54 protein-coding genes (1 of these 54 only partly in view) are annotated in these 54,549 nt (G+C 69.0%); 22 read left to right on the top strand and 32 right to left on the bottom strand.

Going from position 1 to position 54,549, the window contains the following annotated elements; genetic code table 11:
- A protein-coding gene (locus tag AC07NG_RS02270) for a hypothetical protein (protein ID WP_494591915.1) crosses the window boundary here: on the bottom strand, positions 1–359 show its 5' portion. Its footprint begins 193 nt before the window's first position; only the first 359 of its 552 coding nucleotides appear in the window; its start codon is at positions 357–359; the stop codon falls past the left edge of the window.
- On the bottom strand, positions 356–982 hold the full coding sequence (locus AC07NG_RS02265; RefSeq protein WP_494591913.1) for a trimeric intracellular cation channel family protein: 627 nt from the start codon (positions 980–982) through the stop codon (positions 356–358). The genes AC07NG_RS02270 and AC07NG_RS02265 overlap by 4 nt, the downstream gene beginning before the upstream one ends.
- A 115-nt stretch (positions 983–1,097) precedes the next feature.
- Here AC07NG_RS02265 and ftsY point away from each other — a divergent pair, with 115 nt between their 5' ends.
- The 3 genes from ftsY (at position 1,098) to AC07NG_RS02250 (ending at position 3,354) form a co-directional block, all read left to right on the top strand.
- Entirely contained in the window at positions 1,098–2,039 is a 942-nt protein-coding gene (gene ftsY, locus AC07NG_RS02260) for a signal recognition particle-docking protein FtsY (protein WP_487291263.1), read from the top strand.
- A 4-nt stretch (positions 2,040–2,043) separates the two neighbouring features.
- Positions 2,044–2,676 (top strand): inner membrane-spanning protein YciB, encoded by a 633-nt coding sequence (locus AC07NG_RS02255; RefSeq protein ID WP_492854041.1) that lies wholly within the window; start codon positions 2,044–2,046, stop codon positions 2,674–2,676.
- A gap of 93 nt (positions 2,677–2,769) precedes the next feature.
- Positions 2,770–3,354: a MarR family winged helix-turn-helix transcriptional regulator gene (locus tag AC07NG_RS02250; RefSeq protein WP_494591910.1), complete on the top strand. Its 585-nt coding sequence runs from the start codon at positions 2,770–2,772 to the stop codon at positions 3,352–3,354.
- 138 nt (positions 3,355–3,492) lie between these two features.
- Here AC07NG_RS02250 and AC07NG_RS02245 read toward each other — a convergent pair whose 3' ends face one another.
- The 5 genes from AC07NG_RS02245 to AC07NG_RS02225 all read right to left on the bottom strand — a co-directional run bounded on the left by AC07NG_RS02245 (position 3,493) and on the right by AC07NG_RS02225 (position 5,965).
- Positions 3,493–3,777, bottom strand: a complete 285-nt coding sequence (locus AC07NG_RS02245; RefSeq protein ID WP_110121154.1) for a hypothetical protein — start codon at positions 3,775–3,777, stop codon at positions 3,493–3,495.
- A 78-nt stretch (positions 3,778–3,855) separates the two neighbouring features.
- The gene (locus AC07NG_RS02240; RefSeq protein WP_494591908.1) at positions 3,856–4,368 is read right to left on the bottom strand and encodes a DsbE family thiol:disulfide interchange protein; all 513 of its coding nucleotides are present in this window, start codon (positions 4,366–4,368) and stop codon (positions 3,856–3,858) included.
- Positions 4,365–4,544 (bottom strand): heme exporter protein CcmD, encoded by a 180-nt coding sequence (gene ccmD, locus AC07NG_RS02235; protein WP_494591906.1) that lies wholly within the window; start codon positions 4,542–4,544, stop codon positions 4,365–4,367. The genes AC07NG_RS02240 and ccmD overlap by 4 nt, the downstream gene beginning before the upstream one ends.
- Positions 4,545–4,548: 4 nt before the next feature.
- Complete coding sequence (ccmC, locus tag AC07NG_RS02230; RefSeq protein ID WP_494591904.1) at positions 4,549–5,295, bottom strand: heme ABC transporter permease CcmC; 747 nt, start codon at positions 5,293–5,295, stop codon at positions 4,549–4,551.
- A 49-nt stretch (positions 5,296–5,344) separates the two neighbouring features.
- On the bottom strand, positions 5,345–5,965 hold the full coding sequence (locus tag AC07NG_RS02225; protein WP_494591902.1) for a Spy/CpxP family protein refolding chaperone: 621 nt from the start codon (positions 5,963–5,965) through the stop codon (positions 5,345–5,347).
- 276 nt (positions 5,966–6,241) lie between these two features.
- On the opposite strand from AC07NG_RS02225, the gene AC07NG_RS02220 reads away from it, so the two are divergent.
- Complete coding sequence (locus AC07NG_RS02220; RefSeq protein ID WP_494591900.1) at positions 6,242–7,135, top strand: DMT family transporter; 894 nt, start codon at positions 6,242–6,244, stop codon at positions 7,133–7,135.
- Here the strand turns inward: AC07NG_RS02220 and AC07NG_RS02215 are convergent.
- Together AC07NG_RS02215 and AC07NG_RS02210 are read right to left on the bottom strand one after the other, a co-directional pair.
- Positions 7,132–7,584, bottom strand: coding sequence for a putative signal transducing protein (locus tag AC07NG_RS02215; protein ID WP_494591899.1), 453 nt, complete (start codon positions 7,582–7,584; stop codon positions 7,132–7,134). The genes AC07NG_RS02220 and AC07NG_RS02215 overlap by 4 nt on opposite strands.
- A gap of 13 nt (positions 7,585–7,597) precedes the next feature.
- A complete protein-coding gene (locus AC07NG_RS02210; RefSeq protein ID WP_494591897.1) occupies positions 7,598–8,089 on the bottom strand; it encodes a hypothetical protein in 492 nt (163 codons plus the stop codon).
- A 107-nt stretch (positions 8,090–8,196) separates the two neighbouring features.
- On the opposite strand from AC07NG_RS02210, the gene AC07NG_RS02205 reads away from it, so the two are divergent.
- Positions 8,197–8,727 (top strand): surface-adhesin E family protein, encoded by a 531-nt coding sequence (locus AC07NG_RS02205; protein ID WP_494591895.1) that lies wholly within the window; start codon positions 8,197–8,199, stop codon positions 8,725–8,727.
- A 6-nt stretch (positions 8,728–8,733) separates the two neighbouring features.
- On the opposite strand, the gene AC07NG_RS02200 is transcribed toward AC07NG_RS02205, so the two are convergent.
- The 3 genes from AC07NG_RS02200 to ccmA all read right to left on the bottom strand — a co-directional run bounded on the left by AC07NG_RS02200 (position 8,734) and on the right by ccmA (position 11,419).
- Positions 8,734–10,041 carry a ComEC/Rec2 family competence protein gene (locus AC07NG_RS02200; RefSeq protein WP_494591893.1) on the bottom strand — a complete coding sequence of 436 codons (1,308 nt, stop codon included), beginning with the start codon at positions 10,039–10,041 and terminating at the stop codon, positions 8,734–8,736.
- Between the two features lie 98 nt (positions 10,042–10,139).
- On the bottom strand, positions 10,140–10,805 hold the full coding sequence (ccmB, locus tag AC07NG_RS02195) for a heme exporter protein CcmB (RefSeq protein WP_487291241.1): 666 nt from the start codon (positions 10,803–10,805) through the stop codon (positions 10,140–10,142).
- The gene (gene ccmA / locus AC07NG_RS02190) at positions 10,802–11,419 is read right to left on the bottom strand and encodes a heme ABC exporter ATP-binding protein CcmA (protein ID WP_494591891.1); all 618 of its coding nucleotides are present in this window, start codon (positions 11,417–11,419) and stop codon (positions 10,802–10,804) included. Before ccmA ends, ccmB begins: the two co-directional genes overlap by 4 nt.
- 181 nt (positions 11,420–11,600) lie before the next feature.
- Here ccmA and acnA point away from each other — a divergent pair, with 181 nt between their 5' ends.
- Entirely contained in the window at positions 11,601–14,288 is a 2,688-nt protein-coding gene (gene acnA, locus AC07NG_RS02185; protein ID WP_487291237.1) for an aconitate hydratase AcnA, read from the top strand.
- Between the two features lie 181 nt (positions 14,289–14,469).
- Positions 14,470–15,177 (top strand): DUF1223 domain-containing protein, encoded by a 708-nt coding sequence (locus AC07NG_RS02180; protein ID WP_110119998.1) that lies wholly within the window; start codon positions 14,470–14,472, stop codon positions 15,175–15,177.
- Between the two features lie 6 nt (positions 15,178–15,183).
- Here the strand turns inward: AC07NG_RS02180 and AC07NG_RS02175 are convergent, their stop codons facing one another.
- Together AC07NG_RS02175 and AC07NG_RS02170 are read right to left on the bottom strand one after the other, a co-directional pair.
- Positions 15,184–15,573, bottom strand: coding sequence for a hypothetical protein (locus tag AC07NG_RS02175; RefSeq protein WP_494591888.1), 390 nt, complete (start codon positions 15,571–15,573; stop codon positions 15,184–15,186).
- Positions 15,570–15,842: a hypothetical protein gene (locus AC07NG_RS02170; protein ID WP_494591886.1), complete on the bottom strand. Its 273-nt coding sequence runs from the start codon at positions 15,840–15,842 to the stop codon at positions 15,570–15,572. The genes AC07NG_RS02175 and AC07NG_RS02170 overlap by 4 nt, the downstream gene beginning before the upstream one ends.
- Positions 15,843–16,588: 746 nt before the next feature.
- Here AC07NG_RS02170 and AC07NG_RS02165 point away from each other — a divergent pair.
- On the top strand, positions 16,589–16,918 hold the full coding sequence (locus AC07NG_RS02165; RefSeq protein WP_494591885.1) for a DUF2794 domain-containing protein: 330 nt from the start codon (positions 16,589–16,591) through the stop codon (positions 16,916–16,918).
- A 93-nt stretch (positions 16,919–17,011) separates the two neighbouring features.
- Here AC07NG_RS02165 and AC07NG_RS02160 read toward each other — a convergent pair whose 3' ends face one another.
- Complete coding sequence (locus tag AC07NG_RS02160; protein ID WP_487291233.1) at positions 17,012–17,758, bottom strand: Bax inhibitor-1/YccA family protein; 747 nt, start codon at positions 17,756–17,758, stop codon at positions 17,012–17,014.
- 151 nt (positions 17,759–17,909) lie between these two features.
- On the opposite strand from AC07NG_RS02160, the gene AC07NG_RS02155 reads away from it, so the two are divergent.
- Positions 17,910–18,962, top strand: coding sequence for an aldo/keto reductase (locus AC07NG_RS02155; protein WP_494591883.1), 1,053 nt, complete (start codon positions 17,910–17,912; stop codon positions 18,960–18,962).
- A gap of 148 nt (positions 18,963–19,110) precedes the next feature.
- Here the strand turns inward: AC07NG_RS02155 and AC07NG_RS02150 are convergent, their stop codons facing one another.
- Positions 19,111–20,307, bottom strand: a complete 1,197-nt coding sequence (locus tag AC07NG_RS02150) for a CaiB/BaiF CoA transferase family protein (protein ID WP_494591881.1) — start codon at positions 20,305–20,307, stop codon at positions 19,111–19,113.
- A gap of 116 nt (positions 20,308–20,423) precedes the next feature.
- Here AC07NG_RS02150 and AC07NG_RS02145 point away from each other — a divergent pair, with 116 nt between their 5' ends.
- Positions 20,424–21,017, top strand: coding sequence for a DUF4142 domain-containing protein (locus AC07NG_RS02145; protein WP_110120004.1), 594 nt, complete (start codon positions 20,424–20,426; stop codon positions 21,015–21,017).
- 66 nt (positions 21,018–21,083) lie between these two features.
- Here AC07NG_RS02145 and AC07NG_RS02140 read toward each other — a convergent pair whose 3' ends face one another.
- Together AC07NG_RS02140 and AC07NG_RS02135 are read right to left on the bottom strand one after the other, a co-directional pair.
- A complete protein-coding gene (locus tag AC07NG_RS02140) occupies positions 21,084–24,683 on the bottom strand; it encodes an ABC transporter permease/M1 family aminopeptidase (RefSeq protein WP_494591879.1) in 3,600 nt (1,199 codons plus the stop codon).
- A 13-nt stretch (positions 24,684–24,696) separates the two neighbouring features.
- Positions 24,697–25,575: an ABC transporter ATP-binding protein gene (locus tag AC07NG_RS02135; RefSeq protein ID WP_492854023.1), complete on the bottom strand. Its 879-nt coding sequence runs from the start codon at positions 25,573–25,575 to the stop codon at positions 24,697–24,699.
- Between the two features lie 176 nt (positions 25,576–25,751).
- Here AC07NG_RS02135 and AC07NG_RS02130 point away from each other — a divergent pair, with 176 nt between their 5' ends.
- The 4 genes from AC07NG_RS02130 to AC07NG_RS02115 all read left to right on the top strand — a co-directional run bounded on the left by AC07NG_RS02130 (position 25,752) and on the right by AC07NG_RS02115 (position 28,545).
- A complete protein-coding gene (locus AC07NG_RS02130) occupies positions 25,752–26,432 on the top strand; it encodes a fumarylacetoacetate hydrolase family protein (protein ID WP_494591877.1) in 681 nt (226 codons plus the stop codon).
- 16 nt (positions 26,433–26,448) lie between these two features.
- Positions 26,449–27,093, top strand: a complete 645-nt coding sequence (gene maiA, locus AC07NG_RS02125) for a maleylacetoacetate isomerase (protein WP_494591875.1) — start codon at positions 26,449–26,451, stop codon at positions 27,091–27,093.
- The gene (locus AC07NG_RS02120) at positions 27,086–27,715 is read left to right on the top strand and encodes a carbonic anhydrase (protein ID WP_487291222.1); all 630 of its coding nucleotides are present in this window, start codon (positions 27,086–27,088) and stop codon (positions 27,713–27,715) included. The genes maiA and AC07NG_RS02120 overlap by 8 nt, the downstream gene beginning before the upstream one ends.
- Before the next feature lie 203 nt (positions 27,716–27,918).
- Positions 27,919–28,545 (top strand): DedA family protein, encoded by a 627-nt coding sequence (locus AC07NG_RS02115; protein ID WP_492854020.1) that lies wholly within the window; start codon positions 27,919–27,921, stop codon positions 28,543–28,545.
- Here AC07NG_RS02115 and pbpC read toward each other — a convergent pair.
- From pbpC to AC07NG_RS02095, 4 genes are all read right to left on the bottom strand, one after another.
- On the bottom strand, positions 28,542–30,599 hold the full coding sequence (gene pbpC, locus AC07NG_RS02110; RefSeq protein WP_494592323.1) for a penicillin-binding protein 1C: 2,058 nt from the start codon (positions 30,597–30,599) through the stop codon (positions 28,542–28,544). The genes AC07NG_RS02115 and pbpC overlap by 4 nt on opposite strands.
- A gap of 124 nt (positions 30,600–30,723) precedes the next feature.
- Positions 30,724–35,751 (bottom strand): alpha-2-macroglobulin family protein, encoded by a 5,028-nt coding sequence (locus AC07NG_RS02105; RefSeq protein ID WP_494591872.1) that lies wholly within the window; start codon positions 35,749–35,751, stop codon positions 30,724–30,726.
- Positions 35,752–35,846: 95 nt separating this feature from the next.
- Positions 35,847–36,716, bottom strand: coding sequence for a carbonic anhydrase (locus AC07NG_RS02100; protein ID WP_494591870.1), 870 nt, complete (start codon positions 36,714–36,716; stop codon positions 35,847–35,849).
- A gap of 81 nt (positions 36,717–36,797) precedes the next feature.
- Entirely contained in the window at positions 36,798–37,271 is a 474-nt protein-coding gene (locus AC07NG_RS02095) for an Lrp/AsnC family transcriptional regulator (RefSeq protein WP_110122207.1), read from the bottom strand.
- Positions 37,272–37,391: 120 nt separating this feature from the next.
- Between AC07NG_RS02095 and ald the strand changes: the two genes are divergently transcribed.
- Positions 37,392–38,504, top strand: a complete 1,113-nt coding sequence (ald, locus tag AC07NG_RS02090; RefSeq protein ID WP_110133028.1) for an alanine dehydrogenase — start codon at positions 37,392–37,394, stop codon at positions 38,502–38,504.
- Positions 38,505–38,677: 173 nt separating this feature from the next.
- Here ald and pyrF read toward each other — a convergent pair whose 3' ends face one another.
- Positions 38,678–39,367 (bottom strand): orotidine-5'-phosphate decarboxylase, encoded by a 690-nt coding sequence (gene pyrF, locus AC07NG_RS02085; RefSeq protein WP_494591867.1) that lies wholly within the window; start codon positions 39,365–39,367, stop codon positions 38,678–38,680.
- A gap of 87 nt (positions 39,368–39,454) precedes the next feature.
- Between pyrF and AC07NG_RS02080 the strand changes: the two genes are divergently transcribed.
- A complete protein-coding gene (locus tag AC07NG_RS02080) occupies positions 39,455–40,153 on the top strand; it encodes a MarC family protein (RefSeq protein ID WP_494591865.1) in 699 nt (232 codons plus the stop codon).
- Between the two features lie 201 nt (positions 40,154–40,354).
- Here the strand turns inward: AC07NG_RS02080 and AC07NG_RS02075 are convergent, their stop codons facing one another.
- From AC07NG_RS02075 to AC07NG_RS02065, 3 genes are all read right to left on the bottom strand, one after another.
- On the bottom strand, positions 40,355–41,155 hold the full coding sequence (locus AC07NG_RS02075) for an SDR family NAD(P)-dependent oxidoreductase (protein ID WP_494591863.1): 801 nt from the start codon (positions 41,153–41,155) through the stop codon (positions 40,355–40,357).
- 155 nt (positions 41,156–41,310) lie between these two features.
- Positions 41,311–41,919: a flavodoxin family protein gene (locus AC07NG_RS02070; protein WP_492854014.1), complete on the bottom strand. Its 609-nt coding sequence runs from the start codon at positions 41,917–41,919 to the stop codon at positions 41,311–41,313.
- 143 nt (positions 41,920–42,062) lie between these two features.
- Positions 42,063–42,512, bottom strand: a complete 450-nt coding sequence (locus AC07NG_RS02065; protein ID WP_110133029.1) for an Rrf2 family transcriptional regulator — start codon at positions 42,510–42,512, stop codon at positions 42,063–42,065.
- Between the two features lie 175 nt (positions 42,513–42,687).
- On the opposite strand from AC07NG_RS02065, the gene AC07NG_RS02060 reads away from it, so the two are divergent.
- From AC07NG_RS02060 to AC07NG_RS02050, 3 genes are all read left to right on the top strand, one after another.
- Positions 42,688–44,682: a potassium transporter Kup gene (locus AC07NG_RS02060; protein ID WP_110122201.1), complete on the top strand. Its 1,995-nt coding sequence runs from the start codon at positions 42,688–42,690 to the stop codon at positions 44,680–44,682.
- A 30-nt stretch (positions 44,683–44,712) separates the two neighbouring features.
- Positions 44,713–45,075, top strand: coding sequence for a hypothetical protein (locus AC07NG_RS02055; protein WP_492854013.1), 363 nt, complete (start codon positions 44,713–44,715; stop codon positions 45,073–45,075).
- 94 nt (positions 45,076–45,169) lie between these two features.
- Positions 45,170–46,396 carry an argininosuccinate synthase gene (locus AC07NG_RS02050; protein WP_494591859.1) on the top strand — a complete coding sequence of 409 codons (1,227 nt, stop codon included), beginning with the start codon at positions 45,170–45,172 and terminating at the stop codon, positions 46,394–46,396.
- Positions 46,397–46,456: 60 nt separating this feature from the next.
- Here the strand turns inward: AC07NG_RS02050 and AC07NG_RS02045 are convergent, their stop codons facing one another.
- A complete protein-coding gene (locus AC07NG_RS02045) occupies positions 46,457–46,996 on the bottom strand; it encodes a hypothetical protein (protein WP_494591857.1) in 540 nt (179 codons plus the stop codon).
- A gap of 104 nt (positions 46,997–47,100) precedes the next feature.
- On the opposite strand from AC07NG_RS02045, the gene AC07NG_RS02040 reads away from it, so the two are divergent.
- Positions 47,101–47,766, top strand: coding sequence for a DUF6624 domain-containing protein (locus tag AC07NG_RS02040; RefSeq protein WP_492854010.1), 666 nt, complete (start codon positions 47,101–47,103; stop codon positions 47,764–47,766).
- On the opposite strand, the gene AC07NG_RS02035 is transcribed toward AC07NG_RS02040, so the two are convergent.
- From AC07NG_RS02035 to AC07NG_RS02025, 3 genes are all read right to left on the bottom strand, one after another.
- Positions 47,763–48,161, bottom strand: coding sequence for a hypothetical protein (locus AC07NG_RS02035; protein WP_494591854.1), 399 nt, complete (start codon positions 48,159–48,161; stop codon positions 47,763–47,765). The two genes, AC07NG_RS02040 and AC07NG_RS02035, sit on opposite strands and share 4 nt — an antisense overlap.
- Positions 48,162–48,166: 5 nt before the next feature.
- Complete coding sequence (locus AC07NG_RS02030; protein WP_494591852.1) at positions 48,167–48,616, bottom strand: hypothetical protein; 450 nt, start codon at positions 48,614–48,616, stop codon at positions 48,167–48,169.
- 97 nt (positions 48,617–48,713) lie between these two features.
- Positions 48,714–49,535, bottom strand: a complete 822-nt coding sequence (locus tag AC07NG_RS02025; RefSeq protein ID WP_494591850.1) for an acid phosphatase — start codon at positions 49,533–49,535, stop codon at positions 48,714–48,716.
- A 142-nt stretch (positions 49,536–49,677) separates the two neighbouring features.
- Between AC07NG_RS02025 and AC07NG_RS02020 the strand changes: the two genes are divergently transcribed.
- A complete protein-coding gene (locus tag AC07NG_RS02020; protein WP_494591848.1) occupies positions 49,678–51,753 on the top strand; it encodes a TonB-dependent receptor in 2,076 nt (691 codons plus the stop codon).
- Positions 51,754–51,921: 168 nt separating this feature from the next.
- Entirely contained in the window at positions 51,922–52,713 is a 792-nt protein-coding gene (locus AC07NG_RS02015) for a SapC family protein (protein WP_487291191.1), read from the top strand.
- Positions 52,714–52,798: 85 nt separating this feature from the next.
- Here AC07NG_RS02015 and AC07NG_RS02010 read toward each other — a convergent pair whose 3' ends face one another.
- Complete coding sequence (locus tag AC07NG_RS02010; protein WP_110122192.1) at positions 52,799–53,065, bottom strand: DUF1150 family protein; 267 nt, start codon at positions 53,063–53,065, stop codon at positions 52,799–52,801.
- 80 nt (positions 53,066–53,145) lie between these two features.
- A complete protein-coding gene (locus tag AC07NG_RS02005) occupies positions 53,146–53,568 on the bottom strand; it encodes an Hsp20 family protein (protein ID WP_110122191.1) in 423 nt (140 codons plus the stop codon).
- Positions 53,569–54,549 lie beyond the last annotated feature (981 nt).

The following is a 54,549-nucleotide window of genomic DNA, read 5'->3' as shown; positions in this document are numbered from 1 at the left end:
CGCACCGTCGCCGGCCGTCTCCAGGCGCCGTTGTCGATGGCGACCGACCGGACGTCGGTCCAGCGGACCTTGTCGGGCGAGATGGACCGGTGGACGCGAAAGCCTTCACCGTCCGCCTGAAAGACCGGGCCGCCTTTTCTCAGTCGCCACAGGGTTCCGGTGAGCGCCCAGGTCAGGAACGCGAGCATTCCGCCCGTGAGCACAAGCGTGGGAGCATCCATGTCCGACGAGCCGACGACAGCGGCGAAGACAATCAGCGCGAGCAGGGCGCCGCTGATGACCGCCAGCAAGACGTCTCCGCGCCGTTGGCCCGTGACGATCACGGGGTCGTCACCTTCGAAGCGCGCCTTCTCGGTCACGCCTTTTCTTCCCCGCCCATGAAGCCCGGCAGGCTCCAGCCGAACTTGATGGCGCAGGCTCGCAGGCCGAAGGCCGCCGCGAACCCCGCGATCCCGGCCGGCCAGAACGGCACGTGCAGCCATTGCAGCACCGCGAACACCGCCGCGCCCAGCAGGGCGGCGGTGATGTAGATCTCGCGGCGCAGGAGGAGGTTCGGCTCCTCGGCCAGCACGTCGCGCACCACGCCGCCGAAGGCGGTGGTCAGCACGCCCATGATCACGGCGGTGAAGGGGTGCACGCCCAGGCTCAGCGCCTTGGCGGTGCCGACCACGGCGTAGGCGGCCATGCCCAGGGCGTCGAGCCACAGCAGGGCCCGGAAGCGCCAGCCCCGCTGTCCCAGCAGCCAGACCACCAGGGCGGCGGCCAGGCACGCCAGGATGTAGCCGGGCCGCTGGATCCAGAACACGGGCGCGCCGATCAGGAGGTCGCGCAGCGTGCCGCCGCCCACGCCGGTGATGGCGGCGAAGAAACCGAAGGTGACGATGTCGTGTTTACGCCGCGCGGCGGCCAGGGCGCCGGTCGCGCCGAACACGGCGGCGGCGGCGTAGTCGAGCCAGAAAAGGGCGGCGGCCAAGGGATCCATCGGCCCTAGACGCCATGAGCCGGCTCCAAGCGCAACCTTGCGGTCGCCCGCGCCGCTAACCTCGAATCGTAAATCGCGTCTTCACTTTTCCCCAGGGGTCGCTACAGGAGCGCGGATGAGCGAAAAGCCCTCGCAGAAACAAGGCTGGTTCCAGCGCCTTACGGCCGGCCTGACCCGGTCTTCCCAGCAGATGACCGAACAGGTCACCGGCGCCTTCACCAAGAAGCCGCTGGACCAGGAGCAGCTGGACGCGCTCGAGGAGATGCTGATCGAGGCGGACCTCGGCCCGCAGATCGCCGCCCGCATCGCCGACGCCTTCGGCAAGGCCCGTTTCGGCAAGGCCTCGACCGACCACGAGATCAAGGAAGCCCTGGCCGAGCTGATCGCCGCCGAGCTGGCCGACCGCGAGGGCCGCTTCGACCCGCTGGGCGGTCCGCGCCCCTATGTGGTGCTGTTCATCGGCGTCAACGGCTCGGGCAAGACCACCACCCTGGGCAAGATCGCCGCCGACCTGACCGAGAAGGGCGCCCGCGTCCTGATCGCCGCCGGCGACACCTTCCGCGCCGCCGCCGTCGAGCAGCTGAAGGTGTGGGCCGACCGGGCCGGCGCCGACTTCATGTCCAGGCCCACCGGCAGCGACGCCGCCGCCCTGGCCTACGAGGCCGTCGAGCGCGCCAAGCTGGAAGGCTATGACGTGGTGCTGATCGACACCGCCGGCCGACTGCAGAACAAGCAGGGCCTGATGGACGAGCTGCTGAAGGTCATCCGGGTGGTCAAGAAGGTCGATCCCGACTTCCCGCACGAGACCCTGCTGGTGCTGGACGCCACCGTCGGCCGCAACGCCCTGGCTCAGGAAAAGGTGTTCGGCAACAGCGTCGGCGTCTCGGGCATCGTCATGACCAAGCTGGACGGCACCGCCCGCGGCGGCGTGCTGGTGCCCGTCGCGCGCGCCTCGGACAGCCCGATCAAGCTGATCGGCGTCGGCGAGGGAGTGGACGACCTGCAGCCCTTCGACGCCCGCGCCTTCTCGCGCTCGCTGGTCGGGCTGGAGGACTGAGCGCGTGACCGAACAGAACTCCGCCCCCCAAGAAGCCCAGGCCGAAGCCAACAAGAAGAAGACCGCCTGGGTGCGCACCGCCGTCGACTACGGCGCGCCGATCGCCTTCGCGGCCACCTATTTCGTCACCAAGAACTTCCAGACCGCCACCTGGGTGCTGGTCGCCGCCTCGGCGCTGGCCCTGGTGGTCGGCTACGCCCTCGAGCGCCGGGTGGCCCTGCTGCCGCTGTTCTCGGGCCTGATGGCGCTGTTTTTCGGCGTGCTGGGCCTGGTGTTCCACAGCGACGTCTTCGTGAAGATCAAGGTCACCGTCGTGAACGGCCTGCTGGCCGCCTTCATGATCGGCGGGGCGCTGATGGGCCGCGCGCCGCTGAAGGCGCTGATGGGCGAGGCCCTGCACATGTCGGACGCCGCGTGGCGGACCCTGACCCTGCGCTACGGCGGCTATTTCGCCCTGGCGGCCATCGCCAACGAGGTGGTGCGCCTGACCCAGGACACGCCCACCTGGGTGAAGTTCCGCATCGCCCTCTTGCCGCTGGCGATCGTCTTCTCGCTGACCCAGACGCCCTTCATCATGAAGCACATGGCCAAGCCGGACGACCAGAAGACCCCCGAACCGCCGGACGCCGGGTTCTAGGGCGCGCAATCCGCCGCCCACGGACCATCTGTCGTCAAACCGACGCGTAACCGTGCTAGCTGGACGTCCGTCAACGGAAACGGGGCGGACGACATGGCCAAGCACAAGAGCGACAAGACCGCCGCGCGCGAGGTCGGGGTTCTCGACCGCTCGCCCAGTCACCTGCTGCATCGGGTGCTGCAGACGGCGCTCGACATCTATGTGGAAGAGACCGGCGCGGGCGGAATCACCCAGCGCCAGTTCGCCGTGCTGGCCGCCGTGGCCGAGCACGAAGGCGTCACTCAGACGGGTCTCGTCCGCGCCACCGGCATCGATCGCTCGACCCTGGCCGACATGGTCGCCCGGATGATCGCCAAGGGCCATCTGGAACGTCAGCGCTCGGAGCAGGACGCCCGCGCCAACTCCGTACGCCTCACCGACGCCGGCCGCCTGGTGCTGGAAGAGAGCCTGCCGAAGGTCGGCGCGGCCGACGCCCGGATCCTTTCGCTGCTGAAGGCCAGCAAGCGCGACGGCTTCCTCGACCTGCTGGCCGAAATGGCCGCCGTCGACCTGCACGCGCCTGCGCCCGAGCCGAAGGCCAAGAAGCCGAAGGCCGAGAAGCCCAAGGCCGAGAAGGCGGACAAGCCGAAGAAGGAAAAGAAGGCCAAGAAGGACAAGGACGCCAAGAAGGCGGCCTGACCTGTTCCCTCTCCCCTTGCGGGAGAGGGTGGCCTCCGAAGGAGGTCGGGTGAGGGGTCTCTCAGAAATTCGGAGAGGCCTTTCGACCCCTCATCCGTCGGCTTCGCCGACACATTCTCCCGCGAGGGGAGAAGGAAATCAGACCACGATGTTCAGCAGCGACCCCGGGCGCAGCATCTTCTGCGGCTGCTCGGTCGGGGCGGTGAAGGTCTTTGGAGCCGTGCGCTGGGCTTGCGGCTGGGTCTGGGTCTGAAGCTGCACGCTCATCGCCGACTGGGTCGGGCGCGTGGTGGTCGTCCCGGTCGCCTCGGTGACCGCCGCCTGGAAGAACGCCGCCGCGCGCGACTGGCCGGCCGGAGTCACGCCGCCGGACGAGGGTCGGGCGGGGACGGCAGGCAGGCCGGTGGGGCGAACAGTGCTCATGACGCGCAAGCTAGCATGGTTAATGCATGGTGCGCGAGCGTGGTTAACGCGGTTCTAAGGTCGGCGGCGCGCGGCCGTTTACCGCAGTTTGGCGACCAGGGCGTCGAGGTCGGCGGGGGTGAGCGGGCCGGTGTGCTTGGCGATCACCGTGCCTTTCGCATCGACGATGAAGGTCTCGGGCACGCCGGTGACGCCGAACTCGACCCCCGCGCGGCCGTCGCGATCGACCAGCCGGGCGGCGAACGGGTCGCCCAAGCGGCCGATGAAGGCCTCGGTGTTGGCCGGGGCGTCCTTGTAGGCCACGCCGACGATGCGCACGCCGCGCGCCTTCAGGGCCATCAACTGCGGATGTTCCACCTCGCAGGGGGCGCACCAGGAGGCGAAGAAGTTGATCAGCATCGGCCCGTCGCCGGCCTGGCGGATCGACGCCGGGGTCCCGCTGTCGAGATCGGGCAGGGCCAGGGCCGGGACTGGCTTGCCGACCAGGGCGTCGGGGCTGACCTGCGGATTGCGCTTCAGGGCATAGCCGGCGAACAGCACGGCCAGGGCGGCCAGCACGATCAGCGGCGCGAAGGCCAACCAGCGCTTCACTTGGAGGGATCCTGGGACTGGCCCTTGGCGTCCGCCTGACGGCGTTCGGCCTCGGCGCGCCAGCGGCGGGCGGAAGCGAGGCTGTCGACGATCATCCAGACGAACACCGCCGCCGACAGGGCGAAGGCGGGCCAGACATAGACGGCGTACTTGCCGGCGTCGAAATCGAAGTGCACGCGCCTAAGCCTCCGCCGCCTTGAGGGCCAGGGCCCGGGCCTTGCGCCGCCAGACCAGGGCGCGGATCCGCACCAGCCACAGCGACCCGAAGGCCGACAGATAGGCCAGGCACATGACCAGCATCGGCCAGGCGTAGACCGCCGGCAGGCGGTCCTCGCTCTTGGCGAACAGGGTCGAGGAGCCCTGGTGCAGGCTGTTCCACCACTCGACCGAGAACTTGACGATCGGCAGGTTGATCACGCCGACCAGGGCCAGGATGGCCGCGGCCCGGGCTGCCTTTTGCTCGTCGTCGAGTGCGCCGCGCAGGGCCAGGTAGCCGAGATAGAATAGCAGCAGCACCAGCACCGAGGTCAGGCGGGCGTCCCACACCCACCAGGTTCCCCACATCGGCTTGCCCCACAGCGAGCCGGTGGCCAGGGCCAGCACGGTGAAGGCCGCGCCCAGCGGGGCGCAGGCCTGGGCGGCGGCGTCGGCCAGGGCGTGGCGGAACACCAGGGCCAGGAAGCTGGCGATCCCCAGGCACAGATAGACGAAGCTGGCGAGGATGGCGGCCGGCACGTGGATGAACATCATCCGCACGGTGTCGCCCTGCTGGTAGTCCTCGGGGACCGTGAAGGTCAAAATCAGGCCGATGATGGCCAGCACGCCGGCGATCGCGCCGAACATGGGCGCGGCCCAGCGCGAGAAGGCCATGAACCGCTCGGGGTTGGCCAGGAAGTCGAACGGGTTCTTGTTGTTGCGGGCGCCCATCGACCTTGACTTAGATCGGCTGAAGGACGCCCGCAATCGTCTCGGTTGTTTACGAGCCCGACTTGCGCTCGATGATCACGCGACGCTCGCTGCGGCGCTCGAAACCAGGACCACCTGGACCACGGGTCTCGATGCGGCGCACGCCGCCGCCGGGACCGCCGCCGACCTCGGGACCGAGGATGTCGAAGGCCTTCTTCTGGCTGGGCGACAGGGCGTTGTAGAAGGCCCGCGTGGCGTCGGCCCGGGCCTTGAACTCGGCGGTGACCTTGGCCATCTGCTCGGCCTGGCGGTCAAGGCGCTCCAGCGTGGTCGGCGGAGCCTTGTCGGCATCGGCGCCGGGACCTTCCGGACGGGGGCCTTCGTTGCGCACCGGCTTGGGCTCGGGACGGTCCTTGGGGCCGGTGGCGGCGATGTAGGCCTTCAGCGCGCCTTCCTGGCGGTCGGTCAGCTGCAGCACGTCGCGCAGGTGCTTGGCGCGGGCTTCCGGATCGCGATGGGCGCGGATGGCCATCGGCGGCGGGCCGCGGAAGGTCAGGTGATCGATACCGGGCGGCGGGGGCGGCGGTTGCGGAGCTTCCGGCGGGGCGACGGTCTGGGCCGCGGCGGCGACGACGCCGGCCGTGAGCGCGGCGCCGGCGGCGAGCGCGAGGGACTTGAGGGCGGGGCGCATGGCGATCTCCTTGGACAGGGGCGGATACGAACTGCGGCCTAGGTTGAAGCCCGTTGTGGCGCGAAAATGTCTGAAGATGTGAACAATGTTACACGAATGAAGCGTTGCCCCGGGCGACGATACGAAGAGCTGACAAATCAAGCACTTGGATGTGTGGCCTGCGCGCCGCGCCTTGACTCATTTCGATAATTTCATGTTCGGCGCGGGCCTGCTGACAGGTCCTGTCACGGGCAACGCCCATATCCCCGTCCATCCGAATGCGGCATGAGGTCCCCGATGAAACGCCTCGCCTTCCTCGCCCTGATCCTCGCCGGCCTGCTGTGGGGCCTCGGCTTCCCGCTGGGCAAGCTGATCCTGCGCGAGACCGACGCCGCCCACATGGTGCTGCTGCGCTTCGCCGTCGCCGCCGTGGTCGCCGCGCCCTTCGCCCTGCGGACGAAGGAGGCCCGGGCTCTGTTCCGCTCGCCGGTGATGCTGTTGTCGGGCGCGCTCTACGGCGTGGCCTTCATGGTGCAGTTCGAGGGGCTGGCCCATGTCAGCGTCACCCTGGCGGCCCTGCTGGTCGGGGCCATGCCGGCCCTGATCGCGATCTGCGCCAAGGTCATGGGCGAGAAGGTCAGCCGCGCCTCGTGGATGGGCGTCGGGGCCGCGACCCTCGGCGCGGCGCTGATCGCCGGCAAGCCCGACGGGGCCGGCTCGCCGCTGGGCGTGGCCCTGTCGCTGGGTTCGCTGTTCATCTTCCTGGCCTGGCTGGTGGTGCTCAAGCGCGCGCCCAAGCCCGCTTCGCCGATGGCCGTGCCGGCCGCCACGGTGATCATCGCCGCCTTCACCGTGCTGCCGATCGCGTTCTTCATGCACGGACCGCCGAAGCTGGATCTTTCGCCGACCGCCTGGATCGGCGTGCTGGGCCTGGGCGTGCTGTCGACCCTGCTGGCGACGGCCGCCTGGCAGTTCGGCTCGGCCCGCGTCGGCAGCGCCAGCGCCGGGGTGTTCATCAATATCGAGCCGCTGATGGGCGCCTCGATCGGCGTGCTGCTGTTCGGCGACCACCTGACCCTGGCCCTTGGCGTCGGCGGCCTGATGATCATCGCCGGCAGCTTCGTCACGGTGCTGGGCGAGCGGCAGGCCGAGCCGGACGGCCTGCAGGCGGTTCCGGCCCCCGCGCCCTAGCCGAACAGCGTCGGCGCCCAGACGGCCAGTCCGACCAGCAGGCATAGCCCGGCGACGCTGATCGCCACGCCGCCTAGCCAGGCGTGGCGGCGCTTGCCGTCCAGCAACAGGCCGGCCGCAGGACCGAAGGTCGCCGCCAGCAGCAGGGCCGCGCCCGCCTTGCCGGCCGAGGCGCCATGGGCCAGCACGTCGGACTTGGGTTCAGGCTCGCGGTCCAATTCTGGCGGGATCGCGCCGCCGCGCAGGTCCTCGATCAGCCGCCGGGCCTCGTCGGCGTCGCTGTCGGGCGCCCACAGGCGAAAGCCGCCCATGGCGATGGTCATCAGATAGTCGCTGGCGCCCCAGTGCTCGTTCTGCAGCAGCACCGGCACGCCTTCGGCCCGCAGGCGCGAGGCGGCGATCTGGGCCTCGGCCAGGTCGGCGAAGCGGGCGATCTCGGTCAGGCTCATGGGCCTGCCCTCCTCAGCGCGGCTCCGAGCCGAGCCGCCAGAGATAGAGGTGACGCGCCGGCGTGCCGACGCGCAAGTCCTTCAGGTCCTTCTGCTCGGCCTCGCTGAGCTTGAACCGGCTGTAGCCGCGGTCGGCCAGGCACTTCTCCAGGGCGGGGGTCGCCTGGTCGCGGACGTTGCGCCAGTTGCGGTTCATCCGCAGCCGGTAGGCTTCGGCATAGGCGTAGGCTGATTGCGCCGCGCCGGTGGCGGAGGGTTCGAAGGCGCCGAGATCTGGATCGACCGGAACGTCCATGCCGAAGGTCAGGTCCACCAGGGCCAGCTTCACCGGCGCCAGGGCCTCGACATAGTGCAGGCACTCGGCCGCGTCGGTGCGGTACTTCAGGTAGCTGACGCCGGGCTTGCCCCAGCTTTCCTTGCGGGTCGGCGCGCCCTGGGCGGCGCTCGCCACGGCAAGAGCGGCCAGCAGCGACAGCGCCTTGCCGGCCGTTCGGATCCTGCTCATTCGGTACGGCCTCCCCTGCCGGCCGGTTGATCGTTCGTCGACCCATGTTACCGTGACCATGGAAGAAGAAAAGGGCGCCGCACGCGCGTCCGACGGGAGGCCGCAGGGTGGACACTCATTTTCTCATCGCCGTTGGCGCGGCCGGCCTCCTGCTGGCGGTCCAGGCTTCCGCGCCGCCCGCCGCGCCTCTGGCCGATGCGAAGGCCGCCGCCGACATCGACGGCGTCACCGTCACCGCTCAGGAGAAGGCCAAGGCCATGCCGCCCTGGGCCGAGCGGGTGCGGGCCGACGGCTGGCCCTATTTCGCCGCCGCCGAGGAAGGGGCGGTGCTGATGTTCGCCAAGACCGCCAAGGGCAATGACGGGCGCAAGCCCCAGGGCCAGGTCTGGGTCCGCCACGAGTTTCGCCTGCCGCGCACCGAGGTCGAGGCGCCGGACGCCCCGGCCTTCCGCTCCGAGAAGGTGCTGGTCGAGGTGGATTGCACGGCCGGCCGCTTCCGCAACGCCGCCGCCTTCCGCTACCCGAAGAACAATCTCGAAGGGACCGAGGACTCCTACCGTTTCGAGCAGGACTGGCAGGCCCCGGCCGCCGGCACGCTGGACGCCACGGTGGTCGAGGCGGCGTGTTTGACGCCCTGAGGCCGCTCAGGTGTGCCGAAGCTCGACCGCGCACTGGGCGGACGGGCAGCGGTGGCCCGGCAGCGACGGCGTCGCGCTCCATCCCAGGCCCAGATGGCCAAGGCCGCCGATCGACCGGTTGGTGGTGTCGCGGTCAACCGGAACCGCGGCGCCGTGCGCGTGGTGCGGCCATCCCGCCACGTGGTGATCGCTGAAGGCGACCGCGTTCGGATGCTGATGGGAATTGTTCAAGCCGAACGAATAGGCGGCCCGCGCGCCCGGTTGGCCGGTTCCGGCCGGCGTCGCGTGGCTCGACATGTTGGCGCCATGGTGCGGGGCGACGACCGAGGTGAAGGTCGTGCCGACCGCGCCGGGAATGGCGGTATAGCGCGCGTCGCCAGTCAGCAGGATCGGGGGCTGGCCCGCTGGACCGCGTACCTCCATGGCCAGGCCCGTATGGTTCCGATTCGCCCCCATGCTGGTGCACTTGTGGATCGTCATCTGGCCGCTCGACAGGGTGGCCAGCGTGTTGGGCCATATGAACAGCCTGCCGGCTCGATGCAGGCCCGCGGCGAATGTGCTGTGCACCATACCCAGGCTCTGGGCCGGGGCGATCCAGTTCAGGGCCTGTGCGCCCGGGAACTTGGCGCCCGACGACCAGTGGTCCCAGTCCCAGTGCGACAGCACCACGGGCGGCGAGGCCTGATAGCAGAAGTCGGTGAGCGCCGCGGGAAAGGTGGCGAGGTTGGTGTTCACGCCGCCGCCGAGATCGAAATAGGCCAAGGGCGTCTCGCCGCTGTCGCACAGGCCGTTCGCGTTGCCCTGGCCTATGTCGTAGACGCCGATCCAGTCGATCGTGCCGGTCACCGCGTCGAGCACGTCCTGGATTTCGTGGGGCTGGCGCTGCAGGGGCTCCAGATCAAGGATCTCTTCGAGTTTGCGCGAGATCCCAGGATCGACGTTCTTGACCTCTTCGACCGTGGCCGCCTGGGGCTCGCGAAAAAGATTGAAAAACAACAGGGACTCGCCGCCGGGCCTGATCGAGATTTCGTACCATTGGGACGGCGTGGGGTCGGGCCAGTCGTCGAGCCCGCCTTCAAGCGGCGGTATCGGACGGTTGTCGCGATCATGAAGAACGAAGATCGGCGCCCTGGCCGAGAACTCCGACCAGGCGTCGATGCCGGCGATCGCCGGGAGGGTGTCGAAGAAGGCCGCATCGACCGCCTCGAGCACGGCGGCGTCCGGTTCGAAATGATCGATACGCGCGTAGAGGCGCCTTTTGTCTTCCCGCGGCTGTCCTTCGAGGCGGGGGCGGAGGAAAGCGTTCTCGAACATCGCGTCTGGGCCAGGTTGCGAGCGGTCGCGGCGGCGATCGCCTCAGGCGAGAGCAGGATGGTTGAAAACGACCTGCGGGGGAACCCCTTCGCCAGGTCTCAGTCCAAGGCGTTGCGGCAGGCCGCCGCCATGGCCAGGGGGCTGAGGGCCACGGCCGCGGCGCTGTAGGCCAGCAGGAACAGCAGGCCGCCCGTCCACGGCAGGCCGCCGGCCAGGCTGTCGAGCGCGCCGGCCCCGAAGATCACCGGCGGGGCGTAGAGCGGCAGCACGATCACCGCCACCAGCAGGCCGCCGCGACGGCTGCCCAGGGCCAGGCTGGCGCCCAGTCCGCCGAGGAACGAGAAGGCCAAGCCTCCGGCCAGGGCGCAGACGAACAATAGCGGCGCGATCGAGGGCGACGCGCCGAGGATCACCGCGGCGATGGGCGCGGCCAGGGCCAGGGGCGCGCCGGCCGCCAGCCAGTGGGCCAGGCATTTCGCCACGGCGACGGCTTCAAGGGGAGCGGGACCCAGCGCCAGCAGGTCCAGCGCGCCGTCCTCGAAGTCGCGCTCGAACAGGCGCTCCAGGGAAAGCAGGGCCGCCAGGGCCAGGGCCAGCCAGGCGATGCCGGGGGCCAGGGCCGCGAGGCGCTCGGGCGCGCGGCCGGCGGCGAGCGGCAGCAGGGTGACGACGCAGGCGTAGAAGGCCAGGGCCAGCAGCGGTCCGCCGCCCCGGCCCCAGGCCAGGGCCAGCTCGCGGCGCAGGAGGATGGCGAAGGCCCTCATCCGCCGATCTCCACGCTTCTCGCTGGGATCGGCAGGGGGTCGTGGACGGCGGCCAGCAGCATGCCGCCGCCGGCCAGGTGCTCGGCCAGGATCTCGCCGAAGAGGGCGCGGTGGCCGGCGTCCAGCGGGGCCATCGGCTCGTCGAGCAGCCACAGGGGGCGAGGGCTGGCCAGCAGGCGGGCCAGGGAGACGCGGCGGCGCTGGCCGGCCGACAGCCGGCGGACCTCCAGGTCGAGCAGGCGCGACAGGTCCAGCCGCTCGACGGCGGCGCGGGCCGAGGCCTCGGTTCCGCCGGTCCACTGGGCCTGGAACAGTAGTTCCTCCCAGGCGGTGCGCGTGGTCTTCAGGCCGTCGTGGTGGCCGGCCAGGTGCAGGCCTTCGGCGCGGGCGGTTTCTGCCTCCAGCAGGGCGCCGTCCGGACCTTCGAAGGTGATGGTTCCGGCCTGGGGCCGCAGCAGGCCGGCGACGGCGCGCAACAGGCTGGTCTTGCCCGCGCCGTTGCGGCCCAGAAGGGCGCCCGCCTGGCCGCTTTCGAGCGCCAGATCGAGCCCCGAAAACAGGGTCCGCTCGCCCCGCGCGAGGCTCAAACCCTTTATGCGAACGGCTCTCATCATCGCAAGTCCATGCGCCGTGCATGGACGTTGTGGGTAACCGGCGCTAAGAAGCGCTCGGCCGTCACCCTCCGCTTTGGATGGGGCGTACGCGGCGCGAGGATGGACGCTGTGGGTCCCCCTCGATCGCGCGATCCCGGGAGTGGTTTTCCGGCGGCCGTGAACAGAGAAGGGATCCTTCCAAATGGCGTCAGTGGACAGCCTCAAAACCCGCCGCGAACTCGTCGTCGGCGGTAAGACCTACGTCTATTACAGCCTTCGCGCCGCCGAGGAAGCCGGTCTGGCCGGCACGGGCTCGCTGCCCGTCTCGATGAAGGTGCTGCTGGAAAACCTGCTGCGCTACGAAGACGGCGTCTCGGTCAACGAAGCCGACCTGAAGGCCGTCGCCAACTGGCTGGAAAACAAGGGCTCGGTCGAGCACGAGATCAGCTTCCGCCCGGCCCGCGTGCTGATGCAGGACTTCACGGGCGTGCCCGCCGTCGTCGACCTGGCCGCGATGCGCGACGCCATGGTCGCCCTGGGCGCCGACCCGGCCAAGATCAACCCGCTGAACCCCGTCGATCTGGTCATCGACCACTCGGTGATGGTCGACAACTTCGGCGACGCCAAGGCCTACGACGCCAACGTGAAGCGCGAATACGAGCGCAACATCGAGCGTTACCGCTTCCTGCGCTGGGGCTCGTCGGCCTTCAACAACTTCCGCGTCGTTCCCCCGGGCACCGGCATCTGCCACCAGGTGAACCTGGAATACCTGGCCCAGACCGTCTGGACCGCGCTCGTGGATGGCGCTGAAGTCGCTTACCCCGACACCGTCGTCGGCACCGACAGCCACACCACCATGGTCAACGGCCTGTCGGTTCTGGGCTGGGGCGTCGGCGGCATCGAAGCTGAAGCCGCCATGCTCGGCCAGCCGATCCCGATGCTGATCCCGGAAGTCATCGGCTTCAAGCTGACCGGCGCTCTGCCGGAAGGCGCGACGGCCACCGACCTGGTGCTCACCGTCACCCAGATGCTGCGCAAGAAGGGCGTGGTCGGCAAGTTCGTCGAATTCTACGGCGACGCCCTGGCCAACCTGACCCTGGAAGACCAGGCGACGATCGCCAACATGGCTCCGGAATACGGCGCCACCTGCGGCTTCTTCCCGATCTCGGCCGCGACCATCGCCTTCCTGAAGGGCACCGGCCGCGAAGCCGACCGCGTCGCTCTGGTGGAAGCCTACGCCAAGGAGCAAGGCCTGTGGTGGGAGCCCGGCGTCGCCGAGCCGACCTTCACCGACGCCCTGGAACTCGACCTGTCGAGCGTCCTGCCGTCGCTGGCCGGCCCCAAGCGCCCGCAAGACCGCGTGCTGCTGTCGGACGCCGCCTCGAAGTTCGCCGAGTCGCTGGCCGGTGAGTTCGGCAAGGCCGAAGCCCCCGAGTTCCGCGCTCCGGTGGAAGGCGAGGACTTCGACGTCGGCCACGGCGACGTGGTGATCGCCGCCATCACCTCGTGCACCAACACCTCCAACCCCTCGGTCCTGATCGCCGCCGGCCTGCTGGCCAAGAACGCGGTCGCCAAGGGCCTGAAGGCCAAGCCGTGGGTGAAGACCTCGCTGGCCCCCGGCTCGCAGGTCGTCACCGACTACCTGGCCAAGGCCGGCCTGACCAAGCACCTCGACGCCCTGGGCTTCAACCTCGTGGGCTACGGCTGCACCACCTGCATCGGCAACTCGGGCCCGCTGCCGGAAAACATCAGCAAGACGATCAACGACAACGATCTGGTCGCCTGCTCGGTGCTGTCGGGCAACCGTAACTTCGAAGGCCGCGTGAACCCGGACGTCCGCGCCAACTACCTGGCCTCGCCGCCGCTGGTGGTGGCCTACGCCCTGGCCGGTTCGCTGAAGATCGACCTGAACACCCAGCCGATCGGCAAGGACAAGAAGGGCAACGACGTCTTCCTGAAGGACATCTGGCCCTCGAACGAAGACATCGCCGCCCTGCAGCGCAAGTCGATCAACGAGAAGATGTTCGCCACCCGCTACGGCGACGTCTTCAAGGGCGACAAGAACTGGCAAGGCATCAAGGTCACCGGCGGCCAGACCTACGCCTGGGAAGGTGACTCCACCTACGTCCAGAACCCGCCCTACTTCCCGAACATGTCGATGACCCCGACCCCGGTCACCGACATCGTGGAAGCCCGCGTCCTGGCCGTGTTCGGCGACTCGATCACCACCGACCACATCAGCCCGGCCGGTTCGATCAAGACGTCCAGCCCGGCTGGCCAGTACCTGGTCAACAACGGCGTCGAGCCGATCGACTTCAACGGCTACGGCGCTCGCCGCGGCAACCACGAAGTCATGATGCGCGGCACCTTCGCCAACATCCGCATCCGCAACAAGATCACTCCGGAGATCGAAGGCGGCGTGACCAAGCACTTCCCCTCGGGCGAAGTGATGCCGATCTACGACGCGGCCATGAAGTACCAGGCCGAAGGCCGTCCGGCCGTCGTGTTCGCCGGCAAGGAATACGGCACCGGCTCGTCGCGTGACTGGGCCGCCAAGGGCACCAAGCTCCTGGGCGTCCGCGCGGTGATCACCGAGAGCTTCGAGCGCATCCACCGCTCGAACCTGGTCGGCATGGGCGTGCTGCCGCTGCAGTTCATCGCCGATGGCTGGCAGAAGCTGGAACTGACCGGCGAAGAGCTGGTCTCGATCCGCGGCCTGCAGGACCTGGCGCCGCGCAAGCAGCTGATCGTCGAGCTCTACCGCCCGACCGACGGCCGCATCGCGCGCTTCCCGGTGCGCTGCCGCATCGATACGCCGACCGAACTCGAGTACTTCAAGAACGGCGGCGTCCTGAACTACGTGCTGCGCAACCTGGCCAAGGCCGACTGAGCGGCCTCTTCAGACGCTGAATAACGAGACGGCCGGTCCCCCTGGGACCGGCCGTTTTGCTTTGTCCATCGCCCTTGAGGCCGCCGACATCGTTGTCGTGTGGATTTACCGGTCCCGAAGCGGTCATTTCACGGCCTCGTGAGCGGCGACGCAGCGGTTTCTTGGCTTAAGTGCGCCGCACATGCGTACGGCCTTGATCTCTGTTGTCTCCCTCGCCCTGACGAGCCTCGTCGCCGCCCCGGCCGCGGCCAAGTCTCCCGTGCTGGTCGAGCTGTTCACAGCCCAGGGCTGTTCGTCGTGCGGCAAGGCCAACCAGGCCGCCGCCGAGCTCGCCGAGCGCGAGGACGTCCTGGCCCTGACCTATTCGGTCGATTACTGGGACTATCTCGGCTGGAAGGACACCTTCGCCAAGCCGGCCTTCGTCGAGCGCCAGCGCGTCTACGCCAAGGCCTTCGCCCTTAGGGACGTGCCCACGCCCCAGGTGGTGGTGGCGGGCAAGGTGCAGGCCTCCGGCGCCAAGGCCGAGACCGTCGACAAGCTGATCGAGACCACCCGCCTGCCGCCGGCGCCGGACATGGAGTTCGTCGGGACCGGCCGCGTGGCCATCGGCTCGGGCGTCGTGCCGCGCGGCGGCGCCGAGGTCTGGCTGGTGCGCTTCGATCCGCGCAAGCAGGAGATCGCCGTCAAGCGCGGCGACAACCGCGGCCAGACCATCGTCCACCGCAACGTGGTGCGTGAGCTGGTCAAGCTGGGGACCTGGTCTGGCCGTTCGCGGATGTACCGCCTGCCGCAGGGCCATGACGACGAGCTGCAGACGGCGATCATCGTCCAGGGCGTCAAGGGCGGCCGGGTGCTGGGCGTGCTGCCGCCGGGCGGCAAGAGCCGCTGAGGCCCCTCAGGAACCGGCCTGGGGCGTCCAGCCGGCCAGGCTCAGCATGAACACGCCCAGGGCCTGCTCTGGGCCGCGCTCGGGAGACCAGCGGTTCACGTAGCGATAGGTCCCGCCGTCGGCCGATTTCAGGATCCATTGCCACCCGTCCAGGCCCATGGTGCAGTCGATGGGACGCTGCTTGAGGTTCGAGGCCGCCGCCAGCAGCCTCTCGAAGCGACGCTCCTCGTCCTTGGTCAGCACCTTGTGGACGACCCCGCCAGCATTTTCCTCCGGCAAGCCCGGATCGTAGCCGCCGGCGCCGGACAGGCGCGTGGCGGTCAGCACGGTCTCGCCGCCGGGCCAGAAGTTCAGGCGCACGATCATCGGCTTCTGGAAGGTGGGGATGAAGATCACCCGGTAGGCGCGGACGCCCAGGTCGTGCGGCGCGAGAAGGCGTAGAGCGAGGGTTCGTCCGCGGCCATCAGGATGCGCGGATACCATTCGGCCTCGACGTCGTCGATCACCGGCAGACGCCTGAACAGCGGGCACCATTCCGTGGGCTCGCGAAACTCGGCTGGGAAATAGCCGGCGACGCGGACGGGATCCGGCGCGGCGGCGATCAGCGGCGCCAGGGCCAGAACGCCCATGACGCCCGACATGACGAAACCTACGCCCCTAAACATGGCGGTCCCTCCGGAGGGACATGTCGCCACGGGTGATTACGCGCGTCAATCGGAGCGCGCAAAAGAAACCCCGCCTCGCCTTAGGGGATGATCGGCGAAGCGGGGTCTTTAGGGGGAGGGGATAGAAATACGCGTCAGCCGAGCGGCGCGCCTCGTGGCCCGGAGGGCTGGAGGGGCTGTTCAGGATCCCGGACCGTTTGGCGTTCCGATCGACCGACCATGACAATCTGATCCTGGTCAGAGGCCGGGGAAGGGCGCGATCAGGGTCGTTTCGCGACCGGTTGAGGCGCCTCTGTGGCCTTCGTTGCAGTCCTGGCGCCAGGCGCGGCCCAGACATGCGAAAGCCCGCGCGGGAGGGGGGATCCGCACGGGCTCTGCAAGAAAGAGAGGGGTTCTCTTGTAGGTCTGTCGGCTGACCGGCCCGCGATCGAGGGGGGCTGGGGGGGCTGTTCAGGATCCAGGACCGTGGGGTGTCCGATCAGCCGACACTGACTTTTTCGATCCCCAAGCAGGCGGGCGCAGGACCAAAACAAGGTCATTTCGTGGCCTGGCGCAGCTTGGCTTGTCGCTTCGTCGAACGATGTTGCGGATTTGCGACGCTCGAGCCTGTCGGGGTCGGATGGACATCCGAACCCGATAAACGGGCTCGAAAATCAAAAACTTGGAGCGCGTTTGGCGGGCGAAACCGCTCACACTTTCGCCCAACGCGCTCGCTTGAACGGCTGATTTTGGGTTAGGATTCGCCGATGGCCCTTGATGCTCCCTCCCCCGTCGGCGGCGTCGTGTTCTTCGAGCGGCGCGAGATAGACCAGCTGCTGCGGCTGTACGGCCGCATGGTCGCGGCCGGCGAATGGCGCGACTACGGCATGGGCGGCGCGATCGACCACGCGGCCTTCTCGATCTTCCGCCACGCCGCCGAGGCGCCGCTCTACCGCGTCGAGAAGTGGCCCGACCTGGCCCGCAAGCAGGGCCAGTGGCTGGTGCGCGGCCAGGGCGGCGTGGTGCTCAAGCGCGGGCACGAGCTGGCCCAGGTGCTGCGGCTGTTCGACAAGGGCCGGTTCAAGGTGGTGGACTAGGGCCTTCCCAGGCGATCGCCCACGAAAAAGCCCCGGCGGAGCGATCCGCCGGGGCTTCGTTCGTCTGGTCCGGACCTTGGCCGGAGCGTCCGCTTAGCGGCGGTCGCCCAGGAAGTAGAGCAGGAAGCGGAACAGGTTGATGAAGTCCAGGTACAGGTTCAGCGCGCCGTAGTTGGTGGCCACCGACTTGGCGGCCGCGTCGCCGCCGACCTGGTAGTAGGTCATCTTCAGGTTCTGCGTGTCGTAGGCGATCAGGCCGGCGAAGATCAGCACGCCGATGGCGTTGATCGCGAAGACCAGCGGGCCCGACGGGAAGAAGATCGACACGATCGAGGCCAGGATCAGGCCCACCAGACCGATGATCAGGAAGCTGCCGAAGCCCGACAGGTCCTTCTTGGTGGTGTAGCCCACGAGGCTCAGCGCGCCGAAGGCGGTGGCCGTGATCAGGAAGGTCGAGGCCACGCTGCTGCCGGTGTACATCAGCACCACGGTGCCGAGCGAGGCGCCGATCAGCGTCACGATGGTCCAGTAGATCACGCCGGCGGTGCGCGGCGTGATCGACTTCATCACGAAGCTCGAGAACAGCAGGATGCCCAGGGGCGCGAACGAGATCGCGATCCCCAGCATGGTGTAGCTGACGCGGTTGCCGTTGACCTGGAACAGCAGGTCGCGAACCGGCGGGAACGAGCTGGTCGTCCAGGCCAGGGCGGCCGACAGCAGCAGGCCCAGCGCAACCTTGTTGTAGACGCCGAGCATGAAGCTGCGCAGTCCGGCGTCAACCGACATGTCCGCGCGATCCGTCGGGATCGAGCGCGCATAATCGCGGTTGAAGTCGTTCATCGAAGGAAGCCCTTTATGTTTCCGTCCCAAGGGGGACACGTGTGAAATATCGTGTCGAAAGCGGCCGCGCGCAAGGCTCCAGCCTTGGGTTGAGGCCGCTAACGCCTAAATAGGCGAAAAAGCCAGGCTACAGGATCGTTCAGGGGACTTCATGGATTACGTCGAACTCGGCCGTACGGGCATCCAGGTTTCGCGCTGCTGCCTGGGCACCATGACCTGGGGCTCGCAGAACACCGAAGAGGAAGCCCACGCCCAGATGGACTACGCCCTGGGGCGCGGGGTGACCTTCTGGGACACGGCCGAGATGTACGCCAGCCCGCCCAGCCCGGAGACGCAGGGCCATACCGAGCGCTACATCGGCTCGTGGCTGAAGAAGACCGGCAAGCGCGATGAGATCGTGCTGGCCTCCAAGGTCGCCGGCCGCGGCTCGGCCTTCGGCGGCCTGTCCTGGATGCGCGCCGACGGCGCCACCACCCGCCAGACCAAGGCCCAGATCGACGAGGCCGTCGAGGGCTCGCTGAAGCGCCTGCAGACCGACTATCTCGACCTCTACCAGCTGCACTGGCCCGACCGCGCCGTGCGGGTGTTCGGCGGCCAGACCTACAAGGACTATGACGACGACTACCAGCGCTTCGGCGACATCCTCGAGGCGCTGGACGCCCACGTGAAGAAGGGGACGATCCGGGCCCTGGGGGTCTCCAACGAGTTCCCGTGGGGCGTGATGAAGTTCCTGGCCGAGAGCGAAGCCCGGGGCCTGCCGCGTATCGCCTCGATCCAGAACGCCTACCACCTGGCCAACCGCGTGTTCGAATACGGCCTGGCCGAGATCGCCATGCGCGAGCAGGTGGGCCTCTTGGCCTATTCGCCGCTGGCCCAGGGCCAGCTGACCGGCAAGTACCTGGACGGCAAGCTGCCGGAAGGCTCGCGCAAGGCGCTCTACAACCGCATGCACCGCTATGAGGGGCCGGGCGCGCTCGAGGCCTTCCGCGCCTATGTCGACCTCGCCGCCCAGCACGGTCTGGATCCGGCCCAGCTGGCCCTGAAGTTCGTCGCCGCCCGCCCGTTCGTCACCGCCACCATCATCGGCGCGACGAGCATGGCGCAGCTGAAGACCGACATCGACGCCTTCGACGTCACCTGGACCGAAGAGCTGGAGACGGCCGTCAACGCCATCCACGCGGTGCACCCGAACCCGTGCCCGTGAGGATGGGGCCTTCCCATCCGTAAAACCCCCGCGAAAGCGGGGGCCCAGGCTCTTTCTGAAACGTGGGGCGCTCGACGATAAAACGCCTGGGTCCCCGCTTTCGCGGGGATTTTACGGGGGAGAGCTTCGGCCCCTTCCGGGGAGGCTCCTAAACCACCCCTCGCGCCTTCAGCTCGGCCACCTTCTCGGCCGCCAGCCCGGCCACCTCCTCCAGCACGCTTTCCGTATGCTCGCCCAGCGTCGGGCCGGTCCAGCGGACGCCGCCGGGGGTGTCGGTCAGGCGGGGGAAGGCGTTCTGCATCTTCACCTGGCCGAACACCGGGTGAGGCGCCGATACGATCGAGTCGCGGGCCTGGAACTGCGGGTCGGCCAGCATTTCGGGCGCGCGATAGATGCGGCCGCAAGCCAGGCCCGCCGCCTCCAGCTTCGGCAGCAGGTCGTCGATGTCCTGGTCCAGGGTCCAGGCGGCGATGCGGGCGTCGAGTTCGGCCTGGTTGACGCCGCGTGCGGCGTGGTCGCGATAGCGGGGATCCTCGGCCAGGTCGGGGCGGTCCATCAGGTCGCACAGGCGCTTGAACAGGGTGTCCTGATTGGCGCCGATCAAGACGAGCTCGCCGGACCGGGTCGGATAGACGTTGGACGGGGCGATGCCGGGCAGCACGGCGCCGGAGCGTTCGCGGATGTAGCCGGTGAGGTCGTATTCGGTGACCAGGTTCTCCATCACCGTCAGCACGCTTTCATAGATCGCCACGTCGACCACCTGGCCCTTGCCGGTGCGCTGGCGGGCGTGCAGGGCCATCATCACCCCGAGGGCCGCGTTGAGGCCCGACAGGCTGTCGCCGATCGAGATCCCGGCCCGGGCCGGATTGCGGTCGGGCTCGCCGGTGATGTGGCGAAGGCCGCCCATCGCCTCGCCGACCAGGGCGTAGCCGGCCCGCTTGGCGTAGGGGCCCGTCTGGCCGAAGCCGGAGACGCGGGCCATGACGAGGCCGGGGTTGGTCGCGGCCAGGGCGTCGAAGCCCATGCCCCACTTCTCCAGCGTGCCGGGGCGGAAGTTCTCGACCACCACGTCGGCCTTGGCGATCAGGGCGCGGGCGATGTCGCGGCCCTCGTCGGTGCGCAGGTCGACCGTGACCGACTTCTTGTTGCGGCCGATCACCGGCCACCAGGGCGACAGGCCCTGGGGCTTGGAGCGTCCCCACTGGCGCATCGGGTCGCCGGCCTTCGGGTCTTCCAGCTTGATCACCTCGGCGCCGAAGTCGCCCAGCACCTGGCCGCAGAACGGACCGGCGATCAGCTGGCCCATCTCGATCACGCGGACGCCCGCCAACGGCCCTTGGGTCATTTTGTTCCTCTCCCCGATCACGGAACCATCACGCGGCCGTGAACCTTTTTCCTGCCACACGGCGACGCGCGACGCCGACCCTTCTTGCCCAGAAAAACGCGCAGGGAAAGAAAGCCATGACCCGCAAGCTCCTCATCGTCGGCGCCGCCTTCGCAGCCCTCAGCCTCGCCGCCTGCGGCCAGAAGGAAGAGACCAAGGGCGCCGCCACCCCGGCCGAACAGGCCGCCACCCCGGACGCCAACCCCGCCGCCACTGTTCCGACCCCGTCGGACGAGGCCAAGGCGCCGGACTTCGCCGCCAAGGCCGCCTCCAGCGACCAGTTCGAGATCGAGGCCGCCAAGGTCGCGCTGAAGCGCTCGACCAACGTCGAGGTCAAGAAGTTCGCCCAGGACATGATCGACGCCCACACCGCCACCAGCGCGGGCCTGAAGGCCGCCATCGCCGCTTCGGGCGTCAGCATCACCCTGCCGACCGCCCTGCCGTCGGACCTGCAGGACAAGCTGGACGACCTGAACAAGGCCGACGCCAAGGACTTCGACAAGACCTATGCCGACGACCAGGTCGACGCCCACCAGGCGGCCCTGAACCTGCTGCAGCGCTACGCCCAGGACGGCGACGTCGCCGCCATCAAGACCTTCGCCGCCGAGACCGCGCCGAAGGTGCAGGAGCACCTGAACCACGCCGAAGGCCTGAAGAACGGCCTGAAGTAGGGTTAGAGCTCAGCCTGAATATGGAAATCCCCCGGTCGAAAGGCCGGGGGATTTTCTTTGTCCGCCTCAGTTCGCCGTCTTGATGACGTTGTCGTCGCCGTTGCGGTCGATCACCAGGTTGTAGGGATCCACGCCCGCCCAGCGCGGCGCGACTGGCGTGACAAAGGTCAAAGTCTGGGTTCCGGTGCGGATCGGGCGGCGTTCGAAGGCGACGACGTTCTTCTGCGCGAAGTCCTTCTTGCCCGGCTCGGCGGTGAACAGGCCGACGTCCAGCACCTCGTTCAGGGGCGCGTTGGTCTCCTTGCCGCGGCCGTCGGCGTACATCTTGCGGGCCTCGACCACGAGCTTGACGTCATAGCGGCCGTCGGCGCGCTTCTTCACCGACGCGCTCTTGGTCTTCAGGTCGTAGAGCGTGATCTTCTCAAACAGGTCGGTGATCAGGGCCTGCTTGTCGGCCGGGACCTCGGCGCGGAGGATGCGCAGGAAGTCGAGCGTGGTCGGATAGGGCGCGCCCTTGAAGCCATACTCCGCGATCAGTTGGCGCAGGGCGCGGTTGACCGTCTCCTCGCCGACCTCGTGCTGCAGCCGGTACATGACCAGCGAGCCCTTGCGATAGTGGACGTACTGCTGGTTCTCGACCCGGGCCAGAGGCTGTTCCTCGAGCACGTCGCCGCCGCGCGCGCGCAGATAGCCGTTGAGCTCGAACTTCAGGAACTTGCGGATCTGGGCCTCGCCGTACATCCGCTTCATGACCATCAGGGCCGAGTACTGGGCGAAGGTCTCCGACAGCATGGTCGAGCCCTGCTGGTCGGCCCCCAGCACCTGGTGGGCCCACCACTGGTGGCCGATCTCGTGGGCGCCGACATAGGTGACCATGTCGATCTTCTCGGGGTTGCGGTAGTCGGCGATGAAGAACATCGCCTCCGACCACGGGATCGTGCCGGCATAGGCCTGGGCGAAGCTCTGATAGGCCGGGAACTCCAGAAAGCGCAGCTGCTTGAACTGATAGGGGCTGAACGCCGACTGGTAGTAGTCGAGCGAGGCCTTCATCGACGTGCGCATGCGCTCGATGTTCCAGGCGTGCTGCGGGTCGTAATAGACCGCCAGGTCGACGCCCTTGTAGGCCTCGCGGGAGACGGCGTAGCGGGCCGACTGGATCGACAGGAACGGCAGGATCGGGGCGTCGGCGACGAAGCGCGCGGTGCGGCGGTTGTCGCTTCCGGACGTCCAGGTCCGTTCCGAAACCAGGGTCCCCGGCGCGATCGGCGTCTGGTCGGCGTCGGTGGTGACGGTGATGTCGGAGGCCACGAAGTCGGCGTCGTGGCGCAGGTAGTTGAACTGCCGGCTCGCCGCGTCGCCCAGCTTGGCCATCCGCAACTCGGGCGGCAGGCCGTACTTGCGGCGCTTGGCGCGGTCCTGCAGCAGGCCCTCGCGCGACATCCCCAGGATCGGGGCGATCTCGAAATTGTTCAGGAAGGTCCCGTTGTCGACGACCCGGGTCTCGTCGCCGTTGTTCTTGAAGCCCTTCTGGCTGCGCTCGGTGATGAAGCTCATCCGGCGCGTCTCGCCGGGGGCCATCGGCGTGTCGAAGGCGAAGATGCGGTAGTTGAAGCGGTCGAAGGTCTGCTTGGGCCGCGCCCCCTCGATCGACAGGCCGCGCACGATGAGGTCGCGGTCGAAGCGGAGGTGGATCTCCTTGATCGGCTGGCCGGTCTTGTTCTGGAAGACATAGGCGCCGCGGGTCACGGCCTTGGGTTCATGCGACCACAGGTCGACGTCCAGCTTCATGCCGATGATCTTGGGCTGCGGCGTGTTTTCGTAGCGCAGCAGCGCCTTTTCGAAGTCGGCCGTCCAGCGCTCGTCGTCGAGATTGGTGCGGTACTCGTTCCAGACGTTGGTGTTGACGAAGATGAAACCGCCCAGGCCTGCGAAGGCCGCCAGGAAGACGCCGAAGACGATGCCGTTGGCGCCGCGCAGGCGATAGGGAAGGCGGCGCAGGCGGGGAAGAAGCCGCCCCTCGGTTCCACGTCGCCACAGGGCGTAGGACAACAGGGCCAGCAGGACGGCGAAGGCGCTCCAGTAGGCGCGGAACCACCAGGCGCCGATCCAGAACTTGCCCAGGCCGTTCATGTCGGAGAACGGCGCGTCGGGGACGCCGCCGTAGTTGTAGAGGTTGTGCTGGAAGCCGAGGTTGCTGAAGGTCAGGGTGGCGACGATGTAGATCACCATCAGGCCCCAGCCGACGAACTTGTGCGGGCTCAGCACCTGCAGGAACACCGACAGCACCGCCAGCAGGATCCAGTCGACGCTCTGCGGCAGCACGTACCACAGCAGGTACTTGCCCAGTTCCAGGCGGTCGTAGCCGTGGCTCAGCTGGCTGAAGATCGCCGCGACCACGCTGACCAGCAGGGTCGAGAGCAGCACCAGCGAGATGGCCGCCAGCTTCGGGGCGACGAAGGCCCAATCGCCGACGGGGGTCGAGTCGATGATCTCGTGGGTGCGCCGCTCGCGCTCGCGCCAGACCAGTTCGCCGGCGTAGTAGATGGCGATGATCATCGGGATCAGGCTGAACGAGCCCATCAGCGGCCGCAGCAGGATACGGGTGACCGGGTGGATCACGCCGCCGTAGCCGGCCGCCTCGGTGGCGAACCACAGGGCGCCGGAGGCGTTCGACAGGCCCAGGGCCAACAGCACGAAATAGGCCGGGCTCTTGAACACCTGCACCATGTCGAAGCGGGTGCGGGCGAGGAACTGGGCCAAGGCGGCGGTCCGGTCGTGGCGCGGCTTGGCCAGGGGCTTGATGACCGGCACGACCTCGATCGGCGGCGGCAGGCCGTTGGAGCGCGGGGCCTTGCGCTGTCCCGAAAGCTCGGCCGACTGGAACCGGAAGAGGCCGTAGGCGATCGCCAGGAACCCCGCCGACAGGACCAGGACATAGATCCGGTTGAACAGCAGCGGACCGGACAGATGCGGGATCAGGCTATTGCGCTCACTGGCCGTCCAGTACTTGGTCGCCAGGCTGAAGGCGCTGGCCCCCAGCGGATCCCACAGCGCCGCGCCGTGCTCGAACTCGGGCTTGTCGAGGGCGATGTTGGCGATGATCCACACCACCATGACGCCGACCACGCCCAGATAGGTCCACATCATCGAGCGGGTGACGGTGGCCAGGGCGAAGAACATCGCCGAGGTCAGCAGCAGGGCCGGCAGGGCCAGGACGAAGTATGAGAAGACGTAGGCTTCGAGCAGGTTGGGGCCCAGCTTCTCCGCGTCGATCCACGGCATCAGCGAGCCGATGAAGATGGCCAGGGGCACGGCCAGGAACGACAAGGCGGCCGCCAGGAAGGCGCCGGCGAAACGGCCGTAGAGATAGTCGAACTTGCCGATGCGGGTGGTGCGCAGGATCGGGCCGTAGCCCGTTTCGTCGTCGCGGACGATGACGTTGGCCACGAAGGCCGTCGTCACGAACATGTAGAAGATCGACAGGATCAGGTTTGTCTGGGCGATGGCGAAGGGCGCGTTCTTGTGGATCGAGCCGCCGCCGCCGATCGAGATCTGCTCGATGGTCACCGAGCCGAAGGTCAGCAGGAAGAAGATGACCGCCACCACCCAGAACACTGGGGAGCGCAGCTGGTAGCGGAACTCGAAGCCCGCGATCTTGCCGAACATGATCTCGCGCCCCCTACGCCGCGCAGCGGGTCGTGGCGAGGGTCGAGAAATAGACGTCCTCGAGCCCGCCGGGCACGGGTGCGAAGCCCTGTCCCGGATCCTGGTCGGCGAGGACGTGGATGACGGTGCGGCCGCCCAGCAGCCGGGTCGAGATCACCTGGTGGGCCGCCTTGGCGTCTTCGAGTTCGGCCTTGTCGATGGTCTTCTTCCAGATCCGGCCGTCCAGCTGGCGGATCAGGTCGCCCGGGGCGCCCTCGCGCACGATGCGGCCGTCGCAGATGATGGCCATGGCCGGGCAGAGGTCGGAGACGTCCTCGACGATGTGGGTCGACAGGATCACCACCACGTTCTCGCCGATCTCGGCCAGAAGGTTGAGGAAGCGGTTGCGCTCTTCCGGATCGAGGCCGGCGGTGGGCTCGTCGACGATAATCAGGCGGGGGTCGCCGATCAGGGCCTGCGCGATGCCGAAGCGCTGGCGCATGCCGCCCGAGAAGCCGGCGATGGCCTTGTTGCGGACGTTCCAGAGATTGACCTGGGCCAGCAGGCTCTCGACGGTGTCCTTGCGCTCCTTGCGGCCGGCGACGCCCTTCAGCACGGCCATGTGGTCGAGCATGTCGTAGGCGCTGACGCGGGGGTAGACGCCGAAGTCCTGCGGCAAGTAGCCGAGCACGCGGCGCAGGGCCTCGGGGTCCTTCAGCACGTCGATGTCGCCGAAGCGGATGTGGCCCGAGGTCGGGGCCTGCAGGGTGGCGACGGTGCGCATCAGGGTCGACTTGCCGGCGCCGTTGGGGCCGAGCAGGCCGTACATGCCGCGCGGAATGGTCAGGCTGACCTCGTCGAGGGCCCGCACGCCGTTGCCGTACACATGCGTCAGATTTTCGATGATCAGCATCGTCGCTCGCCGCCCCCTAGTGTTAACGCCACAGTCCCCACTTCGTCATGACTCGACGGCGCAACCATGGGCAAGTGAAAGAACGTTTAGGCTGTCGGGTTCCCGACGAACGGCGTTCGTCGCGCCGTTTTCGGCCGGGGTTCCGGTCGCGAGCGTTTGGGTCTAAGCAGGCGGCCATGACGACCTTCGCCTTTCCCCCGCCCGTCCAAGCTTCGGTTCCGGTGGAAGGGACCGATGCGGTCTTCCCGGTCCGCCGCATCCTGTGCGTGGGCCGAAACTACGCCGCCCACCGCGCCGAGATGGGCGGTGACGAGCGCGATCCGCCGTTCTTCTTCGCCAAGCCGGCCGACGCCGTCGCACCGCTGCTGGAAGACGTGCCCTATCCGCCGCGCACCGCCGACCTGCACCACGAGATCGAGCTGGTGGTCGCCCTGAAGTCGGGCGGCGCCGACATCGCTGTCGATGACGCCCTGGACCATGTGTTCGGCTACGCCGTGGGCGTCGATCTGACCCGTCGCGACCTGCAGGGCGCGGCCAAGGCCAAGGGCCAGCCGTGGGAAGCGGGCAAGGCCTTCGACTTCTCCGCCCCGATCTCGGCCATCCGCCCGGTCGCGGACGCCACGCTCGACGGCGCCATCTGGTTGACCGTCAACGGCGTGCAGCGCCAGACCGGCCTGATCGCCGACATGATCTGGAACATCCCCGAGATCATCGCCGAGGCCAGCAAGCTGTGGACCCTGGCGGCCGGCGACCTGATCTTCACCGGCACGCCCGAGGGCGTGGCCGCGGTGGTCAAGGGCGACAGGATCGTCGGCGAGGTCGACGGCGTCGGCGCCCTGGCCTTCACCCTGGTCTGACGGGAGAGCGCGAGCCGTGACCCTGACGCTGTTCGGCTACTGGCGGGCGGCCGCGCCTTATCGCGTGCGCATCGGCCTCAATCTCAAGGGCCTGGCCTATGACCAGAGCCCGGTGAACCTGCTGAAGGGCGAGCAACGGCAGGGCGCCTATCTCGACCTCAATCCGCAGGGCCTCACCCCGGCCCTTGCGCTGGGTGAAGGCGTGGTGTTGACCCAGAGCCTGGCCATCCTCGAGTGGCTGGACGAGACGCACCCTGAGCCGCCGCTGCTGCCCGCCGACCCGCTGGGCCGGGCGCGGGTGCGGGCCATGGCCCAGACCGTCGCCTGCGACATCCATCCGCTGAACAACGTGCGGGTCACCGGCGAACTGGCCGCCCGTGGCCAGGACGAGGCCGCCCGCACCGCCTGGATGGCCCGCTGGCTGAACGAGGGCTTCACCGCCCTGGAAGCGGCCGTCGCCGCCCACGGCGGAGACTATGCCTACGGCGATACGCCGACCCTGGCCGACATCTGCCTCGTGCCGCAGGTCTATGGCGCGCGCCGGTTCAAGATCGACCTTTCACCTTTCCCGCGGATCGTCGCGGCCGCCGACCGCGCCGCCGACCATCCCGCCTTCGCCGCTGCTCACCCCAGCCTCCAGCCGGACGCCGCCGATGCTTGAAGATCTGAAAACCAACAACGCCAACTGGTCGAAGGGGAAGACCCAGGTCGATCCCGAGTTCTTCAAGCGCCTGGAGAACCAGCAGAGCCCCGAGTACCTGTGGATCGGCTGCAGCGACAGCCGCGTGCCGGCCAACGAGATCGTCGGCCTGGATCCGGGCGAACTGTTCGTCCACCGCAACGTCGCCAACCTCGCCCCGCCGCAGGACGCCAACTATCTGTCCGTGCTGCAGTTCGCGGTCGACGTTCTGAAGGTCAAGCACGTGATGGTCGTCGGCCACTATGGCTGCGGCGGCGTGGCGGCGGCCATCGACGGCAAGCGCCGGGGCCTGGTCGATCACTGGCTGCACCCGATCCGCGAGGTCCACGCCGAGCACAAGCACGAACTGGAAGCCATCCCCGAGGAGCGCGACCGCCTCAACCGCCTGTGCGAACTGAACGTCATCCGCCAGGTGCGCAACGTCGCCTCGGACGTCTTTGTTCAGGACGCCTGGGCGCGCGGCCAGAGCCTGGCCGTGCACGGCTGGGTCTATTCGCTGTCCAACGGCCTGGTGACCGACCTCAACGTCGGCATCGCCAGCCTCGAGGACTACGAGCGCGTTCTGGCGGGGAAGCCGGAGTAGGGGATCTTCAGATCCTCCCCCTCTGGGGGAGGTGGCCCGAAGGGCCGGAGGGGGGAGCGCTGGCCGATACCGAGCAGACCCCCTCAGTCGCTCCGCGACAGCTCCCCCAGAAGGGGAGCATTCAGCCGCGCCGTATCGCCGCACCTTACAAAAACCGCGTTCGCCCTTACCTGTTCGTCACCTTGTTGCGGCACGGTGAGCGCATGGACGCCTTCCTCCAGACCCTGCACGAGATGGTCGTCGAGCACCGCCTGCTGGTGTGCGCGATCCTGGCGCTCGTCACTTTGCTGGAAGCCCTGATGCTGGTCGGGGTGCTGATCCCGATAATGGCGGTGATGCTGACGGCCGGGGCGCTGATCGCCACCGGCTCGCTGCATCCCGTGGAAGTCATTATCTGGTGCAGCGTCGGCGCGGCCGCCGGCGACGCCATCTCCTACCTGATCGGCCAGAAGATCGGCGCCAGGGCCGTGCGCCATCCGGCCGTGGCCAGGCATCGCCGCACCGTGGCCCGCGCCCGCCTCTACACCCGCCGCTACGGCGTGCTGGCCCTGCTGGTCGCCCGCTATCTGGGACCGCTGCGGCCGTTCGTGCCGATGGCCGCGGGCATGACCCGCATGCGCGACTGGACCTTCCACGCCGCCAACACCGTCACCGCGCCGCTGTGGGTGGTGTCGGTCCTGGCGCCCGGCTATCTCGCCGCCCGCAATCTCGGCTACTGGAAGCCCGATCCCCAGTGGCTGACGGCCCTGGCCGTGGGCGCTTTGCTGCTGGTCGCCACCGTCGCCGTCGTCCGCGCCGCGCCGTTCAAGGCCCAGCCGGCGAAAGCCTAGCCCGGCGCCTTGATGCGAACCCGGGCGCTGGCCGCCCGGCCCTGGGCGTCGACCACCCGCAGCCGATAGAAGCCCGCGGCCGGCGGACGCCACACCGGCTTGCCGCTGACCGCGTCCCGCGAGAGCGGCGCGCCGTTCACGTACCACGACAGGTTCTCGCCGCCGGCCGCCAGGACGAGGCCGCGCGAGGCCTTGCCCAGCCCCTCGACCTGCACCGTCGCCCCGTCCGGCGGGAAGATCAGGCGCGGACCTTCGTCGGCCATGGTCTGGAGACGTTGCAAGGCCCCCGGCGCCGATTTCGGCGCGATCGGACGCGGGGCGGTCGGCGGGGCGCCGACCAGGTCGGCGACGTCGAACAGCAGGGGCAGGGCGGCGTCACGCCCCGTCAGCCCGCCGCGCGCGCCGCCGTCGGCGCGTCCGGTCCAGACGAGGATGGCGTGGCCGCCCACGACGCCCGCCGCCACCGCGTCGCGGAAGCCGTAGGAGGTGCCGGTCTTGAAGGCCATGGCCGGTCCGCCCCGGGTCAGGGCCGAGGGGGCGCGGCCGCGCGGGCCGGGGGCCTCGCGCAGGATGTCGAGCACCTGGTTCACGGCCTCGGGCCGGGCGATGCGGGTTCCGCCCGAGCGCTCGCGGGCCTTGGCCTCGTCCACCGTATAGGCCAGCGGCTTGGCGACCCCGCCGTCGCCGAGGGCGGCGTAGAGGGTGACCAGATCGCGCAGGGTGATGCCGGCCCCGCCCAGGGCCAGGGCCAGGCCCGCCGCCTTCACCTCGGCCTTGGGCCGCAGCAGCTTGACTCCACCCGCTTCGAGCCGGGCTGCGAAGGCCTCGGGGCCGATCTTCTCCAGGGTGGCGACGGCCGGCACGTTCAGCGAATAGGCCAGGGCCTCGCGGGCCGTGACCTTGCCGTGGAAGACGCGGTCGAAGTTCTCGGGCTGGTAGTCGGCGAAGCGGGTCTGGGCGTCGTCGATCTGGGTGTCGGGCGCCAGGGCGCCGTCGTCGAACGCGAAGGCGTAGACGAAGGGCTTCAGGGCCGATCCGGGCGAGCGGGCGGCGCGGGTCATGTCCACCCAGCCGCCGGGCCGGTCGCGGCCGGCCGAGCCGACCAGGGCCCGCACGGCCCGGTCGCGGATCCGCACGACGATGATGGCGGACGTGGCTTCCGGACCCTGGCTGGCGGCGACGGCGGCGGCCATCGGCTCCAGCCGCGCCTGGAGGTCCGGATCGATGGTGCTGGCGACGCTGGGCTGGCTGGCCGGAGCGGCGGCGGCCAGCTGGCCGGCCAGGTGCCAGGCCATGGCCGGAAAGACGCTGCGGCGGGGGATCGGCTCGCCCTCGGCTTCGGCGGCGGCGATGTCGGTCAGGACGCGGGCGCGGACCATCTTGTCCAGCACCGCCCGCCGGGCTTCGCGCGCGGCTTCGGGCCGGCGGTCGGGGCGGCGGCCTTCGGGCGCCTGGGGCAGGGCGATCAGCAGGGCCTGCTCGCCGTCGGTCAGGCTGGACGGCTCGTGGCCGAAATAGGAAAGGCTGGCGCCGCGCACCCCCTCCAGATTGCCGCCGTAGGGGGCGAGCGTCAGGTAGAGCGCCAGGATTTCGTCCTTGCTCAGCCGGCTCTCCAGCTGCACGGCGCGGACCATCTCGATCAGCTTGGAGCCGAGATTGCGCGGCCGGGGCTCGAGCAGGCGCGCGGTCTGCATCGACAGGGTCGAGGCGCCGCTGCTGATCCGGCCATGGATGAGCGCCGAGCCCGTGGCGCGGACCAGGGCGATGGGATCGACGCCCAGGTGCCAGCGGAAGCGGGCGTCCTCGACCGCGACCAGGCGCTTGAGGAAGGTCGGGTCGGTGCGTTCCAGATCGGCCCGCACCCGCCAGCGGCCGTCCTCCACCGGCAGGGCGCGCAGCCACGCCCCGCGCTCGCCCAACACGACGGGCGAGGAGCGTCTGGCGCGGCCCATGTCAGGGGGAAAGGTGGCGCTGAGGGTGAACAGCACGACCTGGGCGGCGAGGAAGCCGGTCAGTACGCGCGTGATCAGCGGGACCTTCCCCTCCCCCTCGATGGGGGAGGGGGAGGGGGTGGGGGTGACTTCGGAGTTGGCGGTGGTCACGGCGCTTCACCTTCAAGCGCTGTCACCCCAATCCCCGACCCTTCCCCCATCAAGGGGGAAGGGAGAACGCTGAACATCACTGCCCCGCGATCGTCGTGCGGCCGGCGTCCGACCGGGCGGCGATGCTCGGGCGATACATGTCCTTGGCCACGGCCCCGGGCAGGAAGAACTCGCCCGGCGTCACGGCCCGCGCGATGTAGGCCATGGCGAAGGGCTTGTTGCCCTCCAGGTCCAGCGCGGCGATGTAGCGGTCGTCGCGGCTTTCCTGGGCGTCGGGGCTGGAAAGCTCGCCGAGGAACTTGAACGGTCCGTTCTGGGCGTCGTCGGCGCCCAGCGGGGCCTCGATCTCGAAGCCGGCCGGCAGGGCGTCGTCGACCACCAGGGCGGTCGAACGGGCCTGCAGCGACCGGCCCTGGATCAGCACGATCACCCGTTCGCCCTGGCGGATGGCGAAGGGATCGACCGCGCCGCCGCTCATCGTGAACAGGCGCTTGCTCACCGTCAGGCCGTTGCTGGAGGCCACCGGAGCGAGGATCGGCGTGCCGCGCACGCTGACCGTCCGCCACAGGGCGCCCTTGCCCTTGTTGGTGAAGCGGGCGTCGACCAGCTTGCCCACGGCCCAGCGCGGCGCCCCGCCCGCGGGGGGCAGGCCGATCACGCCCTGGGCGTCGATGCTGATCGGGCCGGCGGCCTTCATCAGCTGGTGGGCGGCGAACAGCAGCTGGGCCTGTTCCTGGGTGTTCAGGGCGTCGGGATCCTTGACCACGTTCTCCAGGCGGCCTTGCAGGCGGGCGGCGACGTCGGTCTGACCGGCCTGGACCGCCAGGGCCGTGACCGCGGCCACGTCGCGCAGCGGGCTTTGGTACCAGTCGTACTCGTCGCGCCAGTTCAGCGAGTTCACCGCCTGGCGCATGGCCGAGCGGGACCGGGCGTGGTCGCCCATCAGGGCGAGACCCGCGGCCACCTGGGCTTTCGCCAGCGGCTGGTCCTCGTCCTTCATCTGCACGTCGTGCCACCAGCGCAGGCGGGCCAGGTCCCCGCGCCCGGCCTTGGCCAGGACGTAGAGGGCGTAGGCGCTGGCCCGGCGGCGCATGCGCTCGGTGGCCTTCTTGCTGTCCTCGGGGCTGCGGCCCCACCAGGCCGGATATTCCAGCCGGTAGGAGACCGAGCTCCAGCCGTCGGGACGGCTGATCTGGCGCATGGCGTTCAGGGCCTTGTCCAGGGCCTCGTCGGGCACGGCCACGCCCTGCGCCTTGGCCTCCAGCAGGAAGTCTGTGGCGTAGGCGCCCAGCCAGGCGTCGGCCTCGCCGTCGCCGACCCGCCACAGGCCGAAGGCCCCGTCGAGGGTCTGGCGATCCAGCAGGCGGCCCACCGCGCCCGCGAGGGCGGCTGGGGTGCGCTTCAGCTTCGGATCGCTGGAGACGCTCTGGGCGTAGAGCAGCGGATAGGCGGTCGAGACCAGCTGCTCGGTGCAGCCGTAGGGGTAGCGTTGCAAGGCGACCGCGATCGCCGACGGGTCGAAGCCCTTGAACGGCGAGTAGCTGACCTGCAGCGTCACGTCCCCGGCCGCCAGGCCCGAGAGCAGCTGGTAGTTGGGGGTGTAGCTGGTCCCCGGGGCCTGCAGCTCGGTGGTGGTGCGCACCACGTCGCCCCAGCCCAGGCGGGTCTGGATCGGATAGTCCTTGGCGGTCGAGAAGCCGGGGCCGCTGACCTTGAAGCCGATCTTGCCGATGCCGGTGACGTCGGGCGCCAGGAAGGGAATCTTCTCGGCGACGCGCTGGCCCAGGATCAGGGTGATCACCTTCTTGAAGGCGACCTTCAGCCCGCCCGAGGCGCTGGCCTCGGCGGTGTAGGCGCCGGGCTTGCCCTCGACATTGTGCAGTTCCAGCGTCGCGGTCGGCTTGTCGCCGGGCGACAGGAAGCGCGGCAGGTTGAGGTCGGCGACCACCGGCTGGCGCACGGTCATGGCCTTGGAGCCCGAGCCGACGGCCTCGTCGGTCCAGGCCACGGCCATGATCCGCAGCTCGCCGTTGAAGTCGGCGGGCGGCAGCTTGATCACCGCCTTGCCGTCGAGGCCGGTCTCGACCACGCCCGACCACAGGGCCACGGTCTTGATCGGGGTGACCGTCAGACCCTCGCCGCCCAGCTCGTCGCCGCCGAAGTTGACGTTGGCCGGCGCGCCCATGTTGGGGTCGAGCAGGCGGCCGTAGTCGTCACGGTAGTCGAGCGTCAGGGCCCGCTTGCCGAAGTACCACTTCACCGGGTCGGGGCTTTCCTGGCGGGTCAGGCGCAGCACGCCCTCGTCCACCGCCGCGACGGTGACCCGGGCCTTCTGGCCAAAGCCCAGGCCCTGCACCTTCAGCGGGATCTCGACCGGCGCCTTGGAGTCGATCTTGGCCGGCGTGCCGATGTCGACCACCAGCTTGCGGCCCTTCGGCTCCAGCGGCACGTAGACGAGGCCCAGGGCCCGCTTGGGCTTGGGCGAGGCGACCGGGTCGCGCGGCTGGATGACGGTGACCATCACATAGGCCCCGCCGCCCCAGGCGGCGCTGGTCTTCAGCTTCACGGTCGCGCCGTTCTCGCCGACCGACACGGTCTTGAGGTCGATCAGGCGATCGGTGGCCACGGCCACCTGGGCCTGGCCGGCATAGGGCGCCTTGAGGGTGATCTCGACGGTGTCGCCTTGCGCATAGGCCTTGGTCCCGGCCGACACGCGGACATAGTCGGGCGCCTCGGCGTCCTTGGCCGGCGAGCCCCAGCCCGACGAGAAGCGGGTGATGGTCTTGCTGCCGTCGGCGCCCTCGACCACCAGGCGGTAGTCGCCCCAGCCGAGGCGGCGGTTGACGCGCGCCGACTGGCCAGCCGAGAGGTTCAGCGCCCCCTTCATGACCACGGCGTCGCGGCTGGTGCGCCGCCACTGCCAGCGGCCGTCCTGCTGGAACCAGTCGTAGTTCCAGTTCTCGCTGATCAGGGTGTAATTGGCGGTGGTCGAGATCCGCTTGCCGGCGGCGTCGACGGCGATGATCTCAAGGCTGACGGGCGGATCGCCGTTCTTGGCCTCGCCCTGCTCGATCTTGACCCCGTAATAGACCGGCTTGCCGCGGACCTTGATCTCGAGGCCCTCGCGCACCGGCCGGCCGCCGGGCTCGAACACCGAGGCCGTGACGGCCGCGACCAGCGGCTGGCCGGTCTCGCCGACGTCGGACGTCGCCAGGTTCAGCACCGCCCGGCCCTCGCCGTCGGTGACGGTGTTGCCCAGCTCGATCAGCTTTTCGTCGAACGGCTCCTGGGCGTCGCCCCACTCGAAGCCCTTGTATTGCGGGAAGGGATCGGTGTCGCGGCGCAGGCGGGCCTCGCCTTGCGTCTGCAGGCCCGAGCCCGGCGCGCCGTAGAGGAAGCGAGCCGAGACGTTGATCTGGCGGGTCTCGCCGATGCGGACCGGCGCGCTTTCCTGGCCGGTGGCGGTGACCGCCAGGCGTTGGGGCGCGAAGTCCTCGACGCTGAAGCTCAGCGAACCCGACGAGGCCTCGATGCCCTCGATGTGCAGTTCGGCGGTCCAGCGGCCGCGCGGGGCGCTGCGGGGCAGGGCGATGTCGATCGGCACGGCGCCGGCGTTGGCCTGGCCGAACCACCAGCGCTTGTACTCCACGCCCGAGGGGCGCTTGACGAGGATGTAGCCCTTGCGGTCGTTCACCGCCTTGGCCAGGCGGTCGCGGACCATGGCCGTCAGGTGCACGGTCTCGCCGGGACGATAGATGCCGCGGTCGGCATAGAGCCAGCCGTCGATGTCGGTCTTGGCCTCGCGGCCGCCCTCGCTCTCGGTGCGGCCGCCGACGCCCTGCTTGGACAGGTCCACCGGCGAGCGGTCGAGGTCGAGCACCGACAGGTCGCCTTGCGGACCGTAGGCCATGACCATCTTGGCGCGCTCGGCGCCTTCGCCTTCCAGCAGCGGGCGGGCGAAGCGCACGCGGCCGTCGGCGTCGCTCTTGACCTCGGCCAGGGGCTCGCCGTCGCGGGCGACCAGGGCCACGCGCACGCCCGACACGGTCTTGGCGGTCTTCAGCGAGCGGACCACGACGTCCAGAGCCTCGGAACCGTCATAGGCGATCAGGGCCATGTCGGTGAACACGATCCAGCGCCGGGCCTGGGCCGGCGGGGTGTCGCCCTCGCCGTCGGGGTCGCGGCCGCCCGAGGCGTCGCGGGCCTTGATGACATAGGCGCCGGCCTTCATCTCCTTCAGCACCGCGCCCAGCGGGAAGACGGTGGTCGCCTTCTGGCCGGCGGCGCCGTCGACATTGACCTCGCCCTTCCAGATGCGGCGGCCGTCGTCATTGGGGCTGTCGTCGCCGTAGTCGCTGTTCCAGTCGCCCTCGCCGGTGGGATCAGGCGCGCTGATCGACTTGCGGACCAGGTTGCGGTCCGACACGCGCCAGACCTCCACGGCCAGCTTGGAGACGTTCATGGTCTCGATGGCGACGCCGTCGGACTCCTCGCGCGGCAGGATCACCCCGTCGCCGGCGAAGCCGACGTAAGGCGGCTTCTCCCCGAAGGTGAAGTCGACGTCGGCGTTGGCGCCCAGGGTGTCGCCGCCCTTGGCGGGCACGCCCTTCAGCAGGGTGACGCGGTGGTCGGTGAAGCCGATCCCGCCGACGCACAGCTCGTCGCCCTTGACCCGCACGGCCGGGGTGCGGCCGAGGTCGGGCGAGACCATGACGAAGTCGGCATAGGTCTTGGACGGGTCGAGGTCCCGGCTCATCTGGATGCAGGCCAGCGGATCGCCGCCGGAGCTGTCGATGCGGGTGCGCCAGACGGCGAAGCCTTCGGGCTTGGGAACGCCGCGCCGGCGGGCGCCCGCGTCGCGCGGCTTGCCGAACAGCGACCAGGCCTCGCCCTTCACAGCGCCGCCGCTGGCCGCGGCCTTGCCGCCGCCACCGCCGAACCAGCCGAGATCGGCGGTCTTGGCGGCCACGAAGCCGCCGCCGAAGCCGAGGACCAGGGCGACCGCCGCCACGGCCGCGGCCGGGGTCAGCAGGTGGGGTTTCAGACGGGTCCAGACGGAGGACTTGGCCGTGCCGCTGCCCTGCGGCGTCTCGTCCGTCGACATCCGTCGTCTCTCCCAAATCGAAGTGATTTGGGGGGACTTGAACCTAAGCGCGAGCGGGGGTCAACGGCGCCGCCGTGACATCCCGCTCGGTAACATCATACGTCGAACTTCACCTGCGCCGTCGACAGGTCATAGCAGGCCGAGACGATCTTCAGCCGACCCTGGGCGATGCGCTCGGCCAGGGTGCCGTCGCAGACCTTCAGACGGGCGGCGGTGTTGCGGACGTTGCGGCGGATGGCGGCGTCCTGCAGGTCCGCGGGATGCTCGGCGTCGGCGTCGAACACCGCCGGCAGGATCGGCAGGACCATGTCCTGCAGGGCCCCGTGCAGGTGGGCGTGCTTGGTGGCGACGTCCACGGCCGCGCCGACGGCGCCGCACTTGGTGTGGCCCAGCACGACGACCAGGGGCGCGCCCAGGTGCTCGACGGCGTAGAGGATCGAGCCCAGGCCCTCGGGGCCGACGGTCGAGCCGGCCACGCGGACGATGAACAGTTCGCCCAGATTGCAGTCGAAGATCAGTTCGGGCGCGGTGCGGCTGTCGCTGCAGCCGACGACGACCGCGAACGGCTTCTGGCCGCCGGCCATCTCCGAGATGCGGGCGGCCGAGGGCAACACCAGGCTGGCGCCGCCGCGGGCGAAGATGGCGTTGCCGTGCTTGAGGCGGCCCAGGGCTTCGTCCGGGCTGACCGCCGGCGCGGGCGGCTCGACCTTGACGCCGGAGACCTGGGTCGCGCCCGGCGCGGCGTGGCCTTCCTCGCCTTCCATCGGCGGCACGCTGGCGACGGCCTTGTCCAGCGCGGCCTTGTCGGCCGGCTGGGTGGACAGCGCCTTGGTGACGCGGCGGGCCTTGCGCGCGGCAGGCGTCACCGCCGGCAGTTCGGGCGCGTGCAGGCCTTCGGCGTAGGCGATGGCTGGCGCGGCCAAGCCAACGCCCAGCGCGCCCAACAGGGTGCGTCGTGAAAACATGGTCTTCCCCCGAAGCCAGTGAATGTCGGACACGACCCTAGGCGAAGGAGGGTTAATCCCCCGGCAACGCTGGCGCTCGCCTCAAAGCGGCAATTCGACGCGTTTGACCACGGTGCGCATGGCGATCGACGAGCTGACCCGAACCACGCCGGGGATCCGGGTGAGTTCCTGGCTGTGCACCCGCTCCAGGTCGTCGACGTCGGCCACCACCAGCCGCAGCAGATAGTCCGAGCCGCCGGTCATCAGATAGCACTCGGCCACCTCGCGCACGCTCGCCACCGCTTTCTCGAAGGCGGTCAGGGCGGCCTCGGCCTGGGACGACAGGGTGACGGTGACGAAGACGCTGAGCGGCAGGCCCACGGCCCGCTCGTCGATCACCGCAGCGTAGCGGCCGATGACCCCGGAATCCTCAAGCGCCCGCACCCGCCGCAGGCAGGCCGATTCCGACAGATTGGCCGCCCTGGCCATGTCGACATAACTGGCGCGACCCTCGCGTTGGAGCAGGCGGAGGATCTTTCGGTCGAAGACGTCGAGCGTCACCGGGGATTTCTTCAACGAACCGGCCCTTTCACGCAGGATTCCTGCATACACCGTTATCCCACGAACGAAAGAACCAAGAAACCTGCGAACGGAGAGGCGTACACCAGCGTTAAAGCCATAAACCGAGGAAACATCATGCGCGTCGGCGTCCCCTCCGAGATCAAACCGGGCGAGCACCGGGTCGGCCTGACCCCCACCGCCGTCCGTGAATATGTCGCCCATGGCCACCAGGTGCTGGTGCAGCAGGGCGCAGGCCTGGGCGCCGGCTATGCCGACGACGCCTATGTGAAGGCCGGCGCGACCATCGCCCCCGACGCCGACGCGGTGTTCGCGGGCGCCGAGATGATCGTGAAGGTCAAGGAGCCCCAGAAGATCGAGTGGGAGCGCCTGACCGATCGCCACATCCTCTTCACCTACCTGCACCTGGCGCCGGATCCGGCCCAGACCGAGGGCCTGCTGAAGAGCGGCTGCGCGGCCATCGCCTACGAGACCGTGACGGATGCGAAGGGCGGCCTGCCGCTCTTGGCCCCGATGTCGGAAGTGGCCGGCCGCATCGCCGTGTTCTCGGCGGCCGAGACCCTGCTCAAGCACAATGGCGGCATGGGCCTGCTGCTCAGCGGCGTGCCCGGCGTGCCGCCGGCCCGCGTGGTGGTGCTGGGCGGCGGCGTGGTCGGCTCCAACGCCGCCCGCATGGCCGCCGGCCTGGGCGCCGAGGTGGTGGTGCTGGAACGCTCGATCCCGCGCATGCGCGAGCTGGACGACCTCTATCAGGGCCGGATCCTGACCCGCTATTCGACCTTCGCCGCGGTGGAGGAAGAGATCCTCAAGGCCGACGTCATCATCGGCGCCGTGCTGACCGCCGGCGCGGCGGCGCCGAAGCTGGTGCGTCGCGAGCACCTGGCCAAGATGAAGCCGGGCTCGGTGCTGGTCGACGTCTCGATCGACCAGGGCGGCTGCTTCGAGACCAGCCACCCGACCACCCACGCCGAGCCGACCTACACGGTCGACGGCGTCGTCCACTACTGCGTGGCCAACATGCCGGGCGCCGCCCCGCGCACCTCGTCGGAAGCCCTGGGCAACGCGACGCTGCCCTTCGGCCTGGCCCTGGCCGACAAGGGCCTGGACGCGCTGAAGACCAACGTCCACCTGGCGCGGGGCCTCAACGTCCTGGGCGGCAAGCTGACCCACCCGGCCGTCGCCCAGGCGCTGGGCAAGGAGTCGGTGGATCCTTACGGGGCCTGGGCGTAGCGCCCGGCCCTATAAACTCCCGTCATTCCCGCCCTTGTGGCGGGAAACCCTGGTTCCGCTCGCACGGACGGCGCAAGCGGCGTGCTTGGCACGCCGCCACACTTTCACCTGCGGCTGACAGAGGGGTTCCCGCCACAAGGGTGGGAATGACGGGAGATAGGGGATAGCGCGGGCTAAACCCCCGCCATCTCCGCGATCACCTTCAGCGCCGCCTCGCGCGGGTCGTTGGCCGCCGTGATCGGGCGGCCGCAGACCAGGTGGCTGGCGCCGGCGGCGATGGCGTCGGCGGGGGTGGCGGCGCGGGCCTGGTCGTTCTTGGCCGACCAGAAGGGGCGCACGCCCGGCGTCACCACCAGGAAGTCCGGACCGCCGATCTCGCGGGCCAGGGCGGCTTCATGGGGCGAGGAGACGATGCCGTCGACGCCGCATTCCACGGCCTGGCGGATGCGCCGCTCGACCAGGGCGCGGGCGCTGAAAGCATAGCCCATCTCGATCAGATCGGCGTCGTTCAGGCTGGTCAGTACGGTCACCGCCAGGATCTTCAGGTCCGAGCCGGCCTTGGCCTTCACGGCGGCGCGCATCACCTGCGGCTCGGCGTGGACGGTCAGCAGGTCGCAGCCGGCCCCGGCCAGCACCCGGGCCGAGCGCTCCACCGTCGCGCCGATGTCGTGCAGCTTCCAATCGAGGAACACCTGCTTGCCGGCCTTCTTGAGGTCGCCGGCGAAGGCCATGCCGTCGGTGGCCAAGAGCTCCAGGCCGATCTTGTAGAACGACACCGAGTCGCCGAGCTGGTCGACCATGCCGCGGGCGGCGGCGACCGTGGGCAGGTCCAGCGGGACGATCAGGCGCGGATCGGCGGTCATTGTGGAGCTCCGGTGTTGGCGCGCGAGCCCGCATCGCTCTAGAGAGAGCGACGTTTCCCGCACAGGCATGAAGGTTGAGGACGTCGAATGAGCCAGGCCGAACTCGCCGTCAACTTCTTCGTCGCCCTGTTCGCCCTGATCGACCCGATCGGCAACGTGCCGCTGTTCGCCGCCGCCACCCTCGGCGCGGCCTCGGCGGGCCGGCGGATGGTGGCCGTCTATATCGGCCTCTTCGTGCTGGCCTTCCTGGTGTTCTTCTACTTCACGGGCGTCAGCCTGCTGGAATTCTTCGGCATCTCGATGCCGGCCTTCCGCATCGCCGGCGGCATCATCCTGTTCATTCTCGGCCTGGACATGGTGCGCGACGACTTCACCACCATGTTCGCCGACGCCGCCGAGGGCGAGACCGAGGTGCTGTCGGCCCGGGTCTACGCCAAGAAGCGGTTCGAGCGGCTGATCGTGCCGTTCGCCATGCCGCTGCTGATCGGTCCGGGCGCGATCTCGACCGTGATCATCTACGCCAGCGAGGCCAAGCATCTGGGCCTGGCCGGCATGGCCCTGGGCGTCGGCGTGATCGCGGCGGTGTCGGTGGTGCTGGTCGCCACCTTCTGGGCCGCGCCGGTGATCAGCAAGGTGCTGGGCCGCATCGGCATGAGCATCGTCGTGCGCGTGCTGGGCCTGATCCTCTGCGCGCTTGCGGTGCAGTTCGTGCTGATCGGGGTCGGGGATGCGACGCGGGGGCTGATCCGGGCGGACGCGAAGGCGCCGTACGCGGCCGACAAATGATCCTTCTCCCCTTGCGGGAGAAGGTGTCGGCCCCCCGGTCCGGCCAAGGGCCGGCCCGAGGATAAACTCCGCCGACGGATGAGGGGTCTCTCAAATACGAGACGCTCCGCCCGGCCTGACGATCGCACGCAGCGTTGAGTTCTGAGAGACCCCTCACCCGACCTCCTTCGGAGGCCACCCTCTCCCGCAAGGGGAGAGGGGTTAGACCTTCCGGAACTTCCCGCCTTGGCTGGCGATCAGGGCCAGGGCCCACTCGTCCGGGATGATCTTGGCCAGCACGGCGATGGCCTTGTTGGGCGCGCCGGTGACGCAGACGGGGCGGTTGGCCTCGGCGGCCTCGTAGCCGGCGGCGGCGACCTCGTCGGCGCCCAGCCACATCCAGGCCGGCAGGCTCTTGCTGACCTGGGCGCGGGTGCCGTTGACGTCGTGGAATTCCGACAGGGTGAAGCCGGGACACAGGGCGCTGATGTGCACGCCGGTCGACAGGTTCTCCAGGTGCAGGCTCTGGGAGAACTTCACCAGGAAGCTTTTCGTCGCCGCATAAAGGGTGTGGCCGGCCGAGCCGGGGGCCAGGCCCGCCAGCGAGGCGACGTTGACGATGCGGCCGAAGCGGCGCTCGACCATGCCCGGCAGCACCTTGTGGGTCAGGGCGCAGACCGAGGTCAGCATTACCTGCAGGAAGGTCGACTGGTCGGCCCAGGTGGTCTTGTCGTAGGCGCCGGGCAGGCCGTAGCCGGCGTTGTTCACGAGGGCGTCGATCTCGCGGCCCTCGGCGGCGATCCCGGCCAGGACCGTGTCGACGCCGGCCGGATCGGCCAGGTCGGCGGCGATGGCGTAGGCCTCGACCCCGAAGCGCATGCGAATCTCGGCGGCCAGGGCCTCCAGCCGGTCGAGCCGGCGGGCGGTCAGGGCCACGTCATAGCCGTGGCTGGCGTAGATGCGGGCGAAGGCGGCCCCGATGCCGGCGGAGGCGCCGGTGATCAGGGCGAGGCGGCGGGCCATGTCGTGAAAGGTCCTGCGAACGAAGCGTCGCCGGAGTCGAGCACGCCGGACCCGCCGGTTCAAGCGGGGGCGGAGGAACGATCGTGGGGGGCGGGATCGATCGTTCCTCCGCGAAGGGCGCGCCTCTGAGGGGAGGGCGGCGCGCCCGGTATCGCTTAGGCGGCTTCTTCCAGCGCCGGCTGGGCGCCGCGGGTCCAGCGGACGGCGGCTTCGGCCACGCGCACGCCGAGCAGGCGGGCGGTCTCGCGGTCGCCGGCCGGGGGCGAGAGCTCCGGCGAGACGTTGTCCGACTGGGCGGCCAGGCCGACGAACGAGCCGACGCGGTTGATCGTCTCCGGACCACGCTCGGCGGCGGTGACGTTCGGCGGAGCGATGCCGAGGTTGATCCAGTTCATGCCGTGTTGGGCGGCCAGGATCGCCAGGCTGTTCAGGGCGTGGGCCTTGTCGCCGGAGAAGCTGTGCGAGTTGGTGAAGCCCGCGGCCAGCTTGTCCTTCCAGGCGCCGGTGAAGAAGGCGGCCGAGGAGGCGTCGGCGAAGACTTTAAACACGCCCGAGACGTCGCCCATGTAGGTCGGCGCGCCGAACACCACGGCGTCGGACTCGGTCACGGCGTCGAGGATCGGCTTGAAGTCCTGGCTCGCGCTTTCGATGGCGAGCAGGACCGGGGTCTGGCCGGCGTCGCGGACGCCCTGGGCGACCTTGTCGGCGAGGACGGCGGTGTGGCCGTAGCCCGAGTGATAGACGATGGCGACCTTGGTGGTCATGGCGGATGTCCCCTGAGGAGAATGATGTTTTCCGAACAGGAACTGTATCGGTAGCGATTACGTAATAGCGCCCTCGAACGGCGCCAGGGGTAATCGCAACAATTTCGGGTGCAGTTTTTCTACGGGCCGCTTTCAGGGCGCCTTCAGGCGCTCTGCAGCACGGCCTCGCGCTCGGCCGGGTCGGCCAGCAGGTCGGCCACCGAGATGCGCGACAGGCGCTCGGCGGCGGCGGCGTCAGCGGCGATCAGGGCCGCGCGGACGGCGTCGGGAATCCGCGCGCCGACGGGGCAGCCCTTCACGCCTGGGGGTGCTGTGCCGAGGTTGGCGCAGCCGTGGACGGCTCGCAGCACGGTGTCGAGGGTGATGTCCGTCGCCGGCTTCAGCAGCCAGGCGCCGCCGTTGGCGCCGGCGCGCGCGCCGATAAGTCCCGCCTTGCCGAGCATGGCGGTGACGCGCCGCACCACCACCGGATTGGTGGGGACGGAGGCCGCGAGTTCGGCGCTGGCCACGGCGCGGTCGGGGCTGAAAGCCTCCTTGTGCGCCAGATAGGCCAGGGCGTGAGCGGCGACGGGGAACTTCTGACTGTCGGACATGATCTTCTGCTAAGTCCGGAACGTAAGGGGGGAACGCGTGCGTTGAAACAAAAACCGTAAAGGCGCGCGGCCAAGGTCGCGATTGAACCCGGATCGGATTGGGTGTATCGCGCCCCGCTTGATCGATATGGGGCTTCGCGCGAGATTTTCGAGGGCGCGGCCCCGGAGGGATTGAATGGCTTCCGAAGCCTCCGGCGTTTCGACCTCTGAGAACGCCTCCGTCGCGGCGTGCGACATTCCCCAACAAGGCGGCTCCGCCAATGGTCACGGTCCAAAGGGCCATGGCGTGTTCGCGCTCGCCCTGGGCTCCGTCGGGGTCGTGTTCGGCGACATCGGCACCAGCCCGCTCTACGCCTTCAAGGAGGCGCTGCACGTCACCGCCGCCGACGGCGTGACCCGGGCCGAGATCCTGGGGATCGTGTCGCTGGCCCTGTGGGCGCTGATCCTGGTCGTGACGATCAAGTACGTGCTGTTCATCATGCGCGCCGACAACAAGGGCGAGGGCGGGGTGCTGTCGCTGATGGCCCTGGCCCAGCGGGCCATGGGCCGGCGCACGGCCCTGGTGTTCGGCCTGGGCGTGATCGGGGCGGCGCTGTTCTACGGCGACGCGGTGATCACCCCGGCGATGTCGGTGCTGTCGGCGGTCGAGGGCCTGCGGACCATCCCGGCGCTTGAGCACGGCATCAGCACCGAGGCGGTGCTGCTGATCGCCACGGTGATGCTGCTGGGCCTGTTCTTCATCCAGAGCCGCGGCACGGCCAAGGTCGGCCAGCTGTTCGGCCCGGTCTGCGCCGTCTGGTTCGCGGTGATGGCGGCCCTGGGCGTCTACCACCTGTTCGACCACCCCGGCGTGTTCCGGGCCATCAACCCCTACTACGCCGTCCACTTCCTGCAGCACCACGGCATGGCCGGCTTCATCGTGCTGGGCGCGGTGTTCCTGACCGTCACCGGGGCCGAGGCCCTGACCGCCGACATGGGCCACTTCGGCCGCTGGCCGATCCAGGCCGCCTGGCTGTTCTATGTGCTGCCGTGCCTGGCGCTGAACTATCTGGGCCAGGGCGCCCTGGCGCTGAACACCCTGGTCGCGGCCGAGCGGGCCGGCGTGCCGTTCCAGGAGCTGAACTGGTTCTTCGAGATGGCGCCCGACTTCCTGCGCCTGCCGCTGGTCATCCTGGCCGGCGCGGCCACGGTCATCGCCAGCCAGGCGGTGATCACCGGCGCCTTCTCGCTGACCCAGCAGGCGATCCAGCTGGGCCTGCTGCCGCGCATGGACGTGCGCCGCACCTCGGAGACCCAGTCGGGCCAGATCTTCGTGCCGCAGCTCAACACCATGCTGCTGCTGGGCGTGCTGGCGGTGATGTTCACCTTCAAGACCTCGTCGGCCATGGCCCACGCCTACGGCCTGGCGGTGACCGGCACGATGGTCGTCACGACCGCCATGGCCTTCATCGTCATGCGCCAGCTGTGGAAGTGGCAGCTGCCGGCGGCCCTGGCCTTCCTGATCCCGTTCATGACGCTGGATCTGGTCTTCCTCAGCGCCAACGCCCTGCGCTTCTTCACCGGCGGCTGGCTGCCGGTGCTGATCGGGGCGGCCCTGTTCACGATCATGGCCACCTGGGTGCGCGGCAGCCAGATCCTCAGCGAGAAGACCCGCCGGGATTCCGTGCCGCTCGCCGACCTGATGGAGATCCTGCGCGCCCGGGCCCCGCACCGGGCCCCCGGCACGGCGATCTTCCTGACCTCCGACCCGGACATGACCCCGGTCGCCCTGATGCACAACCTCAAGCACAACAAGGTGCTGCACGAGCGCAACGTGGTGCTGACCGTGCGCACGGCCGAGACGCCGCGCGTGCCCGAGGAGGAGCGGATCAAGACCTTCAAGGTCAACGAGGACTTCAAGAAGGTCGAGATCTACTACGGCTTCATGGAAAGCCCGAACGTGCCCAAGGCGCTGGCGCTGCTGCGCAAGCAGCAGGGGCTGAAGTTCGACATCATGGCGACCAGCTTCTTCCTCGGCCGCCGCTCGATCGTCCCGTCGGCCAATTCGGGCATGCCCCTGTGGCAGGATCGGCTGTACATCTTCCTGATGAAGAACGCGGCCAATCCGACCGACTTCTTCAAGATCCCGCCGGGCCGCGTCGTCGAGCTCGGCGCCCAAGTGACCGTATAGGCAAGCGACCGCGTGAGGCTGACCTTCTAGATGGATATTCTCGGCGTCATCGGCGACGTGTTGTGGATCCTGGCCCTGTCGATCATGGCCGGGGCGTCGCGCATGGCCTGGAGCAAGATCCCCAAGGGAGAGCCGACCCCGGTGGCCTGGTCGCCCAAGGGCGCCACCCTGCTGCGTCTGCCGCGCGGCCCGGCCCTGGTGCTGCTGCCGGCCGGGGCCTTCGCCATCAGCCTCTACCTGCTGGTCGAGAGCCGCGAGGCCGAGGATCTGACCCTGCGGCTGACCATGCTGGGCCTGCGCGCCACTCTGGCGGCGATCCTGGCGGTGATCCACCTGACCCAGGTGCGCCGGGCTCTGAACCAGCTGGCCGAAGAGGGCAAGATCCGGCTCTAGTTCCACACCGGTTCCGCCGTGTGTTTCCCTCGTCGCAAAAGCGCGCTAAACGCCCCGCGACTTTGTGTTTTCGCCTTCGACAAGGACCCCGCTCATGGCCGACAAGCCCGTGAAGAAGGTCGTGCTCGCCTATTCGGGCGGTCTCGACACCTCGATCATCCTCAAGTGGCTTCAGACCGAGTACGGCGCCGAGGTCGTGACCTTCACCGCCGACCTCGGCCAAGGTGAAGAGATCGAGCCCGCCCGCGCCAAGGCCCTGGCCGCCGGCGTGAAGCCCGAGAACATCTTCATCGAGGACGTGCGCGAGGAGTTCGTGCGCGATTTCGTGTTCCCGATGTTCCGCGCCAACACGGTCTATGAAGGCCAGTACCTGCTCGGCACCTCGATCGCCCGCCCGCTGATCGCCAAGCGCCAGATCGAGATCGCCCGTCAGGTCGGCGCCGACGCCGTCAGCCACGGCGCCACCGGCAAGGGCAACGATCAGGTCCGCTTTGAGCTCGGCTATTACGGCCTCGAGCCCGACATCCACGTGATCGCCCCCTGGCGCGAGTGGGACTTCAAGTCGCGCGAAGCGTTGCTGGAGTTCGCGGAAAAGCACCAAATCCAGATCGCCAAGGACAAGCGCGGCGAGGCGCCGTTCAGCGTCGACGCCAACCTGCTGCACTCCTCGTCGGAAGGTAAGGTCCTGGAAGACCCGGCGGTCGAGGCCCCCGAGTTCGTCCACATGCGCACGATCGCGCCGGAAGACGCGCCCGACCAGCCGACGATCATCACCATCGACTTCGAGAAGGGCGACCCCGTCGCCATCGACGGCGTGGCCATGAGCCCGGCGACCCTGCTGACCAAGCTGAACGAGCTGGGCCGCGACAACGGCGTCGGCCGCCTCGACCTGGTCGAGAACCGCTTCGTCGGCATGAAGTCGCGCGGCGTCTACGAGACCCCGGGCGGCACCATCCTGCTGGCCGCTCACCGCGGCATCGAGAGCATCACGCTGGATCGCGGCGCCATGCACCTGAAGGACGAGCTGATGCCGAAGTACGCCGAGCTGGTGTACAACGGCTTCTGGTTCACGCCGGAGCGCCAGATGCTGCAGGCGGCCATCGACTACAGTCAGGAGAAGGTCACCGGCCGCGTCCGCGTGAAGCTCTACAAGGGCAACGTCACGGTCATCGGCCGCGAGAGCGCCTACAGCCTGTACGACCAGGACCTCGTCACCTTCGAAGAGGGCAAGGTCGCCTACGATCACCGCGACGCCGGCGGCTTCATCAAGCTCAACGCCCTGCGCCTGCGCGTGCTGGCCAAGCGCGACCAGCGCGGCTGAGGCTTTTCGAAGCTTCGATAGGATCGAGCCCCGCCGGAAACGGCGGGGCTTTTTCTTTGCCTAGGCGGGGACGGTCGCCAGCAGGGTCAGGTCGCTCCGGTTGGGCGGGTCGACATCCACCGCCACCCACAGGTCGTCCATGCTGAACACGCCGGCGGGACCGCCGACGCCGATCCAGACGTGGGGGCGCCTGGTCTCGCTCTCCAGGACCAGCCGCAGGGCCATGACCTCGCCTTCGGGATCGACCATCGTCGGCCCGGTGAACAGTTCCACCTGCTTCAGGGCCGAGCCTTCGACCTGCGTCCAGGCGCCGTTCATCGCGATCCGCACCCGGTCGAGCGTGTGGGCGCCCCAACTGGCCTTCGGTCCATGGCCGAGCACCATCTCGTAGCTGACCTGCCGCCAGGACAGGATCAGCGACGCGCCCTCGAAGCTCAGGAACACGCTGCCGGTGAAGCTGAAGGCCGGGCCTTCGAACTCGGCGACCAACTGTGGAGTGTCCGAGATCATGGGCATCCAGATCAGCGCGTCGAGCCGGCGGCCGATCAGTGGGGACAGCGCACCGATCCAGTCGGCGTGGGGCGAAGCGGCGGCACTCATCAGTGGATCCTAGGCAGGAAGGCGCGCCGACGCGACAAGCGTCGCCATGATTGCGCCTCGAGGTCTCTCCACCGTCACGGTCTGGGTTGGAGGAGGAAAGCGGCATGATCCGTGCGGGACTGATCGCGATCGTGATGCTGGCCGCCGGGTCGGCCGGGGCGGCGGAATCTCCGGCCGTGGCCAAGGCGCGGGTCGAGGCCCAGGCGCTGACGGCCAGGGAGGCGCTGATCGAGGAACTGGGCGGCATGGGCGCGGTCGACCAGGCGACGCGCGTCACCTTCCTGGCCGTGCGCAAGACCGCCTCGCCCGAGGATCGCCAGGCGCTGGACGCGGTCTGGGCCGAATATTACGCGCCGATCGACCGTCGGCACACCGAGCGGCTGAAGGTGCTGCTGGCCGGGCGCGGCTGGTTCACGCCCGAGGAGGTCGGCCAGCGCGCCGCCGACGGCGCCTTCCACATCGTCAACCACTCGCCCGACCTGGCCTTCCAGAAGGAGGCCCTGGCCAAGATGGAGGTGCTGGTTCCGACCGGCCGCGCGCCGTCCGGCTACGCCAATCTCTACGACCGCATCGCCGATCAGGAGGGCCGGCCGCAGCGCTACGCCACCCAGCGGGCGCGCTGCGTCGACGGCCGCTATGGGATGCCGGCCGATGTCGAGGACCCGGCCGGCCTGGAGCAGCGGCGCGCGGCCCTGGGCCTGCAGCCGATGGCCGAATACCTGAAGGGCCTGGACGAGATGTACGGCCGCTGCGACCCGCCGAAGGGCTAGCTGGTCGCCGTGGTCCCGCCGCCCGCCGGCTGCACCAGGTTCGGGGCCAGGTTGATGCCGGTCCTGTTGTAGATCACCCAGCCGACCACCTGGAACACGGTGTTCAACAGGGTCTGGCTCAGCACCAGGGTCATGAACTTGGTGAACTGCAGGGTCTGGTTGAAGGCCAGTTCCTGGTTGTGAAGGATCAGGTCGGCGGCTTCCGGCGTGATCTGGTGGTTGGCCAGGGCGGTGCGGGTCTGGATCGCGGCCTCGGCCAGGCTGCGCAGATAGCCCGGCACGACGCTCTTGTTGGCGTTCCACCAGTCGGTGGCCGTGGCGCCCAGCTGCTGTTCCAGCACGGTCGCCAGTTCGTCGGCGTTGTCGACCTGCAGGGTGGAAAAGTCGATCGACATCGGGGCTACCTCGGCTTCATGGCGGTGACGGCCTTGGCCGCCTGGTCGCAGCTGACCATCATGGCGGTGGTCGCGCCGGTGTTGGGGATGATCCCGGCCATCTGGTGCAGCTGGGCCAGGCCCTTGACCTGGGCGCTGCAGCCCTGGATCAGCGACACTTCCGCGGCGATGGCCTTCTGGGCGGGGCGGGCGGCGTAGGGCTGGCTGCCCGCGCGCACGGCGGCGACCGCCAGGGCGGCCTGGATGTCGGCATAGGTCGCGATCGCGCCGGCATAGGTGGCCTTGTCGGCGTAGAGGCCCATCTCGCCCTCGGCCGCCAGCTTGGCCACGCCTTCGTAGGCGGTGGTGATCTTCGCATCGAGGACGGGATCGTCGGGCGGCGCGAATATGGCGCAACCGCTCAAGGCAATGACCGACAAGGCGCAGGCCGCGCCGCGTCGCATGGTCTGGAACATTCAGCCCTCCCCCGAAAGGGCGCCAGGGTGGCGCCCCGCCGAAGGGGGCTCAAGCTCAAAGTTGTATAGGTCTGTCGCGCGTCCTTGGGACGATTTGTCAGCCGCCGCAGCCGGTGGGCGGGCCCTCGGCCTTTGACGCGGCGATCTCTGCCTTGGCCCTCTCCAAATCGGCCTCGAAGGCCGGGTCGGCGTGCAGCCGCGCCACCATCACCCCGCCCAGCAGGCGGCCGGCCTCCAGGTCGCTGGGGAAGTGGACGCCGCAGATCACCCGGCTGTCGCCGAACTCCCGGCCCCTGGCTGTGATCTGGGCGGCGCGGTCGGGCACGAGCTCGGCCAGGACGAGGCCCCACGACCAGCCGACCAGCGCGTGGCCGGACGGATAGGAGCCCTCGGTCTGGATCCAGCTCTCGCGCGGCACGCAGATCGGCTTGGTGTTGCCCACCGGCGGGCGAGGCCGCGAGAAGGCCTGCTTGGCCGGGCGATAGATGGTCCCGGCGTCGTCGGTCATGCGCAGCAGCAGGTTGGCCAGGGTCGGGGTCTTCTGCGGATTGATCGTCACCCGCGCGGCGCAGGAGAAGCTCTTGAAGCCGTTGGCGCCCGACAGGTCGGCGTCGGCCACCGCCTTGTCCCATGCCGGCGTGCCCGCCAGCTTGCGGGTGTCGTCATAGGCGGCGCGGTCGGCCTTGCCGCGCGGCGAGTCCGGCGTCGGCGGCGGGCCGACTATCCCCGGCGCGTCGAACGGTTCGGCCAGGGTCAGGTAGCCCTTCGGCGGCTTGGTCCAGGTGCTCGACCCACCGGCCTCGGCATAGGTCTTTGCCGGCGCTTTGGCCGAGGCGTCGCCCGTCAGCTGGGCGCAGCCGGCGAGCAGGCCAGCGACCGAGATTGCGGCCGAAAAGGGGAGCGCAGACGAAAAACGCATCATGGAAAGCCCGAACTGAGGTCGTGAAGACACAGAAAGCCGCCTCGTGCTCGCGTCAAGCGAAAGCGGATTGACGGCGAGATATGTTATTTCATAACAGAAAGCGAGCCGCTCCTCCGGCCAGTTCCAGGATCCGTCGTTCATGACCCGCCGCCTTCCGCTCCGCCGCAACGCTTTCGCGGCCGCCAGCCTCCTCGCGCTCGCCGCCGCGACCATGGGCGCCGCTCCCGTGTGGGCCGCCGATGCGGCCGCCGCCCCGGCCGATCCCGCCGCCGACCCGACCGACACCGCCGTCTCGCAGGTCGTCGTCACCGCCGCCCCCTACGCCGTCTCGCTCGACACCGTGACCAGCAGCGTCAACGTGCTGACCCGCGACAAGCTCGACACCGCCCCGCCGGCCGGTCTCGGCGACGTGCTCAACGGCCTGCCGGGCCTGCGCTCCACCTTCTACGGCCCGGGCGCCTCGCGTCCGGTGATCCGGGGCCTGGCCGGTCCGCGGGTGATGGTGCTGCAGAACGGCGTCGGCCAGGTCGACGCCTCGTCGCTGTCGCCCGACCACGCCGTGGCCTCCGACCCGGCCGAGGCCTCGCGCATCGAGGTGCTGCGCGGCCCGTCCACCCTGGCCTATGGCGGCTCGGGCATCGGCGGCGTGGTCAACATGATCGACGATCGCGTGCCCGCCAGCCGCGCCGAGAACGGCGTCGAAGGCCGCATCGCCGCCTCGGCCTCGTCCGTCGATGACGGCTGGGGCGTCAGCGGCGCGGCCAAGTTCAACGCCGGCCCGCTGGTCTTCGCCGTCGACGCCGACCGTCGCCGCAGCGACGACTATTCGGTGCCGACCTCGCCGGTCTCCTCGCGCCTGGCCGCCCGCGACGGCCTGACCGTCGATCCGGAAAAGACCGTCCGCAACACCGACGTCGAGATGGACGCCTATGGCGCCGGCGTCTCCTACGTGCACGACCGCGGCTTCTTCGGCCTGTCGGTGAAGCGCACCGACACCACCTACGGCGTGCCCTACGAGCAGATCCTGGCCCCCATTGACCCGGACGCCGAAGGCCCGGTCTCGATCCACCTGCAACAGACCCGCTACGACCTGCGCGGCGAGCAGGAGCTCGACAATCCGTGGTTCGAGAAGGTGCGCGTCTCCATCGGGCATGCGGACTACGAGCACGCCGAGGTCAGCGTCGAGGACGGCGAGGTCGGCACCCGCTTCCTGTCGGACGGCACCGAGGGCCGCGTCGAGCTGGTCCATCGCGAGCATGACGGCCACCAGGGCGCGATCGGCTTCCAGGCCCTGAGCCGCAGCTTCGAGGCGATCGGCGACGAGGCCTTCGTGCCCAGCGTCGACATCAAGGAATACGGCGTCTTCACCCTGCAGCGCCTCGATCGCGGCGACTGGGGCGTGGACGCGGGCCTGCGCTTCGACACCCGCTCGCTGGAGACGGCGACGCAGAAGCGCGACTTCGACAACGTCTCGGCCTCGCTGGGCGTGTTCTACAAGCCCGCAGAGCATCAGTTCTACGCCCTGACCCTGTCGCGCAACGGCCGCGCGCCCACCGAGTTCGAACTGTTCGCCGACGGCCCGCACCCGGGCACCGGCGGCTACGAGAAGGGCGATGACAGCCTCGATTCCGAGAAGGTCACCTCGCTGGAGGGCACCTATCGCTGGACCGGCGCGCGCCTGCGCGTCGAGGGCCACCTGTGGGGCGCCTGGTACGACAACTTCATCGAGGAAGCCCCGACCGGCGCCGAGGAAGATAACCTGCCGGTGTTCCAGTACTACCAGACCGGCGCCAAGTTCCACGGCGCCGAGCTGGAGGTGGGCTGGAACGCCTGGCGCTCTGGCGAGCAGGCCGTGCGCCTGGAAGGCGTGGCCGACTATGTGCGCGGCTCCACCGACCTGGGCGCGCCGGCCCGCATCCCGCCGTGGTCGGTGACCGGCCGGGCGATCTGGACCGTCTCGCGCGTCGAGAGCGAGCTGGAAGTGCGCCATGTCGCCGAACAGGACCGCGTGGCGACCTACGAGCTGCCGACCGACGCCTATACGGTGGTGAACCTGAAGGTGACGGTGAAGCCCTTCGCCGACGAGCCGCTGCGCCTGTTCCTCGAAGGCCGCAACCTGACCGATGAGGAGGTGCGCGAGCACGCCTCGTTCCTGAAGGACATCGCCCCGTCGCCGGGCCGTTCGATCCGTACCGGGATCGCCTGGAAGTTCTAGGCCGGCCCGGGTCCCGGCCTTCGCTCGCCAGGCGAGGGTCGGGACGGCGATTCCCTCTCCGGAGGTGTCGATTGCCGGGATATCGCAGATCGGCTAGAAGCGCTGACCACCAAAGGCCGCCTAAGCGATAGAGCGTCCGTTCTTCTTAGCCCTTCTGTAGAGCTTCTTATGGAAACGACCCAGTCCGCCGGCGGCATCACCGGCAACGTTCTCTTCTACTCGACGCCCGAGCCGCTTAACCGCGAGCAGCATGGCGCGCTGGGCCTGGTCCACCGGGACAAGCCCTACGGCTTCGCCGCCGCCGGCACCGCCGTGCCGCTGACGGTCACGGAATTCGGCCCCGCGGGCCTGTCCTATCCGATCATCTTCGCCGGCGACGAGCGCGTTCCGCTGGCCGTGATGGGCCTGAACCAGGGCGAGAACCTGTTCATCCACGCCGACGGCTCGACCGAAGTCGGCGTCTACATCCCGGCCTATGTCCGCCGCTATCCGTTCGTGCTGGCCAATGACGACGCTCAGGGCCGGATGATCGTCTGCATCGACCGCGGTTCGAACCTGCTGGCCGAAGGCGGCGAGACCCCGCTGTTCGACGCCAAGGGCGAGCCGACCGAATACACCCAGAACTGCATCAAGTTCTGCGACGACTTCGAAGTCGAACGCCGCCGCACCGACTCGTTCGTGCAGCTGCTGAAGGACAACGACCTCTTCGAACTGAAGAAGGCCACCTTCACCCCGCAGGGCGCCGACGGCCAGCCGGCCGAGCCGCAGGTCGTGGCCGAGTACTACGGCGTCTCGGAAGACAAGCTGAACGCTCTGCCGATCGAGAAGCTGAAGGAACTGCAGTCGACGGGCGCCCTGGCCCAGATCTACGCGCACCTGGTGTCGCTGGTCGGTTGGGATCGCCTGATCGCCATCACCATGTTCCGCCAGCAGCAGGCGCCGGCCGCCAACCTCAACTGAGGTCGGTAGTCGCATAAAAGAAGAAGGGCGGCGGATCGCAGGATCCGCCGCCCTTTTCGTTTGGGCCGTCTTCCGGTCCGAAGGTCTAGTGCACCGAGACCGGCGCCAGTTCGTGGGCCAGGGCGGCCGCCACGGCCGCGTCGCGGTCGGTCAGCACCGCCAGGCGGGCCCCGTCGGCCCTGCACACCGCATAGAGCGTCTGGTCGGGGGCCAGATCGAAGTCTTCCACGCCCTCGGGGGCGTCGGCGAGGATTTCGGCCGCCTTGATCGGGCGCACATAGACGAGGTCGGGCGCGCCCAGCGCGGCGAAGGCCTCGGTCGAGAAGAACGGCGTGTGCGAATTGGGCGTCATGTGACCACCTCCTTCGATAGGGGAACGCCCCGAAGGCCCTGCGGTTCAGCCGAGCTTCGGAAGGGCGATTGCGAAGGGCCTCAGCCCTGCGAGCGGATGGGGATTTTCTTGACCAGCCGTTCGGGCGGCGGGCGGGCGACGTCGACGTGCAGCAGGCCGTGTTCGAGGGTGGCGGCCGAGACCTCCATGCCTTCCGCCAGCACGAAGGTGCGCAGGAAGCCGCGGGCGGCGATTCCCCGGTGCAGGTAGGCGCGGTCGATCTCGCCCTTGCCGTCGCCGTCGCGACGGCCGGCGACGACCAACTGGCCGCCCTCGACGGTGACCTGCAACTGGTCGGGCGAGAAGCCGGCCACGGCCAGGGTGATGCGCACCCCCTCGTCGGTCTGCTCGACATTATAGGGCGGATAGCTCTCGCCGGCGGCCTTGGCGGCGCGCTCGATCAAATCTCGGGTGTGTTCGAAGCCCAGGAGAAAGGGGCTGTCGAACAGGATCGTCCGGGTCATGCGAAGTCCTTCGCTTCAAGCGACTTCGTTCGCGGAGGTCCGGGGCCCTGGAGCGGCGCCCCGATTCCGCAACGTCTCCAGGAAGTGGCGATGGGGCGGCGGCGGTTCAAGGCGCGGAGCCGGCCTGGCTCTGCATCGAGCTCTCTATAGAGGGGGCGTGGAGACCGCCTGGCGCGGCCCCGCGTGGCGTCATCCCCAGGTCTTGCGCGGGTCCTGGAAGGGGCGTGCGGATTCACGCTTGTCATCCTTTCGTCACGCGCCTATATGCGCCCCTCGCTCGGAACGGCGCTGACGAAGACGCTCGAAACGAGGCCGAAAGGCCCTTGCTTCGGTCGGATCTCATCGCTAAGTTCCGCGGCCTCAATCGACTCGGGCAGCTGGATTGCCGACGACCTTTTGGTCTTCGGGAGGGAGCGCTTTTGTTGCTTTCTGGGGAGCTTCGGTTCTTCGGAAGATGATGAAAAGAGTTGGTTGACTGGGCAGGATTGCTTCACTAGAAGCGCCCACCCAGTCGCAGAGATGGAAGAGTTCGCAAGAATTCGGAAGTTGAAGCGAAGAAGTCGGGCAAGACTTTCTTGGAAAGAATTGCTTGACAGGGTTTGGTGGTTTCTTTAGAAGCTGCCAGCTCGCTGGTCCGGGGTTCTTCCCTGGTTCGGCATCGGGTCAGAAAGTTTTGAAAAAACGATTTGACACGGAATTCGAGGTTGGATAGATAGCCGCCTCCGCCGACATCGGGCGCTAAACGATGGGCTCACCGGAAGGTGTGTTCGGGTCTTTGACATTGTTGATTTGGAAAGAGAAACGCAGGCGGCGGCGCTCTGGCGGTCATCCTTCGGGATGGCGCAATAGACGCTGACGAATGCGGTCTCTTGAAGACACCATTTATACGGTGGCTGAGCTTTAGGGCTTGGTCATTGTGTGATGGGAACTCGTCAAGAAACTATGCAAACCAGATACGCGACTGAGGTTTTCCCCTCGGTC

Source organism: Caulobacter sp. GW821-FHT10C03, from assembly GCF_059415485.1.
This window is presented reverse-complemented; position numbering and strand designations above follow the sequence as displayed.

Excerpts from the sequence above, each read along its gene's own strand:
- AC07NG_RS02040 (WP_492854010.1), top strand. The coding sequence starts at position 47,101 with ATGATCCGTGCGGGACTGATCGCGATCGTGATGCTGGCCGCCGGGTCG.
- pyrF (WP_494591867.1), bottom strand. The coding sequence starts at position 39,367 with ATGACCGCCGATCCGCGCCTGATCGTCCCGCTGGACCTGCCCACGGTC.
- AC07NG_RS02130 (WP_494591877.1), top strand. The coding sequence starts at position 25,752 with ATGACGACCTTCGCCTTTCCCCCGCCCGTCCAAGCTTCGGTTCCGGTG.
- AC07NG_RS02055 (WP_492854013.1), top strand. The coding sequence starts at position 44,713 with ATGGATATTCTCGGCGTCATCGGCGACGTGTTGTGGATCCTGGCCCTG.
- AC07NG_RS02215 (WP_494591899.1), bottom strand. The coding sequence starts at position 7,584 with ATGAGCCTGACCGAGATCGCCCGCTTCGCCGACCTGGCCGAGGCCCAG.
- ald (WP_110133028.1), top strand. The coding sequence starts at position 37,392 with ATGCGCGTCGGCGTCCCCTCCGAGATCAAACCGGGCGAGCACCGGGTC.
- AC07NG_RS02015 (WP_487291191.1), top strand. The coding sequence starts at position 51,922 with ATGGAAACGACCCAGTCCGCCGGCGGCATCACCGGCAACGTTCTCTTC.
- AC07NG_RS02140 (WP_494591879.1), bottom strand. The coding sequence starts at position 24,683 with ATGTTCGGCAAGATCGCGGGCTTCGAGTTCCGCTACCAGCTGCGCTCC.
- AC07NG_RS02070 (WP_492854014.1), bottom strand. The coding sequence starts at position 41,919 with ATGACCACCAAGGTCGCCATCGTCTATCACTCGGGCTACGGCCACACC.
- AC07NG_RS02120 (WP_487291222.1), top strand. The coding sequence starts at position 27,086 with ATGCTTGAAGATCTGAAAACCAACAACGCCAACTGGTCGAAGGGGAAG.
- AC07NG_RS02265 (WP_494591913.1), bottom strand. The coding sequence starts at position 982 with ATGGATCCCTTGGCCGCCGCCCTTTTCTGGCTCGACTACGCCGCCGCC.
- ccmC (WP_494591904.1), bottom strand. The coding sequence starts at position 5,295 with ATGGGCGCCCGCAACAACAAGAACCCGTTCGACTTCCTGGCCAACCCC.
- AC07NG_RS02010 (WP_110122192.1), bottom strand. The coding sequence starts at position 53,065 with ATGACGCCCAATTCGCACACGCCGTTCTTCTCGACCGAGGCCTTCGCC.
- AC07NG_RS02170 (WP_494591886.1), bottom strand. The coding sequence starts at position 15,842 with ATGTTTAGGGGCGTAGGTTTCGTCATGTCGGGCGTCATGGGCGTTCTG.
- AC07NG_RS02225 (WP_494591902.1), bottom strand. The coding sequence starts at position 5,965 with ATGCGCCCCGCCCTCAAGTCCCTCGCGCTCGCCGCCGGCGCCGCGCTC.
- AC07NG_RS02045 (WP_494591857.1), bottom strand. The coding sequence starts at position 46,996 with ATGAGTGCCGCCGCTTCGCCCCACGCCGACTGGATCGGTGCGCTGTCC.
- AC07NG_RS02105 (WP_494591872.1), bottom strand. The coding sequence starts at position 35,751 with ATGTCGACGGACGAGACGCCGCAGGGCAGCGGCACGGCCAAGTCCTCC.
- ccmA (WP_494591891.1), bottom strand. The coding sequence starts at position 11,419 with ATGATGAGAGCCGTTCGCATAAAGGGTTTGAGCCTCGCGCGGGGCGAG.
- AC07NG_RS02220 (WP_494591900.1), top strand. The coding sequence starts at position 6,242 with ATGAAACGCCTCGCCTTCCTCGCCCTGATCCTCGCCGGCCTGCTGTGG.
- AC07NG_RS02065 (WP_110133029.1), bottom strand. The coding sequence starts at position 42,512 with ATGTCCGACAGTCAGAAGTTCCCCGTCGCCGCTCACGCCCTGGCCTAT.
- AC07NG_RS02075 (WP_494591863.1), bottom strand. The coding sequence starts at position 41,155 with ATGGCCCGCCGCCTCGCCCTGATCACCGGCGCCTCCGCCGGCATCGGG.
- AC07NG_RS02200 (WP_494591893.1), bottom strand. The coding sequence starts at position 10,041 with ATGTTCGAGAACGCTTTCCTCCGCCCCCGCCTCGAAGGACAGCCGCGG.
- AC07NG_RS02030 (WP_494591852.1), bottom strand. The coding sequence starts at position 48,616 with ATGTTCCAGACCATGCGACGCGGCGCGGCCTGCGCCTTGTCGGTCATT.
- AC07NG_RS02060 (WP_110122201.1), top strand. The coding sequence starts at position 42,688 with ATGGCTTCCGAAGCCTCCGGCGTTTCGACCTCTGAGAACGCCTCCGTC.
- AC07NG_RS02050 (WP_494591859.1), top strand. The coding sequence starts at position 45,170 with ATGGCCGACAAGCCCGTGAAGAAGGTCGTGCTCGCCTATTCGGGCGGT.
- AC07NG_RS02145 (WP_110120004.1), top strand. The coding sequence starts at position 20,424 with ATGACCCGCAAGCTCCTCATCGTCGGCGCCGCCTTCGCAGCCCTCAGC.
- AC07NG_RS02100 (WP_494591870.1), bottom strand. The coding sequence starts at position 36,716 with ATGTTTTCACGACGCACCCTGTTGGGCGCGCTGGGCGTTGGCTTGGCC.
- AC07NG_RS02210 (WP_494591897.1), bottom strand. The coding sequence starts at position 8,089 with ATGAGCAGGATCCGAACGGCCGGCAAGGCGCTGTCGCTGCTGGCCGCT.
- AC07NG_RS02250 (WP_494591910.1), top strand. The coding sequence starts at position 2,770 with ATGGCCAAGCACAAGAGCGACAAGACCGCCGCGCGCGAGGTCGGGGTT.
- AC07NG_RS02245 (WP_110121154.1), bottom strand. The coding sequence starts at position 3,777 with ATGAGCACTGTTCGCCCCACCGGCCTGCCTGCCGTCCCCGCCCGACCC.
- AC07NG_RS02160 (WP_487291233.1), bottom strand. The coding sequence starts at position 17,758 with ATGAACGACTTCAACCGCGATTATGCGCGCTCGATCCCGACGGATCGC.
- AC07NG_RS02115 (WP_492854020.1), top strand. The coding sequence starts at position 27,919 with ATGGACGCCTTCCTCCAGACCCTGCACGAGATGGTCGTCGAGCACCGC.
- AC07NG_RS02135 (WP_492854023.1), bottom strand. The coding sequence starts at position 25,575 with ATGCTGATCATCGAAAATCTGACGCATGTGTACGGCAACGGCGTGCGG.
- AC07NG_RS02180 (WP_110119998.1), top strand. The coding sequence starts at position 14,470 with ATGCGTACGGCCTTGATCTCTGTTGTCTCCCTCGCCCTGACGAGCCTC.
- AC07NG_RS02080 (WP_494591865.1), top strand. The coding sequence starts at position 39,455 with ATGAGCCAGGCCGAACTCGCCGTCAACTTCTTCGTCGCCCTGTTCGCC.
- AC07NG_RS02155 (WP_494591883.1), top strand. The coding sequence starts at position 17,910 with ATGGATTACGTCGAACTCGGCCGTACGGGCATCCAGGTTTCGCGCTGC.
- ccmB (WP_487291241.1), bottom strand. The coding sequence starts at position 10,805 with ATGAGGGCCTTCGCCATCCTCCTGCGCCGCGAGCTGGCCCTGGCCTGG.
- AC07NG_RS02025 (WP_494591850.1), bottom strand. The coding sequence starts at position 49,535 with ATGCGTTTTTCGTCTGCGCTCCCCTTTTCGGCCGCAATCTCGGTCGCT.
- AC07NG_RS02035 (WP_494591854.1), bottom strand. The coding sequence starts at position 48,161 with ATGTCGATCGACTTTTCCACCCTGCAGGTCGACAACGCCGACGAACTG.
- acnA (WP_487291237.1), top strand. The coding sequence starts at position 11,601 with ATGGCGTCAGTGGACAGCCTCAAAACCCGCCGCGAACTCGTCGTCGGC.
- AC07NG_RS02150 (WP_494591881.1), bottom strand. The coding sequence starts at position 20,307 with ATGACCCAAGGGCCGTTGGCGGGCGTCCGCGTGATCGAGATGGGCCAG.
- AC07NG_RS02005 (WP_110122191.1), bottom strand. The coding sequence starts at position 53,568 with ATGACCCGGACGATCCTGTTCGACAGCCCCTTTCTCCTGGGCTTCGAA.
- AC07NG_RS02165 (WP_494591885.1), top strand. The coding sequence starts at position 16,589 with ATGGCCCTTGATGCTCCCTCCCCCGTCGGCGGCGTCGTGTTCTTCGAG.
- AC07NG_RS02020 (WP_494591848.1), top strand. The coding sequence starts at position 49,678 with ATGACCCGCCGCCTTCCGCTCCGCCGCAACGCTTTCGCGGCCGCCAGC.
- ftsY (WP_487291263.1), top strand. The coding sequence starts at position 1,098 with ATGAGCGAAAAGCCCTCGCAGAAACAAGGCTGGTTCCAGCGCCTTACG.